The organism is Acidovorax sp. GW460-11-11-14-LB4 (assembly GCF_059423685.1).
The window spans coordinates 1-57,671 of sequence record NZ_JBWKYJ010000005.1; the positions used below are offsets into that span (position 1 = coordinate 1).

General features: G+C 65.3%; 47 protein-coding genes (1 of these 47 running past the window's edge). 23 read left to right on the top strand and 24 right to left on the bottom strand.

Annotation, left to right across the window (positions count from 1 at the left end; genetic code table 11):
• Positions 1-28: 28 nt before the first annotated feature.
• Positions 29-562, bottom strand: a complete 534-nt coding sequence (locus AC07X4_RS03790) for a MarR family winged helix-turn-helix transcriptional regulator (protein WP_494739279.1) — start codon at positions 560-562, stop codon at positions 29-31.
• Between the two features lie 330 nt (positions 563-892).
• On the opposite strand from AC07X4_RS03790, the gene AC07X4_RS03795 reads away from it, so the two are divergent.
• A complete protein-coding gene (locus AC07X4_RS03795; RefSeq protein WP_494739280.1) occupies positions 893-1,858 on the top strand; it encodes a ketopantoate reductase family protein in 966 nt (321 codons plus the stop codon).
• A 12-nt stretch (positions 1,859-1,870) separates the two neighbouring features.
• Here the strand turns inward: AC07X4_RS03795 and metE are convergent, their stop codons facing one another.
• Positions 1,871-4,264, bottom strand: coding sequence for a 5-methyltetrahydropteroyltriglutamate--homocysteine S-methyltransferase (gene metE, locus AC07X4_RS03800; RefSeq protein ID WP_494739281.1), 2,394 nt, complete (start codon positions 4,262-4,264; stop codon positions 1,871-1,873).
• Between the two features lie 108 nt (positions 4,265-4,372).
• Between metE and AC07X4_RS03805 the strand changes: the two genes are divergently transcribed.
• Positions 4,373-5,311: a LysR family transcriptional regulator gene (locus AC07X4_RS03805; protein WP_494739282.1), complete on the top strand. Its 939-nt coding sequence runs from the start codon at positions 4,373-4,375 to the stop codon at positions 5,309-5,311.
• Here AC07X4_RS03805 and AC07X4_RS03810 read toward each other — a convergent pair.
• Complete coding sequence (locus AC07X4_RS03810) at positions 5,289-5,720, bottom strand: nuclear transport factor 2 family protein (protein WP_494739283.1); 432 nt, start codon at positions 5,718-5,720, stop codon at positions 5,289-5,291. The genes AC07X4_RS03805 and AC07X4_RS03810 overlap by 23 nt on opposite strands.
• Positions 5,721-5,817: 97 nt before the next feature.
• Between AC07X4_RS03810 and AC07X4_RS03815 the strand changes: the two genes are divergently transcribed.
• Together AC07X4_RS03815 and AC07X4_RS03820 are read left to right on the top strand one after the other, a co-directional pair.
• A complete protein-coding gene (locus tag AC07X4_RS03815) occupies positions 5,818-6,684 on the top strand; it encodes a LysR family transcriptional regulator (RefSeq protein ID WP_494739284.1) in 867 nt (288 codons plus the stop codon).
• 110 nt (positions 6,685-6,794) lie between these two features.
• Positions 6,795-8,096, top strand: a complete 1,302-nt coding sequence (locus AC07X4_RS03820) for a M20/M25/M40 family metallo-hydrolase (RefSeq protein WP_494739285.1) — start codon at positions 6,795-6,797, stop codon at positions 8,094-8,096.
• A 65-nt stretch (positions 8,097-8,161) separates the two neighbouring features.
• Here the strand turns inward: AC07X4_RS03820 and AC07X4_RS03825 are convergent, their stop codons facing one another.
• The 4 genes from AC07X4_RS03825 to AC07X4_RS03840 form a co-directional block, all read right to left on the bottom strand.
• Positions 8,162-9,127 carry a 2-hydroxyacid dehydrogenase gene (locus AC07X4_RS03825; protein ID WP_494739286.1) on the bottom strand — a complete coding sequence of 322 codons (966 nt, stop codon included), beginning with the start codon at positions 9,125-9,127 and terminating at the stop codon, positions 8,162-8,164.
• Positions 9,128-9,203: 76 nt separating this feature from the next.
• Positions 9,204-9,668, bottom strand: coding sequence for a nuclear transport factor 2 family protein (locus AC07X4_RS03830; protein WP_056062526.1), 465 nt, complete (start codon positions 9,666-9,668; stop codon positions 9,204-9,206).
• Positions 9,669-9,821: 153 nt separating this feature from the next.
• Positions 9,822-10,733, bottom strand: a complete 912-nt coding sequence (gene kdgD, locus AC07X4_RS03835; protein WP_056062529.1) for a 5-dehydro-4-deoxyglucarate dehydratase — start codon at positions 10,731-10,733, stop codon at positions 9,822-9,824.
• 49 nt (positions 10,734-10,782) lie between these two features.
• Positions 10,783-11,754, bottom strand: a complete 972-nt coding sequence (locus tag AC07X4_RS03840) for a Bug family tripartite tricarboxylate transporter substrate binding protein (protein ID WP_056062533.1) — start codon at positions 11,752-11,754, stop codon at positions 10,783-10,785.
• Positions 11,755-12,133: 379 nt separating this feature from the next.
• On the opposite strand from AC07X4_RS03840, the gene AC07X4_RS03845 reads away from it, so the two are divergent.
• Both AC07X4_RS03845 and AC07X4_RS03850 read left to right on the top strand, forming a co-directional pair.
• On the top strand, positions 12,134-13,231 hold the full coding sequence (locus AC07X4_RS03845) for a lactonase family protein (protein WP_494739287.1): 1,098 nt from the start codon (positions 12,134-12,136) through the stop codon (positions 13,229-13,231).
• A gap of 101 nt (positions 13,232-13,332) precedes the next feature.
• Positions 13,333-14,325: a Bug family tripartite tricarboxylate transporter substrate binding protein gene (locus AC07X4_RS03850; RefSeq protein WP_494739288.1), complete on the top strand. Its 993-nt coding sequence runs from the start codon at positions 13,333-13,335 to the stop codon at positions 14,323-14,325.
• A 69-nt stretch (positions 14,326-14,394) separates the two neighbouring features.
• Here AC07X4_RS03850 and AC07X4_RS03855 read toward each other — a convergent pair whose 3' ends face one another.
• Positions 14,395-14,718, bottom strand: coding sequence for a helix-turn-helix domain-containing protein (locus tag AC07X4_RS03855; RefSeq protein WP_436077431.1), 324 nt, complete (start codon positions 14,716-14,718; stop codon positions 14,395-14,397).
• A 229-nt stretch (positions 14,719-14,947) separates the two neighbouring features.
• Between AC07X4_RS03855 and AC07X4_RS03860 the strand changes: the two genes are divergently transcribed.
• Positions 14,948-16,984 carry a tetratricopeptide repeat protein gene (locus AC07X4_RS03860; RefSeq protein WP_494739289.1) on the top strand — a complete coding sequence of 679 codons (2,037 nt, stop codon included), beginning with the start codon at positions 14,948-14,950 and terminating at the stop codon, positions 16,982-16,984.
• A gap of 34 nt (positions 16,985-17,018) precedes the next feature.
• On the opposite strand, the gene AC07X4_RS03865 is transcribed toward AC07X4_RS03860, so the two are convergent.
• From AC07X4_RS03865 to AC07X4_RS03915, 11 genes are all read right to left on the bottom strand, one after another.
• Complete coding sequence (locus AC07X4_RS03865; protein WP_056745076.1) at positions 17,019-17,345, bottom strand: EthD family reductase; 327 nt, start codon at positions 17,343-17,345, stop codon at positions 17,019-17,021.
• A 113-nt stretch (positions 17,346-17,458) separates the two neighbouring features.
• Positions 17,459-19,306 carry an ABC transporter ATP-binding protein gene (locus tag AC07X4_RS03870; RefSeq protein WP_056745074.1) on the bottom strand — a complete coding sequence of 616 codons (1,848 nt, stop codon included), beginning with the start codon at positions 19,304-19,306 and terminating at the stop codon, positions 17,459-17,461.
• Positions 19,307-19,383: 77 nt separating this feature from the next.
• Positions 19,384-19,851 carry a CopD family protein gene (locus AC07X4_RS03875; protein ID WP_056062555.1) on the bottom strand — a complete coding sequence of 156 codons (468 nt, stop codon included), beginning with the start codon at positions 19,849-19,851 and terminating at the stop codon, positions 19,384-19,386.
• Positions 19,852-19,987: 136 nt separating this feature from the next.
• Positions 19,988-20,308, bottom strand: coding sequence for a hypothetical protein (locus tag AC07X4_RS03880; RefSeq protein WP_494739290.1), 321 nt, complete (start codon positions 20,306-20,308; stop codon positions 19,988-19,990).
• Between the two features lie 21 nt (positions 20,309-20,329).
• Complete coding sequence (locus AC07X4_RS03885) at positions 20,330-21,697, bottom strand: sensor domain-containing protein (RefSeq protein WP_494739291.1); 1,368 nt, start codon at positions 21,695-21,697, stop codon at positions 20,330-20,332.
• Between the two features lie 105 nt (positions 21,698-21,802).
• Entirely contained in the window at positions 21,803-22,669 is an 867-nt protein-coding gene (locus AC07X4_RS03890; RefSeq protein WP_494739292.1) for an isocitrate lyase/PEP mutase family protein, read from the bottom strand.
• Between the two features lie 80 nt (positions 22,670-22,749).
• Positions 22,750-23,937 (bottom strand): 2-methylaconitate cis-trans isomerase PrpF, encoded by a 1,188-nt coding sequence (prpF, locus tag AC07X4_RS03895; RefSeq protein ID WP_494739293.1) that lies wholly within the window; start codon positions 23,935-23,937, stop codon positions 22,750-22,752.
• Positions 23,938-23,989: 52 nt separating this feature from the next.
• Complete coding sequence (locus tag AC07X4_RS03900; protein ID WP_494739294.1) at positions 23,990-24,544, bottom strand: hypothetical protein; 555 nt, start codon at positions 24,542-24,544, stop codon at positions 23,990-23,992.
• The gene (gene acnD, locus AC07X4_RS03905) at positions 24,525-27,194 is read right to left on the bottom strand and encodes a Fe/S-dependent 2-methylisocitrate dehydratase AcnD (RefSeq protein ID WP_494739295.1); all 2,670 of its coding nucleotides are present in this window, start codon (positions 27,192-27,194) and stop codon (positions 24,525-24,527) included. Before acnD ends, AC07X4_RS03900 begins: the two co-directional genes overlap by 20 nt.
• A 33-nt stretch (positions 27,195-27,227) precedes the next feature.
• Positions 27,228-28,385 (bottom strand): bifunctional 2-methylcitrate synthase/citrate synthase, encoded by a 1,158-nt coding sequence (gene prpC / locus AC07X4_RS03910; protein WP_494739296.1) that lies wholly within the window; start codon positions 28,383-28,385, stop codon positions 27,228-27,230.
• The gene (locus AC07X4_RS03915) at positions 28,382-28,777 is read right to left on the bottom strand and encodes an acyl-CoA thioesterase (RefSeq protein ID WP_056745058.1); all 396 of its coding nucleotides are present in this window, start codon (positions 28,775-28,777) and stop codon (positions 28,382-28,384) included. Before AC07X4_RS03915 ends, prpC begins: the two co-directional genes overlap by 4 nt.
• A 134-nt stretch (positions 28,778-28,911) precedes the next feature.
• Here AC07X4_RS03915 and AC07X4_RS03920 point away from each other — a divergent pair, with 134 nt between their 5' ends.
• The 8 genes from AC07X4_RS03920 to AC07X4_RS03955 all read left to right on the top strand — a co-directional run bounded on the left by AC07X4_RS03920 (position 28,912) and on the right by AC07X4_RS03955 (position 45,021).
• Positions 28,912-30,363 (top strand): short-chain fatty acyl-CoA regulator family protein, encoded by a 1,452-nt coding sequence (locus tag AC07X4_RS03920; RefSeq protein WP_494739297.1) that lies wholly within the window; start codon positions 28,912-28,914, stop codon positions 30,361-30,363.
• A 271-nt stretch (positions 30,364-30,634) separates the two neighbouring features.
• Positions 30,635-33,730 (top strand): bifunctional diguanylate cyclase/phosphodiesterase, encoded by a 3,096-nt coding sequence (locus AC07X4_RS03925; protein ID WP_494739298.1) that lies wholly within the window; start codon positions 30,635-30,637, stop codon positions 33,728-33,730.
• A 140-nt stretch (positions 33,731-33,870) separates the two neighbouring features.
• Entirely contained in the window at positions 33,871-34,935 is a 1,065-nt protein-coding gene (locus AC07X4_RS03930) for a GGDEF domain-containing protein (protein WP_108499451.1), read from the top strand.
• 261 nt (positions 34,936-35,196) lie between these two features.
• Positions 35,197-38,721, top strand: coding sequence for a chromosome segregation protein SMC (gene smc, locus AC07X4_RS03935; RefSeq protein ID WP_494739299.1), 3,525 nt, complete (start codon positions 35,197-35,199; stop codon positions 38,719-38,721).
• 16 nt (positions 38,722-38,737) lie between these two features.
• Positions 38,738-39,853, top strand: coding sequence for a cell division protein FtsZ (locus tag AC07X4_RS03940; RefSeq protein ID WP_121942968.1), 1,116 nt, complete (start codon positions 38,738-38,740; stop codon positions 39,851-39,853).
• Between the two features lie 14 nt (positions 39,854-39,867).
• A complete protein-coding gene (gene ligA / locus AC07X4_RS03945) occupies positions 39,868-41,955 on the top strand; it encodes an NAD-dependent DNA ligase LigA (RefSeq protein ID WP_494739300.1) in 2,088 nt (695 codons plus the stop codon).
• A gap of 118 nt (positions 41,956-42,073) precedes the next feature.
• Positions 42,074-44,368, top strand: a complete 2,295-nt coding sequence (locus AC07X4_RS03950; protein ID WP_494739301.1) for a penicillin-binding protein 1A — start codon at positions 42,074-42,076, stop codon at positions 44,366-44,368.
• Between the two features lie 245 nt (positions 44,369-44,613).
• Positions 44,614-45,021: a collagen-like domain-containing protein gene (locus tag AC07X4_RS03955; protein ID WP_056062595.1), complete on the top strand. Its 408-nt coding sequence runs from the start codon at positions 44,614-44,616 to the stop codon at positions 45,019-45,021.
• A 55-nt stretch (positions 45,022-45,076) separates the two neighbouring features.
• Here the strand turns inward: AC07X4_RS03955 and AC07X4_RS03960 are convergent, their stop codons facing one another.
• From AC07X4_RS03960 to AC07X4_RS03970, 3 genes are all read right to left on the bottom strand, one after another.
• Positions 45,077-45,310: a DUF1737 domain-containing protein gene (locus tag AC07X4_RS03960; RefSeq protein ID WP_494739302.1), complete on the bottom strand. Its 234-nt coding sequence runs from the start codon at positions 45,308-45,310 to the stop codon at positions 45,077-45,079.
• 8 nt (positions 45,311-45,318) lie between these two features.
• The gene (locus tag AC07X4_RS03965; protein WP_099730196.1) at positions 45,319-45,870 is read right to left on the bottom strand and encodes an NUDIX hydrolase; all 552 of its coding nucleotides are present in this window, start codon (positions 45,868-45,870) and stop codon (positions 45,319-45,321) included.
• Positions 45,871-45,987: 117 nt separating this feature from the next.
• A complete protein-coding gene (locus AC07X4_RS03970) occupies positions 45,988-46,683 on the bottom strand; it encodes a fumarylacetoacetate hydrolase family protein (RefSeq protein ID WP_494739303.1) in 696 nt (231 codons plus the stop codon).
• Between the two features lie 121 nt (positions 46,684-46,804).
• On the opposite strand from AC07X4_RS03970, the gene AC07X4_RS03975 reads away from it, so the two are divergent.
• From AC07X4_RS03975 to AC07X4_RS03985, 3 genes are all read left to right on the top strand, one after another.
• Positions 46,805-47,260, top strand: a complete 456-nt coding sequence (locus AC07X4_RS03975) for a MarR family winged helix-turn-helix transcriptional regulator (protein WP_043566498.1) — start codon at positions 46,805-46,807, stop codon at positions 47,258-47,260.
• A 111-nt stretch (positions 47,261-47,371) separates the two neighbouring features.
• Positions 47,372-48,040 carry a maleylacetoacetate isomerase gene (gene maiA, locus AC07X4_RS03980; RefSeq protein WP_494739304.1) on the top strand — a complete coding sequence of 223 codons (669 nt, stop codon included), beginning with the start codon at positions 47,372-47,374 and terminating at the stop codon, positions 48,038-48,040.
• Positions 48,037-48,942 (top strand): purine nucleoside phosphorylase YfiH/LACC1 family protein, encoded by a 906-nt coding sequence (locus AC07X4_RS03985; RefSeq protein WP_494739305.1) that lies wholly within the window; start codon positions 48,037-48,039, stop codon positions 48,940-48,942. Before maiA ends, AC07X4_RS03985 begins: the two co-directional genes overlap by 4 nt.
• Here AC07X4_RS03985 and AC07X4_RS03990 read toward each other — a convergent pair.
• Entirely contained in the window at positions 48,862-49,203 is a 342-nt protein-coding gene (locus AC07X4_RS03990; RefSeq protein WP_494739306.1) for a hypothetical protein, read from the bottom strand. The two genes, AC07X4_RS03985 and AC07X4_RS03990, sit on opposite strands and share 81 nt — an antisense overlap.
• 123 nt (positions 49,204-49,326) lie before the next feature.
• Between AC07X4_RS03990 and AC07X4_RS03995 the strand changes: the two genes are divergently transcribed.
• The 5 genes from AC07X4_RS03995 to phbB all read left to right on the top strand — a co-directional run bounded on the left by AC07X4_RS03995 (position 49,327) and on the right by phbB (position 55,748).
• Positions 49,327-51,027 carry a PHA/PHB synthase family protein gene (locus AC07X4_RS03995; RefSeq protein ID WP_494739307.1) on the top strand — a complete coding sequence of 567 codons (1,701 nt, stop codon included), beginning with the start codon at positions 49,327-49,329 and terminating at the stop codon, positions 51,025-51,027.
• 70 nt (positions 51,028-51,097) lie between these two features.
• Complete coding sequence (locus AC07X4_RS04000; protein WP_056644674.1) at positions 51,098-52,276, top strand: acetyl-CoA C-acetyltransferase; 1,179 nt, start codon at positions 51,098-51,100, stop codon at positions 52,274-52,276.
• A 178-nt stretch (positions 52,277-52,454) separates the two neighbouring features.
• Positions 52,455-53,894 carry a methyl-accepting chemotaxis protein gene (locus AC07X4_RS04005; protein ID WP_494739308.1) on the top strand — a complete coding sequence of 480 codons (1,440 nt, stop codon included), beginning with the start codon at positions 52,455-52,457 and terminating at the stop codon, positions 53,892-53,894.
• A gap of 81 nt (positions 53,895-53,975) precedes the next feature.
• Entirely contained in the window at positions 53,976-54,758 is a 783-nt protein-coding gene (locus AC07X4_RS04010; protein ID WP_494739309.1) for an EAL domain-containing protein, read from the top strand.
• Positions 54,759-55,010: 252 nt separating this feature from the next.
• Positions 55,011-55,748 carry an acetoacetyl-CoA reductase gene (phbB, locus tag AC07X4_RS04015; RefSeq protein ID WP_056062618.1) on the top strand — a complete coding sequence of 246 codons (738 nt, stop codon included), beginning with the start codon at positions 55,011-55,013 and terminating at the stop codon, positions 55,746-55,748.
• A gap of 475 nt (positions 55,749-56,223) precedes the next feature.
• On the opposite strand, the gene AC07X4_RS04020 is transcribed toward phbB, so the two are convergent.
• A protein-coding gene (locus AC07X4_RS04020) for an ABC-F family ATP-binding cassette domain-containing protein (RefSeq protein ID WP_494739310.1) crosses the window boundary here: on the bottom strand, positions 56,224-57,671 show its 3' portion. It continues 592 nt past the right edge of the window; 1,448 of the gene's 2,040 nt are visible here — the last part of the coding sequence; the start codon falls outside the window, past its right edge; it ends in the stop codon at positions 56,224-56,226.

Sequence of the window (57,671 nt, forward strand, 5' to 3'; positions counted from 1 at the left end):
CTCCAGGGGGCAGGGCAACAGGGCGGGGTCAACCGGCTGCTGGTTCGGTGGGTGAGGGGGGCTGCTGGCGCAGCGCTTCGCCGTTGGCCAGCATGCGGCGCAGCATGGCCAGCAGCAGCTGCCACTCGTCGTGGCTGAAGTCGCTGAGGTGGCCGTTGAGCACGTCGGCCAGCACGGGCGGCACCAGGGCAGCAATGCGCTGGCCTTCCGGTGTGAGCCTGAGCTGCACGACGCGGCGGTCCACGGTGGAGCGCTCCCGCACCACCAGGCCCTTGGCTTCCATGCGGTCGAGCGATCGGGTCATGGAGGCGGGGTCGGTCTCCAGGTCACGCGCCAGGCTGGCCACGGTGGCGGTCTCGCACAGCGACAACTTGAACAGTGGCAGCCATTGGGCGTAGGTGAGTTCGTGCAACGCCAGCTGGGCATCGGCCTGCGTGCGGATGGACGACATCACCTTGCGCATCAGGTAGCCGACGCTGTTTTCGGGCACCAGCTTGCTGGGGTCGTAGTGCTCGGCGTTGTAGAACGCGGGGGCTTGGCTGGGTTCGGGAGGGGCTGACATGGGTGGGAAATTTAATTGACTAGACAATTATTGTCTTTGCATTGATTAAATTCCTGACACTGGAGAGGGGCCTTTGAGCGGGGTGGGAGCACACGAACGGGAGGTAACGGACGGGGGTTCGCGGTGCTGAAAATGGCGCGAGTGAAGGGAGTGCGCCCCTGAAAGCAGCCTTGCAGAATGTCAATTTGCTACGTATTTGATAGCTGATAAGGCATGTTCGACTAGCGCATCAGCCCAAAAAACCTTGATTTTTGGTGCGCAGGCTGCCGCCGATATAGTGAGGCGCCTTGTTGACCGCCCCTTCTGTGACTTGCCCACCGGGACACCGCCATGACCGCTGCTGCTGATTCATCTGCCTCCCTGCCCACTGCCTTGGACATTGCACCGCCCCTGCGCTTTGCCGTGATGGGCGCGGGTGCCGTGGGCTGCTACTTTGGTGCCTTGCTCGCCCGGGCGGGCCATGCCGTCACGCTCATCGGGCGGCCCGCCCACGTGCTGGCCGTGCGTGACAACGGTCTGCGGCTGCAGACGGCGGCGATGGATGTGCAGGTGCCCCTGGCGGCCAGCACCGAGGCCAGCGCGGTGCACGGCGCGGACGTGGTGCTGTTCTGCGTGAAGTCGTCCGACTCGGAAGACGCCGCGCAGCAGATTCGTCCCCACCTGGCGCCTGGCGCGCTGGTGCTGACCTTGCAGAACGGTGTGGACAATGACGAACGCGTGCGCGCCGTGCTGGACGCCAGCACCCCCGTGGCAGCCGCGGTGGTCTATGTGGCTACTGCCATGGGCGGCCCCGGGCACGTGGTGCACCATGGCCGGGGCGAGTTGGTGATCGCACCTTCGCCGCGCAGCGACGAGGTGGCCCGCCAGCTCACGGCGGCGGGCATTCCCACCCAGGTGTCAGACAACGTGCGTGGCGCGCTCTGGGCCAAGCTGGTGCTCAACAGCGCCTACAACGCGCTGTCTGCACTGTCGCAACAACCCTACGGCCCGCTGGTGCAGGTGCCCGGCGTGACGCAGGTGATTGCCGACATCGTGGCCGAGTGCCTGGCGGTGGCGGCTGCTGACGGAGTGACGATTCCGGGCGATGTGCAGGCGGCGGTGCGCGGCATTGCCAGCACCATGCCCGGCCAGTATTCGTCCACCGCACAGGACCTGGCGCGGGGCAAGCCCACCGAGATCGACCACCTGAATGGCTATGTGGTCAAGCGCGGCGCCGCCTTGGGCGTGCCGACGCCGCTGAACCACGCGCTGCAGGTGCTGGTCAAGTTGGCCGAGATCAAGCGCGCTGCGGGCTGAACCGGGGGGCCGTCAGGCCAAGGCCGCCTCTTCCAGCAACCGCTCGCGCACTTCCTGCGCGGCCTGCACCATGTGGCGCAGGGCGGCTTCGGTCTCGGGCCAGCCCCGGGTTTTGAGGCCGCAGTCGGGGTTCACCCACAGGTGCTCCACGGGCACGACCTCGGCGGCTTTTTCCAGCAGCGCAGCCATCTCCTGCACGCCAGGCACGCGGGGCGAGTGGATGTCGTACACGCCGGGGCCGATCTCGTTGGGGTAGCGGAAATCACCGAACCCCTGCAGCAGCTCCATGTCCGAGCGGCTCGTCTCAATCGTGATCACATCCGCGTCCATGGACGCGATGGCGGGCAGGATGTCGTTGAACTCGCTGTAGCACATGTGGGTGTGGATCTGCGTGTCGTTGCGCACGCCGCTGGCACTGATGCGGAAGGCGCGCGTGGCGCGCTCCAAATAGCTCTTCCACCCCGCGCGGCGCAGCGGCAGGCCTTCGCGAATGGCGGGCTCGTCGATCTGGATGATGGCAATGCCTGCGGCTTCGAGGTCGCACACCTCGTCGCGGATCGCCCAGGCGATCTGGTCGGCCGTGGTGGCGCGGGGCTGGTCGTCGCGCACAAAGCTCCACTGCAGGATGGTGATGGGGCCGGTGAGCATGCCCTTCATGGGCTTGGTGGTCAGGCTCTGGGCGAACTGCGTCCACGCCACGGTCATGGGGGCGGGGCGGGCTACGTCGCCGTAGATGATGGGCGGCTTCACGCAGCGCGACCCATAGCTTTGCACCCAGCCGTTGGCGGTGAAGGCAAAGCCGTCAAGCTGCTCGCCGAAGTATTCGACCATGTCGTTGCGTTCGGCTTCGCCGTGTACCAGCACGTCGATGCCCAGGGCTTCCTGCTTGTGCACGGCCAAGGCAATTTCCGCTTCCATCTTTTGTTGGTAGTGGGCTGCATCGAGCGCACCGCGCTTGAAAGCGGCGCGTGCGGCGCGGATCTCGGCCGTCTGCGGGAACGAGCCGATGGTGGTGGTGGGCAGCAGCGGCAGCTTGAGCCGTGCGCGCTGGGCCTTTTGCCGAGCAGGGAAGGCGTTGGCGCGCTGATCGGCCCCTGGCGCGGCCGCGGCAATGCGGGCCGCCACGGTGGCGCGGTGCACACGCGGGCTGGCGCGGCGGGCGGCCAGGGCGGTGCGGGCGGCGTGCAGTTCGTCGTCTACCGCCGCTTCGCCTTGCGACAAGGCGGTGGCAAGCACGCGCAGCTCATCGAGTTTTTCCACCGCAAACGCCAGCCACGACTTCACCTCGGCATCCAGCTGCGTCTCGGCCTGCAGGCTGAACGGCACATGCAGCAGAGAGCACGACGGTGCCAGCCACAACTCGCCCTGGTGCTTGTCGGCCACGGGGCGCAGTTTGGCCAGCGCCGCATCCAGGTCGGTGCGCCAGATGTTGCGGCCGTCCACGATGCCCACCGACAGCACTTTGTGCGACGGCAACCAGTCGGCCACGCCCACCAGCTCGTCGGGCGCGCGCACGGCGTCCACATGCAGGCCGGCCACGGGCAGTTGGCAGGCCAGGCGCAGGTTCTCGGCCAGCGGCGAGAAGTAGGTGGCCAGTAGCAGCTTGGGCGCTGTGCGGGCCAGCTGCCAGTAGCTGGGCTCAAAGGCGTGGCGCCACACGTCGGGCAGGTCCAGGCCCAGGATGGGTTCGTCGATCTGCACCCATTCCACGCCCTGGGCCTTCAGGCGTGCCAGCACGGCTTCGTACACGGGCAGCAGGGACTCCAGCAGGCTGAATCGGTCGAAGCCCGCCGTTTTGGATTTGCCCAGCCACAAGAAGCTCAGCGGCCCCAGCAGCACGGCCTTGACGCGGTGGCCCAGTGCTTGGGCCTCGGCCACTTCGGCAAACAGGCGCTCACTGGCCAGGTGGAACTGGGTGTGGGCGCTGAACTCGGGCACGAGGTAGTGGTAGTTGGTGTCAAACCACTTGGTCATCTCCAGTGCGGGCTGGCCGGTGGTGGGGTGCTTTGCTTGGCAACCGGCGCTGCAGCCTTGGTGGTCGTCTGAGGCGTGCGCCGACACACCCCGCGCCATTGCAAAGTAACGCGCCAGCTCGGGCGTGTGGCCGTCAAAGCCAAAACGCGCAGGCTCGCAGCCCAGCAGCTGGATGTGGTTGGCCACGTGGTCGTACAGCGCAAAGTCGCCCACGGTCACACAACCCAGGCCTGCATCGGCCTGTGCTTGCCAGTGTTGCTGGCGCAGCTGGGCGGCGGTGGCTTGCAGCTCGGCCTCGGTGCTGTCGCCCCGCCAGAAGGATTCGAGCGCGAATTTCAGCGCACGATGCGCCCCCATGCGCGGAAAGCCCAGGGTGTGCGTGAGCACGGGGCGGCGGGTGGCGGCTGCTACGGCGACTGCGGCGAGCGACATGGTGATTTCCTTCTTCTGAATCGAGCAATGCAATGAAGGCACTGATGGTCGCGCGGGCTCGTTTATTATTCAAACGAAAGTTTTAGTCGATCAACTTGAAAATTAATAATGAACCAGTCAATCCTGGAAGTGCGCCACCTGCGCACCCTGGTGGCCCTGCGCGACAGCGGCAGCCTGGTGCGGGCCGCGCAGCTGCTCAACCTCACGCAGTCGGCGCTGTCGCACCAGATCAAGCTGCTGGAAGACCGCTACGGCCAGCAGCTGTTCGAGCGCAAATCGGTACCGCCGCAGTTCACTGCCGTGGGCGAGCGGCTGCTGGCCCTGGCCGATGCCATGCTGCCCCAGGTGGAAGGCGCCGAGCGCGACATCGCCCGCCTGGTGCTGGGGCAGGGTGGGCAGATGCGCATTGCGGTGGAATGCCACACCTGCTTTGACTGGCTGATGCCCGCCATGGACGCCTTTCGCACCCGCTGGCCCGAGGTGGAGCTGGACATCGTGAGCGGCTTTCATGCCGACCCCGTGGGCCTGCTGCACCAGGGCCGGGCCGATGTGGCCATCGTGTCCGAGGTGGATGCCGACGAGGCGGGCGTGGACTACCACGCGCTCTTTGGTTTCGAGATCCGCGCGCTGCTGGCCAACACGCACCCGCTGGTGGCCAAGCCGCACCTGGTGGCGCAGGACTTTGCCGACCAGACCATCATCACCTACCCCGTGCCCGACGAAATGCTCGATTTGATCCGCCAGGTGCTGGAGCCCGCCGGCGTGCGCCCCCCGCGCCGCACCACCGAGCTGACGGTGGCCATGCTGCAGCTGGTGGCCAGCGGGCGCGGCGTGGCGGCGCTGCCGCTGTGGGCGGTGCAGAGCTACCTGGACCGGGGGTATGTGACGGCGCGGCCCATTGCGGCAGGACCTGGCGAAAAAGGCCTGCGCGGCGAGCTGCACGCGGCCAGCCTGCCCAGCCTGTCGGGCAAGCCGTACCTGCAGGACTTTGTGCAGGTGACGCGCGAGACCAGTTTTGTCACGCTCAAGGGCGTGGAGCTGTTGTGACCGGATCAGGCGCGTACTTGTCGCCCACCTCTTCGCGCAGCGGGTATGTGTCATAGACGATGTTCATGTCGCGGATGCGGGTGCTGCCCGCGTCGAACGTGAACACATCCACGCAGGTGAACGTCACCTCGCGCCCATCGTTCAAAGTCCAGTCGTAGCGGAAATAGGCGGCCACCCGCACGGCGCCACCGTTGTCTGGTTGCGCGGAGACAAACAGATCCAGCACGGTGATCACGCTGCCGCTGGAAGCCTGGCCGAGCTTTTGGAAAAAGTCGTTCGCGCGCATGGTGCCCAGAAAGGGCGAATGCACCACGCCATCGTCTTCAAAGCAGGCAATCAGCCCGTCGGTGTGGCTGGCATGCAGGTGGGCGAGGTAGGTGCGGACGGTGTCGATGGGGTTGTGGCTCATACGTGGCGATGCAAAGGGCGTGGAGTGGAGTGCGTAGCTTCGCCAACTCCGCGCCGCACGACAAGAGACAATGGTGGCTTATACATAAAAGGTGTTTATGTATCTGCGCTACCTGCAATACCTCCATGCGGTCATCGAACAAGGCTCGTTCGCCTTGGCGGCCAAGGCCTGCGGCGTGTCGCAGCCTGCGATCAGCCATGGCATGAAGGCGCTGCAAGCCCACTTTGCGCAGCCCTTGCTGGTGCGGGAGGGGCGCCGCCATGTGCCCACCGACCTGGCCCGGGCCGTGGCTGCGCAGGCCCTGCCCCTGGCACAAGGGGTGGAGGCGCTGCCCCGCGCGCCAGTGGTTGCGGCAGACCGATACCTGCTGCGGGTGGGGCTCACGTCTTCAGCGGCGCTGGTCTGTGGACCGCTGCTGTATGCCAGCTGGTGTCTGCCCAACACCCGGCGCTCGCTGGAGATGGCGACGGCCGATGAAGGCAGTCTGCTGGACGGCCTGCTACAGCGGCGTTTTGATGCGGTCATTGCCCCCAAACCGCGCAAGTTTGCGCATCCCGATGTGGCGGAGCGCCCCCTGTACGAGTTGCATCCCCAGGTCTATGCGCGCAAGGGCCACCCATGGGTCCGGGCCCAGTCGCTGGCGCAACTGCAGGGCGCTGCGTGGGCCTGTGTGGGGCCCAGTGTCAGCGGACCGGTGGATGTGTTGACGGAAGCGCACCGTGTGCGCCGCATGCCCGCGCCCAAGATGTCCGTGCGCTGCCCCGACTTTGCCAGCCTGTTGCACCTAGTGGCGCAGTCCGACCTGCTGGCTGTTGTGCCGCACCCTGCGTTGCTGGGCGGCGCGTCCACGCTGGTGGCGCCCCTGCGGCTGGCGGAATCTCTGCCGCTGTATGGCATGTGGCTGTTTGAACCCAGGGGCCACAAGTCACGACTGGGCCCCGAGGTGTTTGCGCCTGCGGGCTGAGTCTGGCGCGCAGGCGCTGACCGAAACATTGCAAGGAGGATCAGTGTTTGAAATTGGTGTTGCAAGACTCCATAATCGCTTTCCTCATCTTTTCACCGAGCCTTCGCACCATGCACCATCCGCAGCGCCGCCCACACTCAGCCCCTTCGTTTGTCCGCCCCCTGATGACCTCGCTGGCGCTGGCGTTTGCCGCCGCCGTGGCCCACGCTGCGCCGGTGGCTGATGTCCATGCGCTGGCCCAGAAGGAGCAGCAGCCGCTGCTCGACACCCTGCGTGACCTGGTGCATATCGAGTCGGGCAGCAAGGACATCGAAGGCCTGAACCAGATCGCCGAGCGCATTGCCAGCCAGCTCAAGCAACTGGGCGGCACGGTGGATGTGCTGCAAACCAGCGACATCTACCGCCTCGACGACACCCCCGAGAAGGTGGGCCCTGCAGTGCAGGCCGTGTTCAAGGGCACGGGCAGCAAGAAGATCATGCTCATCGCGCACATGGACACGGTGTACCTGAAAGGCATGCTCAAAGGCCAGCCGTTCCGCATCGATGGCGACAAGGCCTATGGCCTGGGCATTTCGGACGACAAGCAGGGCATCGCGCTCATCATCCACACCGTGGCCTTGCTGCAAAAGCTCAACTTCAAGGACTACGGCACGCTCACCGTGCTGATCAACGGCGACGAAGAAATCAGCTCGCCCGGCTGGCGCAGCACCATCACCCGTGTGGCATCCGAGCAGGACGTGGTGTTGTCGTTCGAAGGCGGCGGCACCGACGGCACGCTGCGCCTGGCCACCAGCGGCATTGGGGCGGCCTACCTCACGGTGCAGGGCAAGGCGTCGCACGCCGGGGCCAAGCCCGAGGATGGCGTGAACGCGCTGTATGAGCTGTCGCACCAGTTGCTGCAAATGAAGGACTTGTCCAAGACCGACGAGGGCCTCAAGCTGAACTGGACGGTGTCCAAGTCAGGTACCAACCGCAACGTGATTCCGGCCGAAGCCACGGCCCAGGCCGATGCGCGCGCGCTGCGTGTGGCGGACTTCGACGGGCTGGAGAAAGGCCTGCAAGAGAAGGTCAAGAGCAAGCTGCTGCCCGCATCCAAGGTGGATGTGAAGTTTGAAGTGCGCCGCCCGCCGCTGGAGGCCAGCGACGCATCCCGCCGCGTGGCGGGTTACGGCAAGGTCATTTACCAGGAGCTGGGCATGTCGCTCAATGTGGTGGAGAAAGCCACGGGCGGCGGCACCGACGCAGCGTTTGCGGCGCTCAAGACCAAGGGCGCGGTGGTGGAGGGCATGGGCCTGTCGGGCTACGGCGCGCACTCCAACGATGCGGAGTACGTGCAGATCAACACCATCGTGCCGCGCCTGTACCTGGCCACGCGCATGATCATGGACATCTCGCGCGACCGCGTGAAGTGACACGCTGAGCGGCCCCCCGCCCTCCCTGTGAGGGCAGTAGCGTTGCCCAGAGCGCAGTGGCCGGCTCAGGCGCCCGGCGTGCCTGGCACCGGCGTCCGCACGGCGCCGGTCGCAAAGAAGGATGCCAGATTCTCCAGCACCAGGTCGGCCATGGCGCGCCGTGTTTCATGCGTGGCGCTGGCGGTGTGCGGGGTCAGCACCACGTTGTCCAGCGCCATCAGCGCGGCGGGCACGCTGGGTTCGTTCTCAAACACGTCCAGCCCGGCGCCGGCAATGCGGCGCTCGGTCAGCGCATCGATCAGTGCCGCCTCGTCCACCACAGTGCCACGCGCCACATTGATGAGAAATCCCTTGGGGCCCAAGGCCTCCAGCACATCGCGGTTGACGAGGTGGCGCGTTGCAGCGCCGCCTGCAACGGTGAGCACGAGGTAGTCGGCCCACTGCGCCAGCGCGGTCACCGACTCGAAGTACGGCAGTGCGCATTCCTGTGCCGGGCGGCGGTTGTGGTACCCGACCTCCATGCGAAAGCCGCTCGCACGCTCGGCCACGGCCTGCCCGATGCGGCCCATGCCCACAATGCCCAGCCGCTTGCCGGACACGCGGGTGCCCAGTGCGTATCTGGCCTTCGGCCATTCACCACGGCGCACAAAACGGTCGCTGGCGGCCACGTGGCGTGACACATCCAGCATCAGTGCGAACGCCATGTCGGCCACACAGTCGTTGAGCACGCCGGGTGTGTAGCCCACCTGCACACCACGGGCCTTGGCTGCATCGATGTCCAGCGCATCAAAACCCACGCCGAAACTGCTGATGACCCGAAGGTTGGGCAGTGCCGCAATGACTTCGCCCTTGAGGCCGATGGCTGCGGTGGTCACCACCCCCGTGAACTCCGCACCGTGCGACGCCAGAAAAGCCGCCGGATCGGTCTGGTCGGCCAGGCAGGCGACGCTGTAATGGGCCGCCAGTTCGGCCTCCAGTGCAGGAAGGGGCAGGCGGCCGATTTGCAGGATGCGATGGGGAGTCGTGGTCATGGTTTCGTGGGGCAACAGTGCCAAAAAATGCAAGGGGCGGCATACGGCGGCACACAGCCGCCCCGATGTGTCTACATCATGCCGCGACGCGCACGGCCTGGCGCGCCAGCAGCTTCCACTGGCCCCCTTGCTGTTGCCACACGCCCAGGATCTTGATCTGCACCTTACCGGGCTTGCCCGAGTCGTTGGTGTCGGCCGTGAGGGTGTGGCGCACGATGGCGGTGTTGCCCACCACCTTGATGGTCTGGTCGGTGATGGCGATGGTCACGAAGTCGGACTTGCCAGCGATCAGGTCGCCGATGAAGCTGTCCTTGGTGTCCACGCGGCCGCCCGAATGGCCGTAGCTCAGGTCGTCGGCGACGAGGGCGGTCAGTGCAGCGGGCGTGGGGTCAATCATGGCCACGCGCAGCTTTTCTGCGGCGGCAGCCACTGCCTGTTCGGTCGATGCCGAGGAGGCTGTAGCTGCCGCACCCGTGGCGCAACCTGCGAGCGCGGCAATGGTCACGGCAGCGGCCGCGGCGAGAACGATTTGCTTGAACATTTTGTCTGTCTCCGTTGTTGTGTTGGGGTTTTGGGAATGGGCGTGCCACGACTGCCTCCGGACCTGTGCACGGCCGGGCCCGGGGTGTAGGGGTGTCTGCAATGGGAGCAAAAAACGAGGGCCTGGTGTACCAGGCCCGGCGCCAGACCGCGCTTACTGCGGCCCGAGCTTGTCAATCAGCGCCTTGAGCTCTTCCATCTCGTGGGGCTTGAGGTCCGTCAGCGGCGCCCGCACCGGCCCGCCGTCATGGCCCACGATGCGCGCCCCCGCCTTGATGATCGACACGCCATAGCCCTCCACCCGGTTGCGGATGGCCAGGTACGGCATGAAGAACGACTTGAGCAGCCGGTGCTGCGTGGCCGTGTCATCGCTGGCCACCGCCTTGTAGAACTCCATCGCCGTCTTGGGGATGAAGTTGAACACCGCCGACGAATACACCGGCGTGCCCAGCGCCTTGTAGGCAGCGGCATACACCTCCGCCGTGGGCAGACCGCCCAGGTACGAGAAGCGGTCCCCCATCTTCATGTAGATGGAAGACATGGTCTCGATATTGCCCACACCGTCCTTGAACCCCACCAGGTTCGGACAACGCTCGGCCAGGATGGCCAGGGACTCGGCCGTAAGCTTGGTGCGGTCGCGGTTGTAGACGATCACACCAAACTTCACGCTCTTGCAGACCTGCTCCACATGGGCGATCAGGCCTTCCTGGCCAGCTTCGGTCAGGTAGTGGGGCAACAGCAGGATGCCATGGGCGCCCAGGCGCTCGGCCTCCTGGGCATGGGCAATGGCCGTGCGGGTGGGGCCACCGGCACCGGCAATGATCGGCACCTTGCCCCGGCAGGTATCCACGGCCGTCTTGATGACCTCGCTGTACTCCGGGCCCGAGAGCGAGAAGTACTCGCCGGTGCCACCGGCGGCAAACAGGGCGCTGGCGCCATAGGGGGCGAGCCACTCCAGGCGCTCGATGTAGGTCTTGGGGCGGAAGTTGCCCTGCTCGTCGAAGTCGGTGATGGGGAACGAGAGCAGGCCGGAGCCCATGATGGTTTTGAGTTCTTGCGGGGTCATGGTCATTGCAGCGGGAGAGGATGGTGAATGAAACGGGTGTCTGCGGCGCTCAGTCGAGCTTGATGTTGGCGGCCTTCACCACGCTGGCCCAGCGCGCGCGTTCCTTGGCGAAGAACTGGTCCTGTTCGGTGGAGGTCATGGTCACCACTTCGGCGCCCTGGCCGGCCAGGCGCGAGCGGATCTCGGGTGCGCGGATGGCAGTGATGAGCGCCTTGTTGAGCTTTTGCACGACCGCATCGGGTGTGCCGCGTGGCAGCAGCACGCCTTGCCAGGTGCCGGACTCGTAGCCGGCCACACCTTGCTCGGCAATCGTGGGCACGTCACCGATCAGCGGCATGCGGGTGGACTTGGAAACGCCCAGCACCTTGAGCTTGCCGTTTTGTACCTGGGGCAGGGTGGCCAGCATGCCGTTCATCAGCACCTGGGTCTGGCCCGCCACGGTGTCCTGAATCGCGGTGACGCCGCCCTTGTAGGGGATGTACTGCCAGCGTGCGCCGCTGGCGCGCTCCAGCGCCACGCCGGCAAGGTGGGGAGCGCTGCCGGTGGCCGTCACGGCAAAGTTCAACTCGTTCTTCTTGGAGTAGGCGATCAGCTCCTTGAGGTTGTTGACCGGCACAGAGGGGTGCACCACCAGCAGGTGGGGCGAGTAGGCCAGCATGGTCACACCACGCAGGTCTTTGGAGGGGTCGAAAGACAGCTTGGTGTAGACGGAGGGGCTGATCGCCAGCGCGCCCACATCACACAGCAGCATGGTGTAGCCATCGGGCTCGGCTTTGGCCACAAAGTCGGCACCCAGGTTGCCATTGGCGCCGGGCTTGTTCTCGACGATCACGCTCTGCTTGAGCGATTCGGACAGCGCCTGGCTGATCGAGCGCGCAATGATGTCCGAGCTGCCGCCTGGTGGGTAGGGCACCACGATGCGCAGTGTCTTGGCAGGCCATTCAGCGGTCTGGGCCGTGGCAGAAGCTGCCGCCAGAGCGGCAGTGCAGGCCAGAAGAATTGCGCGACGTTGCAGGCTCATGGAATGTCTCCGTGTGTTTGTGTTGTTAGTCATCGTACAACTAGGTCGAAAAATATGCAATCCATGTCGGTGTCATTCAGTGCATGTTTAGGGGGATTTCAGGGTTTGTACTGAGATTTCTGGCCCAAAAAATCCAGAAATTGTTGACTGGCGGGTGTTTCGAGGTTGTACGTGACCTCGGGTAATCCCCTTCTCTGTCAGCGCTGAAGATGGGTCAGAATGCATTCCTTGTTGTATGACGACATATCACAATCACACGATGCTGCAGCAATGAATCGCCCTGCGAATGGCGTCTCCGGGCGCAGCAGAACCACCACAGCCTCACTGGCGGGCGCTTCGGAGTTGCAGTCCAGCCGAAGGCACTACCAGGGGACCGAGCATGAGCATCCCATTTCGTATCCATCACCGCGTCGCGCCCGTGATGCTGGCCGTCGCAACCGCGCTGGGCGTACAGGCGGTGCAGGCAGCCACCTGGGTGTACGTGGCCAATGCAGACAGCCAGGATGTGTCGGTGCTGGAGCTGGACCGCGCCGCCGGGACGCTCAAGCCCGTGGACACCACGGCACTGGGCGGCGCTGCCATGCCCATGGCCGTCAGCCCGGACAAGCGCGTGCTCTATGTGGCGCTGCGCTCGCAGCCGTTTCGGGTGGTCAGCCTGGCCATTGACCCGGCCAGCGGCAAGCTGCGTAAGCTGGGCGAGGCGCCGTTGGCCGACAGCATGGCCAATATCGACACCGACGCCAACGGGCGCTGGCTGTTCGCAGCCTCCTACCCCGGACACAAGATCACGGTCAACAGCATTGGCAAGGACGGTGTCGTGGGAGCGGTGCAGCAACTTATCCCCACCGCGCCCAACGCGCACGCCATCCACGCGGACGCAGCCAACCGCTATGTCTTTGCTACCAGCCTGGGTGGCGACCACCTCTCGGCCTGGAAGTTTGATGCAGAGACCGGCAAGCTCACCGCCCACGAGCCCGCGCTGACCCCCGTGGCGCCCGAAAAGTCCGGCCCCCGCCACTTTGTCTGGAGCGGCGACCAGCGCCACCTGTATCTGCTGGACGAACTGGATGCGGCCGTGCATGTGATGGCCTACGACAAGGAGCGTGGCACGCTGCGCCCGCTGCAGCGCACCACGGCATTGCCCGCAGGTTTTGCGGGCAAGCCCTGGGCCGCCGACATTCACCTATCGCCTGATGGCCGCACGCTGTATGCGTCGGAGCGCACGTCCAGCACGCTGAGCGCATTTCGCGTCGATGCCGCCACCGGGCAGCTGCAGCCCCTGGGGCATGTGCCCACCGAAAAGACGCCGCGCGGTTTTGCAGTGGACGCGTCTGGCCGCTTCCTGATCGCTGCGGGACAGGAGTCGCACCACGTCGCACTGCACCCCATTGACCCCGCGACAGGCCTTCCCGGTGTGCCCACCCGCGTTCCGGTGGGCAAGAACCCCAACTGGATCGAGATCGTCGATATGCCCTGAGCGGGTAAGGGCGTGCGTTCACAGGCTGCACCGACAACACGGCCTCCGCAGGCGCCCTCGCTCTTTGCCCCCTTTTTTCATTGCCCCTAGGAGACAAACACATGCAACGCAGAACCCTGGTTCAATCCGCAGCGCTGGCTGCTGCAGGCGCGCTGATGGCGCTGCCCGCCATGGCCCAGACCACCTGGCCCACCGGCAAAGCCATCAGCTACGTGGTGCCCTTTGCCGCCGGTGGCACCACCGACACCCTGGCCCGTCTGATCGGCCAGCAACTCGGCACAGCCCTGGGCACCACGGTGGTGGTGGAGAACAAGGGCGGTGCGGCCGGAAGCATCGGCTCGGAGGCCGCCGCGCGCTCGGCCCCGGATGGCTTCACGCTGCTGGGTGGCACGGTCAGCTCGCATGCCATCAACATCAGCCTGTACCCCAAGCTGGGCTACGACCCCATCAAGTCGTTCAGCCCCGTCACGCTGATCGGCACCAACCCGGTGGTGCTGGTGGTGTCGGCCAACAGCCCCCATAAAACCCTGAAGGACGTGCTGACAGCCGCCAAGGGCAAGCAGGGCGGCCTGTCGTCTGCGTCCGCCGGCACGGGCAGCTCGCAGCATCTGGCGGTGGAACTGCTGGCCTACAAGTCGGGCGTGAAGTTCACGCACATTCCCTACAAGGGCAGCGGCCCCGCCATCCAGGACGTGATCAGCGGCCAGGTGGACATGATGTTCGATACCACCGTGGTGGCCGCACCGCACATCCAGAGCGGCAAGCTGCGCGCCCTTGCCGTCACGTCGCCCAAGCGCCTGGCCTCCATGCCCGACGTGCCCACGGTGGCGGAGTCCGGCGTCGCCGAGCTCAAGGACTTCGAGGTGCAGTCCTGGCAGGCGATTTTTGTGCCGGCCGGCACGCCCACCCCAGTGGTGAGCCGCCTGCACGACGAGATCCGCAAGATCCTCGCCCAGCCCGACATGCAGACCCGCCTCAAGGGGTTTGGCATGGAGCCTGCCGACATGAGCGTGGCCCAGATCGCCACCTTCCAGAAGGCCGAAGTGGACAAATGGGCGCAGGTCATCAAGGCGGCCAATATCAAGGTGGACTGATCGCCCGGCCGATCCTGTTTTCTTCCTGTAGAGACTTGGCGGAACTGCCTTTGGGCCGTTCCGCCTTTTTTATTGCGGGTTGGGCGCTGGCGCGCTCGCGGGGGCGTCCGTCGATGGCGAGCGATGTGCGAGCACGAGATCGGGATGCTGTCCGGTGAGCAACAGAAACATCGCGAACACGGGTCCCTGCATGTTGCGCTCGTCGGTCATGCTCTCCAGCGCCTGCCAGGTGCGCGACTGCACGCCGCCCCGGCTGCCGGTCTGCAGTGGGTAGCCCATGAGTTCGGCAGCTTGCGCCTGGCTGAGCCCGGCTGCAACGCGCGCGGCCTTGAGCTGCTCGCCGGTGGGCACAGGCATCGCAAGGGCCATAACGGAAATGGGTGGCTGGGACATGGTTTGCTATAAAAAAAAGAGCTATTGGCGCATAGAGTATGGGCGCTACAGCCCATTTTTACTCAAAAACGGCAGCAGATATCCGGGTGTGGTGCTGGCACATCACTGGACAAAACAGAGAGGTGCCGCGATGCAGGCTGGCGGAGGGCGCTTCTAGAATTTGCTCGCACTTGACGAGCGTCAACACAAACAACAAGCCGCATTCCGAGCGGCATCCGAGGAGGGAGCCATGAGTTACACCATCCAGATCTGGGAGAAGCCCGCTGATTGGCCCTGGCCCGCCACCAAGGCCGAGGCGGACGCGCAGTACGAGCGCGTGGAGGCCGGCCCCCAGGTGCCGATGAGCCCCCAATTCACTGCCTGGGCCCGGGCCGTCGAACAGCGCTTTGCCGGGTTCTGGGACATTTACCTCGGTGGTCCTGACATCACCGACCGGACCTTTGGCGTCGGCATCAACACTCGCTTTCCGGATTGGGGCCCACCGTTTGACGATGGCTGGGAGCAGGCGGCCCGCCTGGGCCTGAATCTGTATGACCCACAAAGTGGCGTGCACTACCTGGCCAATGGCGACGCTCCTGAGGAGCCCGACTTGCAGGTGCGCCATGCGGTCCGTGCGCGCCAGGCGGGCGATGACGCCAAAGCCTGGGCCGAGTACCGGCGCTGGGCCTCGCGTGGCAACCCCCATGCGCTGTATGCGCTGGGTCGGGCCCTGCGTTTTGGCACCGTGGGCCAGCGCAGGCACTTTGACCTGGCGGCTGCACTGCAGCTCATAGGCGCGCACGATGCGGAGACCCGCAAGGACGCCCAAGCCTTCTACGAGCGCTTTCCGGACAAGGCCAAGGCCCGCGTTCAGGCTCTGATGGCGCGGCTGACGGCCGCCCCGGGCGAGACACTGCTGCAGATCGTGGACGAAGAGCGCAAGGCAGTCGATGACGCTGTGGCCCGCAGCGTGCAACTGGCCTTGTACTCGCGCAAGCGCATTGAAGCGGCAGACGCCCTGGAGCCCGCAGCGGCCCAGGGCCATGAGGTGGCAGCCTTTCTGCAGGCGCTGGAGACCGTGATCGGCTGGGAGCAGCCCAACTACGAGAACGCGCGCTCCTGGTGCCAGCGCGCTGCAGACTGGGACCATGAACCCGCCAAACGCCTGTTGGCCGTGATGTTCGAGCGCGGCTGGGGGGGACCGGCGGACGCGCAGCAGGCCGCCAAGTGGAACGCCGCCGCGCAAACGCAGCGGCAGCGGGCGCAGCAAAAGCAGCAGGCCCAGCAAGCGTCCGAATCGCCCGGCGGCCTCAGCCTGGCGCCCATGGCTGCGGATTCGTCCGCACCAGGTGCCGCAGCACCCCTGGTGTGGACTGGCAACCCCCTGCGCGACCTGCCGGGCTGGTACGCCCGCGAGGGCGATCCGCACGCCGCGTTCCACCTGGGCACCAGCGACGAGCATGGCCGCTATGGCGGCCCCGTGAACCTGGCCCAGGCCCGCGCCTGGTATGCCCAGGCGGCCGAGGCAGGCCACGCCGACGCCACCTACAACCTGGGCACCTTCATCGAAAGCGGCAAGGGCGGCCCCAAAGATGCCCTGGTGGCCAAGGCGTTGTTCATGCTGGCCAATACACGGGGCACCACCATGCAGGTGGCCGACCTGCGCATCAAGCCGCAAGAGCAGGGGCCCGTGCGGGCGCTGGTGATGGCACTGCGCGAGCCGGGGCGGCTGCGTGCCGTGTTGCAAGAGCGGGGACTCGCCCCGAATCCTCAGGCTGCTGGTGGGGCCGCCGCGCGGGTGGTGGGCGCAGCGGCAGCGGCGGGTCTGTCCGCAGGTGAATGGGGGCGGGGTGATGGCGCCCCGCCGTCGCCAGGTACAGCCAGGCCGCCAGAGCCACAGACTCCGCGTTCGCAGGCGCCCAGCCCATCGCGCAGCCGCACAGGCCCGACGCATCGCAGCGAAGAGGGCGACGAGGGCGATGCCCATGAAGATGCCCGCTATGGACGCTCCACCTCCACGTTCGCATGGCACCTGGGCCATGCGGCGCTGGGCATTGGTGTGGCCAATGGGGCATTGCTGATGGCTTTCTTCAAACCCGGAGCCAGCTTCCGCATGGGCATGCTGGTTCTGGGCCTGATCGCCGCGTTGGGCGCGTGGCGCACGGCGCGCGACTTTGACTGGTCGCCCCTGGCGCGTGCCGTGGTGGCGGTGCTGGCCGCCATCCCCTTGCTGGGCATGGGCGTGTGCCTGGGCCTGCTCTTCAAGGCCTTGCGCGAACGCGGGTAGTGGCGGACCCAACCACCGCATACCCCCGAGGCAGTCAGGCGGTCACAGGGTGCTCCAGCATCTGCGCAAAGTACGATTCGGGCTGGATGTTGGTGTAGTTGGGAATGTCTGCCGACAGCTCAGCCATAGTCGCCTTGGCGGCCGTTTGGGCCTGCTTCAGGTCGCTGAAGAACGCGTTGGTCAGCGCCACGATCTGGCCCGGGCGCGGCTCGCCAGGGTAGAGAACACGGTCGCTCTCCAGCCGCACCAGGCCCAGCGGCTGCAATGCTGCGCGGGCGATGCGCATGTGCTCGGAGTGGTAGTAGTCGTGGTTGAAGGTGGCGCCTTCACGCCAGCGGTAAACGGCGGTGACTTTGATCATCGGTGCTATTCCATCCAGTGTTGAAACCCGCCACCGTAGGGACAACACACCCGCCGCACAGCCGCGTGCGCGACAGCGTGTCGCCCAGGCGGCTCGTATCCGTCCTCGCCGATTCAGTCTTCTTCCGATTCGCCCAGGAACCCGCCGCTCTGGTGGCCCCACAGCCGGGCATACACGCCGCCCTGGCCCAGCAGCTGGGCGTGTGTGCCTTCTTCCACAATGCGGCCCGCGTCCATCACGATGAGGCGGTCCATGGCGGCAATGGTGGACAGGCGGTGGGCAATGGCGATCACCGTCTTGCCCTGCATCAAGCCGTCCAGGCTTTGCTGGATGGCCGCTTCCACCTCGGAGTCGAGCGCGCTGGTGGCTTCGTCCAGCAGCAGGATGGGCGCGTCTTTCAGCATCACGCGTGCAATGGCCACACGCTGGCGCTGGCCACCCGAGAGCTTGACGCCGCGCTCGCCCACATGGGCGTCATAGCCGGTGCGGCCCTGCAGGTCGGTGAGTGTGGCGATGAAGTCTGCGGCCTCTGCACGCGCGGCCGCCTGGTGCAGGTCGGCCTCGCTGGCATCGGGGCGGCCGTACAGGATGTTGTCGCGCATGGAGCGGTGCAGCAACGAGGTGTCCTGCGTGACCATGCCGATGTGGCGGCGCAGGCTGTCTTGGGTCACGTGGGCAATGTCCTGCCCATCGATGAGAATGCGGCCCGACTGCACATCGTGGAAGCGCAGCAGCAGGTTGACCAGCGTGGACTTGCCCGCGCCCGACCGGCCAATCAGGCCGATCTTCTCGCCGGGGCGGATGGTGAGGTTGAGGCGGTCGATGACCGGACGGGCATCGGGGCCGCTGCCGTAGGCAAAGCTCATGTCCTCAAAGCGCACCTCGCCCTGGGTCACGACCAGGGGCTTGGCGTCGGGGGCATCCACCACGGCGCGCGGTCGGGTCAGCGTGTTGATGCCGTCCTGGATAGTGCCCACGCTTTCAAACAGGGTGGTCATCTCCCACATCACCCAGTGCGCGTGGCCCGATACGCGCAGCGTCATCGCGGTGACGGCCGCCACGGCACCCGCACCCACCTCGCCGGCCGACCATAGCCACAGGGCCGTGCCGCACGCGCCGAGAATCATGGCCACCACCAGCAGCTGGTTGACGATCTCGAACAGGCTCACCAGGCGCATCTGCGCATAGCCGGTCAGCTTGAACGCGTCCATAGCCGCGCGCGCGAATTCGGATTCGCGCCGCGTGTGCGAGAACAGCTTGACGGTGGCAATGTTGGTGTACGCGTCGGTGATGCGCCCGGTCATCACCGAGCGCGCGTCGGCCTGCGCCTTGCCCACCTGGCCCAGGCGCGGCACAAAGTACCAGCAGGCCAGGCCATAGGCCACCATCCACGCGGCAAACGGCAGCAGCAGCCGCGCGTCAAACCCGGCCAGCAGCACAAGGATGGTCACCAGGTAGATGCCCATGCCAATCACCACGTCGGTGGTCGTGAAGATCATGTCGCGCACGGCCAGCGCGGTCTGCATGATCTTGGTGGTGATGCGGCCCGCAAACTCGTCGGCGTAGAACGCCATGCTCTGGCCCAGCATCAGCCGGTGAAAGTTCCAGCGCAGCCGCAGCGGAAAGTTGATGGCCAGCACCTGGTGCTTGATGCTGGTCTGCAAGGCGACCAGCACCACCGATACCAGCAGCAGCGCAGTGATGCCGATCAGCGCCGCTTTGCGTTCGGCCCATAGCGTGCCCGGAGACGCGGACGTGGAGATCCAGTCCACCACCACGCCCAACACGGCAAACAGCAGGGCTTCGTAAATGGCAATGGCTGCGGACAAACCTGCCATGGCGGCCACGTAGCCACGCAGGCCACGGGTGCCGTCCCACACAAAGGCCAAAAAGGCCTTGGGAGGCAAGTGCGGCTCTGCAGCGGGGTAGGGGGGAAGCCGGCTTTCGAAGAAACGGAACAACGTCAAAACTCCTGGGGCCACGCGGTGCGTGCTGCCGCGCGGGGCAGCAGGCTGCGGGCCCATCCAATCAATAGACCCTAGACCAGCAGCGTGACCACGACGATCACCACACCCAGCGCCAGGTTCACGCCCACCCAGCTGCGGATGCTGCCCAGGGCCTTGGCGCCGCTGGGCCAGTCCGACGCTGCCACGGCACGCTGCAGGCGCCGGAACAACGCAAAGCGGATATGGCCGAAGATGGCCATCATCACGAGGCCCAGCGTGGCCATGATGGTCCAGTCCAGTGGCATGGAGAACACACCGCCCGTCTGAACGGCCTGCTTGGCCGCGCGGCCGATCATCCACAGGCCGCTGCCCAGCACCAGCACCACGGCGGCAGTGACTGCCACAAAGAAGCGCTGCAGCACGTCATGCATCAGCCGCAGGCGCTGCGGGGGCTCCAGCGACTGCGCGGCAGGCCGCAGAAAAAAATGGGCGAACACCATGCCCCCCACCCACACGATGATGGACAGGACATGGACAAGCTTCAAGGCGTTGTAGAGCATGGGTGCGTGGCGCTGGGCGCCGAGTGTGGTGAAGTGACCCAGGGGTGGGTCAGAGCATCCGGCCAGCGGGGTTGCGAATGCCAGGCCGCATTGTGCGGTGATATGCCTGCGGCGGTGAACCTCGACCCAAGAACCCCTATGTGTCTGCGTGGCCATGTGGCTTGTGCGAGAGTGCCTTGGCCAGGCGCCACATTGGGGGCAGCAGCAGGGCCGTGACCATGGGCACCCACACGGCCAGATAGCACCAGCTGGCCGGCCCGCTGTGGCCCACGCTTTCGATGCCTGTCGTGCGCTCCACCCATGACCACACGGGATAGAGCATCAGCGTGACGGCAAGGGCCACCGGCAAGGCCGCCACAGCCAGACCCAACCGCACCACGCACTGCAGTACAAGCGGATTGGTCCCGTTGTATGCCCCCACCGAAGTCGCCTCAGAGCCAGGGACGGACGTGTGCAAGACGGGCTGGCATCACGGACATCAGGAATGCAGGGGCGCCAGCGCCACCCGCACCTGGTTGCCGCCGTTGCGCTTGGACAGGTACATGGCTTCGTCGGCGTGGCCCAGCAGGCGGTGCTCTTCGCCACCATGCTCGGGGTAGATGGCCACGCCAATGCTGGGCTGGATGTACAGACGCTGGCCTTCGAGGTCGAAATCCTGACCAAAGGCCGCGAGTATCTTGTCGGCCACCGCACAGGCGTGCTCGCGGGCCTGGCCGCCTTCGAGCAGCACCACAAATTCATCTCCGCCCAGCCGCGCCACCGTGTCGGATGCGCGCACGCATTCGAGCAGCCGCTGCGCCACCCGCTGCAGCAGCAGATCGCCCATGGCGTGGCCCAGGGTGTCGTTCACTTCCTTGAACCGGTCGAGGTCAATGAACAGCAGCGACAGCAGCGTTTGGTCGCGCCGCGCGCGGGCCAGGGCGGTCTTGAGCCGGTCCAGAAACAGCTGGCGGTTGGGCAGGTGCGTGAGCTGGTCGTACTGCGCCATATGTTCAAGGCGCTCATACATCTGCTTGCGTTCAATGGCGGCCGCTACCTGGGTGGAGACGAACTGCAGCAGATCCTTGTCCTTGTCGGTGTAGCGGCCTTGTTCGGTGTAGCTTTGCAGCACCAGTGCTCCCAGGGGGCCACGCTGCGTCTGCAAGGGCACACCCAGCCAATACAGCGGCGCCTGCGTGGCATGCGCTGCAGCGCGCCAGTGCGTGGCCTTTGCTACCGACGAGTCCGGCGTGAGCAGCAAGGTGGCGCCGCCCCGGATCACCTCCGCATAGCGCGGGTCCTCGGCCAGCGCCATGGGTTCGGGTGCGGGCAGGTGCTCGTTGACGTGGTACGGAAAGCTCAGCTGGTCATCGTGCGGGTTGTACAGGGCCACCGCAAAATTGGTGGCGGGCAACAGGCCGCCCACGATCTGGTGAATGTGCTGGAACAGGGCCTGCAGGTTGTGTGTGGTGTGCGCGGCTTCGGAGATGGCGTAGATCACCGCCTGCATCGACTCGGTGGCCTTGCGCGCGGTGATGTCGTGGGCCACGGCCAGCCGCACCTGCTTGTCGGGCAGCCAGCGGGCCGTCCAGCGGATGTGGGCGATGGAGCCATCCTTGCGCACGTAGCGGTTTTCAAACTGCAGCTGCAGCTCGCCCTGCGTCACATTGTGGGCCTGTCGTTGCGTGGCGGGCAGGTCGTCGGGGTGCACCATGTCCAGCATGCGCTTGCCGACCACTTCGTCGGGGGTGTACCCAAAGATGCGCTCGAACGCTGAACTGACAAACACAATCGAGCTGTCTCCCCGCACGATGCAGACGGCGTCGAGCAACAGGTCCACCAGGTTCAACGAAGAAATGCTTTGCATGGTGCAGCGCGCACGGTGTGCTGGAAAGACCCATTGTGCCCGGCACCGGTGGCTTGTGCGGCCTTGAAGGCAAAAACGCGACGGGTTCTTGCCCCGGGGGTGACACTAAGGCCTGGCGTACTTCGCTTCCAGCGTATCCCAGTCGGCTTTGCGCACCAGCCGCTGGCGCTCTGCAAACGGTGCGACCAGTGCGGGGTCTTCGTCAATGCGCTGCGCGTCGCGCAGCACGGTCAAGGCCTTTTGCATGCCAGCCACCGCGCCCTGCAGCGCTGCGTTGGCGTACAGCACCAGGCCATAGCCCAAGCCGGCGAGTTCTTCGGCGCGGGTGATGGGGGTCTTGCCTCCGATCACCATGTTCATCAACTGTGGCGCCGCCAGCCGCTGGGGCAGGGCGCGGATCTCTTCCAGCGTGGTGACGGCCTCCACAAACAGGATGTCTGCGCCCGCCTCCTGAAAGCGCTGGGCGCGCTCCACGGCGGCCTCGAAGCCCTGGGTGGCGCAGGCATCCGTGCGGGCCAGGATGAGGGTGCCTGCGTCGCGGCGCGCATCCACGGCGGCTTTGATCTTGCCCAGCATCTCGTCGGTACTGATCACGTCCTTGCCGTTGAAATGACCGCAGCGCTTGGGGCTGACCTGGTCTTCGAGCTGGATGCAGTCGGCCCCCGCGCGCTCCAGCACACGCACCGCATGGTAGGTGTTGAGGGCGTTGCCAAAACCCGTGTCGGCATCGACGATGAGCGGCAGCTCCACCGCGTCGCGGATGCGTGCGGTGTGGTCGGCAATGTCGGTCAGGCCCATGAAGGCCTGGTCGGGCAGGCCGAACCACATGTTGGTCACGCCAGCGCCGGTGACGTAGAGGGCTTCAAAGCCCAGGTCGGCCACCACGCGGGCGGAGAGGGCGTTGAAAGCGCCGGGCACGATGACGCCCCGGCGAGCCTGGGCCAGGGCTTTGAGTTGTTGTCTGGTGTTCATGGTTGGGGTGGTGAGCTGGGTTGCTATATGTTTGATAGCTGTTGGCGCATGAGTCACTAGCGCATCAAGCCATTTTTGCTTTAAAAAATGTCGCCCGGCACCCGCACCCAGCCTTCCATCAGGATGCGGGCGCTGCGGCTCATCAGGGCCTTGGTCACCTTCCACTGGCCGTTGACCTGTGCCGCTTCAGCCCCCACACGCAGGGTGCCCGAGGGGTGGCCAAACCGCACGCTGCTGCGCACGCCCCCGCCCGCTGCCAGGTTGACCAGCGTGCCTGGGATGGCTGCCGCCGTGCCAATGGCCACCGCCGCCGTGCCCATCATGGCGTGGTGCAGCTGGCCCATGGAGAGCGCGCGCACCAGCAGGTCGATGTCTTTAGTGTCAATGGCTTTGCCGCCGGAGGCCGTGTAGCTCGCAGGCGGCGCGACAAACGCGATCTTGGGCGTGTGCTGGCGCGTGGCGGCCTCGCTCACGTGCTGGATCAGTCCCATGCGCAGGGCGCCGTGGGCGCGGATGGCCTCGAAGCGTGCGAGTGCCGCCGCATCGCCATTGATCGCGCCTTGCAGCTCGGTACCGGTGTAGCCCAGTTCCTGGGCGTTGAGAAAAATGGTGGGGATGCCCGCGTTGATCAGCGTGGCGGCAAAGCTGCCGACGCCTGGTACTTCGAGCGTGTCCACGACATTGCCGGTGGGGAACATGGCGCTGCCTTCTTCCCCATCGTCCGCCGGGTCCATGAACTCCAGCGCCACCTCGGCGGCGGCAAAGGTCACACCGTCCAGCTCAAAGTCGCCCGTCTCCTGCACCTGCCCGTGGGCCATGGGCACATGCGCCACGATGGTCTTGCCGATGTTGGCCTGCCAGATGCGGACGGGGAAGGTGCCGTCTTGCGGAAGGCGCGCCGCATCGATCAGCCCCATGTGTATGGCGCAGGGCCCCACCGCTGCCGAGAGGTTGCCGCAGTTGCCGCTCCAGTCCACGAAGGGCTGGTCGATGGACACCTGACCAAACAGGTAGTCCACGTCGTGCTCCGGCCGCGTGCTGCGCGACAGGATCACCGCTTTGCTGGTGCTTGACGACGCATTGCCCATGCCGTCGATCTGCTTGCCATACGGATCGGGGCTGCCCAGCACGCGCAGCAGCAGCGCGTTGCGCGCCGGGCCGGGTTGTTGGGCGGGGGCGGGCAGTTCGTCAAGGCAGAAGAACACGCCTTTGCTGGTGCCGCCGCGCAGGTAGGTAGCCGGGATTCGGATTTGAGAGGCAGTGAGCATGGTTAGAAATACGTAGGCAGGCCGTCGTCGCCGGATGGTGGGTGCGGTTGGGTCAAAAGAGCGGCAGTTGTGTGCTGGACGGGTCGGGCGGCGCGGGCTGCAACGGCCAACGGCCGATGGTTTCGTAGCTGTAGCTGCCGCTCTCGTCGTTGCGGCCCACCACCAGCAGGATTTCGTCGATGGTCCAGGCAATCTGGTTCATCTGTGTAGGGCCCAGGCGTGTTGGCGCCCAGTAGCTGATGGTGGTGTGTGGCGTGTGGCCTGTTTTCGTCGCCAGCCCTTCTGTACTCAGCGCGTGCCGGACTGCCGCTAGCAAGGCATCGAAGCAGTGCGGCCTTCCACGGGCCCGGAAGGACCATTGGATGGTGGTTTGGCCCTGATCTCTGTACACCCCGTCGCGAATGCGGTTGAGCACCAACGTGCATGCGCGCGCCTTCACACCGGCGCCTGCGCGCAACATTTTCTGGCGTATTTCCGGGGTGTCCCCATAGCGGTCCGACAGGGTCTGGTGCCAGTTGTCCATGGGAGACAAGGTACTTTGCTCCAGCCCATTGCGTGCAATGGCGATCCACATCGCTGCAGCCACCTCAGGCGGTGGCTTGGCCATGAAAATCAGCCGGGGGCCTCTCATGGCCGCTGCCTCGCTCCACGTTGCTGGCGGCCAGGAAGTCCTGCGCAAAGCGCTGCAGGACTCCCCCGGCTTCGTAGATGGAAACCTCCTCGGCCGTGTCCAGGCGGCAAGTCACGGGTACTTTGGCGCATGCACCATTTTGACGGCGGATGAGCAGCGTGAGGCGGGCGCCTGGCGCGCGGTGGCCCTCCACGCCATACACCTCCGTCCCATCCAGCCCCAGCGTAGTGCGGTTGACCCCCGCCTCAAACTCCAGCGGCAGCACCCCCATGCCAATCAGGTTGGTGCGGTGGATGCGCTCGAAGCCCTCGGCCACCACCACCTCCACACCCGCCAGGCGGACGCCCTTGGCGGCCCAGTCGCGGCTGGACCCCTGGCCGTAGTCGGCACCGGCAATGACGATGAGCGGCTGGCGGCGGTTCAGATAGGTTTCCATGGCCTCCCACATGCGCATGACCCGGCCTTCGGGCTCCACGCGGGCGAGCGAGCCTTTTTTCACCTGGCCATCCACCACGGCCATCTCGTTGACGAGCTGCGGGTTGGCAAACGTGGCGCGCATGGCGGTGAGGTGATCACCCCGGTGCGTGGCGTAGGAGTTGAAGTCTTCCTCAGGCACGCCCATGCGCGCCAGGTATTCGCCCGCTGCGCTGTCCCGCAGGATGGCGTTTGAGGGTGACAGGTGGTCGGTGGTGATGTTGTCGGGCAGGATGGCCAGCGGGCGCATGCCCTGCAGGGTGCGCGGGTGGGCGGCCAGCGCGCCGATGCCCTCAGTGTCCCAGTAGGGCGGGCGGCGAATGTAGGTGGACTGTGGGCGCCAGTCATACTGGGGCGACACGCGCTCGCTATCGCCCGGCCGCAGGGCGAACATGGGTTCGTACACGGCGCGGTACTGCGCGGGTTTGACGGCTGCCTTCACCACCGCGTCGATTTCGTCGTCGCCGGGCCACAGGTCTTTGAGGCGAATCGCCTGGCCGTCCACCACCGCCAGAACGTCCTTTTCGATGTCAAAACGCACCGTGCCCGCCATCGCATAGGCCACGACCAGCGGGGGCGAGGCCAAGAAGGCCTGCTTGGCATAGGGGTGGATGCGCCCGTCGAAATTGCGATTGCCCGAGAGCACGGCGGTGGCGTACAGATCGCGGTCGATGATCTCCTGCTGGATGGCAGGGTCGAGCGCACCCGACATCCCGTTGCAGGTGGTGCAGGCAAAGGCCACGATGCCAAAGCCGAGCTTTTCCAGGTCGGCCAGCAAGCCCGCCTCCTTCAGATATAGCTCCACCGCCTTGGAGCCGGGCGCCAGCGAGGTTTTGACCCAGGGCTTGCGCGTGAGGCCCAGCCGGTTGGCGTTGCGCGCCAGCAGCGCGGCGGCGATTACGTTGCGCGGGTTGGAGGTGTTGGTGCAGCTGGTGATGGCGGCAATGACCACGGCGCCATCGGGCATCGTGCCGTCCTGCGGGGCGGGCATGGCCCAGGGGCCTGCGATGCCTTGGGCCGCCAGGTCGGATGTGGCAACACGCGCGTGGGGGTTGGAGGGGCCGGCCAGGTTGCGCACCACGCTCGACAGATCGAACACCAGGTTGCGCGCATAGACAGCGCCTTTGAGAGTGTCGGACCACAATCCCGCTGCCTTGGCATAGGTCGCGACCAGCTTCACTTGTTCCGCCTCGCGGCCCGTCAGCGTCAGATACTCCAGCGTCTGTTCGTCGATGCTGAACAGCGCCGCCGTGGCGCCGTATTCGGGCGCCATGTTCGAGATGGTGGCGCGGTCGCCAATCGTGAGCTTGGCGGCGCCTTCGCCAAAGAACTCCAGATAGGCGCCCACCACCTTGGCCTTGCGCAAAAACTCGGTGAGCGCCAGCACCACATCGGTGGCGGTGATGCCGTCCTGGCGATGTCCGGTCAGCTCCACGCCCACGATCTCAGGCAGCCGCATCATCGATGCGCGCCCCAACATCACGTTCTCGGCCTCCAGTCCGCCCACGCCGATGGCGATCACGCCCAGGGCGTCCACATGCGGTGTGTGGCTGTCGGTGCCCACGCAGGTGTCGGGGTAGGCCACGCCACGGTCGGCATGGACCACGGGCGACATTTTTTCCAGATTGATCTGGTGCATGATCCCGTTCCCCGCCGGGATCACATCCACGTTGGCAAAGGCTTTTTTCGTCCACTCGATGAAGTGAAAGCGGTCCTCGTTGCGGCGGTCTTCGATGGCGCGGTTCTTGGCGAAGGCATCGGGGTCGAACCCGCCACACTCCACGGCCAGCGAGTGGTCCACGATGAGCTGCACTGGCACCACTGGGTTCACCTGGGCCGGGTCGCCGCCCTCCTTGGCAATCGCATCGCGCAGGCCCGCCAGATCCACTAGCGCCGTCTGGCCCAGGATGTCGTGGCACACCACGCGTGCCGGATACCAGGGGAAGTCGCGGTCGCGTTTGCGCTCGACGAGCTGGCGCAGGCAGTCATCAATGGTGGCCGGATCGGCGCGGCGCACGATGTTTTCGGCGTGGACTCGGGCGGTGTAGGGCAGGGTGGCCCAGGCGCCCGGTTGCAGAGATTCGACAGCCTCGCGGGCATCAAAGTAGTCGAGCTGCGTGCCGGGCAGCTTCTTGCGATACAGAGTGTTCATGAGCGTGGGGCAGGGAGCTGCGGCCGTTTGGTTTTACTTGCGGTCCTGGATTGGTATGAACGTCAGGTCTTCCGGCCCGGTGTAGTTCGCACTCGGCCGGATGATCTTGTTGTCCTGCCGCTGCTCGATGATGTGTGCCGCCCAGCCGCTTGTGCGTGCGATGACGAACAGCGGCGTGAACATGGCGGTGGGCACACCCATCATGTGGTAGCTCACGGCGCTGAACCAGTCGAGGTTGGGGAACATCTTCTTCACCTCCCACATCACGGTCTCCAGCCGCTCGGCAATGTCATACATCTTGGTGCTGCCCGCCTCCTGCGACAAGTTGTGCGCAACGCCCTTGATGACGACATTGCGCGGGTCGCTCACGGTGTAGACCGGGTGACCAAAACCAATGACCACCTCCTTGGCCTCCACGCGGCGGCGGATGTCGGCCTCGGCTTCGTCCGGGCTGTCGTAGCGTTTCTGGATCTCGAAAGCCACCTCGTTCGCGCCGCCATGCTTGGGGCCCCGCAGCGCGCCGATGGCGCCGGTGATGGCCGAATACATGTCGCTGCCCGTGCCGGCCACCACGCGGGCGGTAAAGGTGCTGGCGTTGAACTCGTGCTCGGCATACAGGTTGAGCGAGGTGTGCATGGCACGCTCCCAGGCAGCGGTGGGTTGGGTGCCATGCAGGAGGTGCAAGAAGTGCGCACCGATGGAGTCGTCATCGGTCTCCACCTCGATGCGGCGGCCCGAGCTGGCCCAGTGGTACCAGTAGAGCAGCATCGAACCGAGAGATGCCATGAGCCGGTCGGCAATGTCGCGCGCACCCGGCAGGTTGTGGTCGTCCTTTTCAGGCAGCGCACAGCCCAGGGCCGAGACGCCCGTGCGCATCACGTCCATGGGGTGGCTGGCGGCGGGCAGCTGCTCCAGCGCCTGCTTCACACTCATCGGCAGGCCGCGCAGGGCCTTGAGCTTGGACTTGTAGGCACGCAGTTCGGCGCGTGTGGGCAGCTTGCCGTGTACCAGCAGGTGGGCGATTTCTTCAAACTCGCAGACCTCGGCAATGTCGAGGATGTCGTAGCCCCGGTAGTGCAGGTCGTTGCCCGTGCGGCCTACGGTGCACAGGGCGGTGTTGCCCGCCGCCACGCCCGAGAGCGCGACGGACTTCTTGGGCTTGAAGCCCGGGGTTTCAACGGTGGTAGTCATGCGGTCTCCTGGTTTACATATGTGTTGGTGATGGCAGCGGGGCGGCCTTTGCCATCCACCGCCACCATTTCAAAAATCCCCTTCAGCACTTCGTCCTGGGGCGAACCCAGCGTGGCGGCCAGACCGGTCACGCACACGGTGAGCGAGCTGCGTCCGACGCGAGTGACCCAGGCGCGCAGCGTGAGCACATGGCCCACGGGCACGGGGGCCAGAAAACGCACGTCGGTCACGCCCGCCATCACCACATCGCGCTGTGCGGCGCCGCGCGCTGCCAGAAACGCCGCCTTGGCCATGAGCTGCAGGGCGTTGCCGCCAAACAGCGTGCCGTAGTGGTTGGCTTCTGCGGGGAAGACGATTTCCGTCAGTTCGACGGTGCCAGTGGGGGTTGTCATGCTTCGCAATTTACGCACAATGGCATTCCGCTGTAAGCCCTAAATTGGCGAATGATTGCGAACGAAAACCCGTCAATTTGCGAATATTGCAAATGACGATCAGGGTGCGATCAAAGAGCACCAAGAAAGATGGAATGAAAAAAACCTTCATGGGTGTGCGCCTGCGCCGCCTGCGCGAAGAGCGCGGCATGACCCAGATTGCACTGGCGCGGGCGCTGGACCTGTCGGCCAGTTACCTGAACCAGCTGGAGCAAAACCAGCGCCCGCTCACCGTGCCTGTGCTGCTCAAGATCAACGCGGTGTTCGGCGTGGATGTGCAGCGCTTCTCAGACGACGATGAGGCGCGCCTCATCACGGGCCTGCGCGAGGTGTTGGCCGACTTGCCTGCCGGGGTGGGCGGGGAGGGCGCGGGCGACGCCGTGTCTCTGGCAGAGATCCGCGAGCTGGCCGCAGGCATGCCCGCTGTGGCGCGCACGCTGCTGGCGTTGCACCAGCGGCACCGTCAGGCGCTGGAGCGCCTGGCCGCTCTGGGCAATGACCGGGGCGGCGAGGGCACCGTGGCCCACCATCCGCCCAGGGCTTATGAAGAAGTGCGTGACTTCTTTTTTGCACGCCAGAACCACATTGCCGAGCTGGACGACGCGGCCGAGCGATGTGCCGCCGACTGGGGCCTGCTGCCCGGGCGGGCGGATGAAGCGCTGGCGCAGCGACTGGACCAGGCCCATGGCGTGCGCGTGGTGGATGTGGCCGACCTGCCCGGGCAGGCGCAACGGGTATTCCAGGCCGATGCCGGCGTGCTGCAGTTGGCGGCGGGCCTGGAGCGCGGGCAGCGCGCGTTTCAGATGGCGACGCAGCTGGCGTTTCTGGAGCAGGGCGCCGAGCTGCAGCGCATTGCCGACGGTGCCGGATTGTCCAGCGACCAGGCCCGGGCGCTGGCACGCATTGGCCTAGCCAACTACTTTGCGGGGGCGCTGGTGCTGCCCTACACCGTCTTCTTGCGGGCGGCCGAAGCGGCGCACTACGACATCGACCGGCTGGGCCAGCAGTTTGGCGTGGGTTTCGAGACCGTGTGCCACCGCCTGTCCACCCTGCAACGCCCCAGTGCGCGCGGTGTGCCGTTCTTCTTCATCCGGGTGGACCGGGCGGGCAACATCAGCAAGCGGCAGTCGGCCACACACTTTCACTTCAGCAAGATCGGCGGCACCTGCCCACTGTGGAATGTGTACGAGGCCTTCGCACAGCCCGGGCGCATCGTGCCGCAGGTGGCGCGCATGCCCGATGGCCGCGCCTATCTCTGGGTGGCGCGTGTGGTGTCGCGCAGCGGCGGCGGCTGGGGCGTGCCCGGCAAGGAGTTCTCCGTAGCCCTGGGTTGTGACATCCGCCACGCGCCGCAACTGGTGTATTCACGCGGGCTGGACCTGGCCAACCCCGAGGCCGCCGTCCCTATCGGCATGGGCTGCAAGGTGTGTGAGCGCGATGCCTGCCCGCAACGCGCGTTTCCGCCCATCGGGCGGGCATTGGATGTGAATGAAAACTGCAGCCGTTTCGCGCCGTACCCCGTGGCGCCAGGGGCGGTTGTCGGGTAAACCCGTGGGCGTTCTGGTTCGGAAATATGCTCATCATTTCATAGCTTGTGAGGTAAGTCGCTGTGGCGCTAGAGGCACTTTTTTCTTAAATTTTTCGCCGTAACCAAATGTTGGCTCCACAGTGGCTGGATTGCCGCTATCCTGCGCAATTTGCATGGTGTCTGGTCGGCTCCCCGGCCAGCAAAGCAAAGGCACGTCTCTGACTTCTTCCACTGCTTCCCCGCTGGCTGCCCTGGCACCCCCAAGCCGCTATCGGCATTGGGTGGCGGGCATGGGTGTGGCCGTTCTGGGGTTGGTGGTGAGCCTGTGGCTGGCGCAACACCAGGCCGCGTCGATGGCGCAGATCGAAGAAGCGCGCTTCACCCAGGAGACACGGGCGTTTACCGAGGCGCTGAGCCAGCGCATTGCCGGTCACACCGAGGTGGTCAACGGCCTGCGGGGCCTGTTCACGGCCAACCCCCGCTTGTCGCGCCTGGACTTTGAACGGGCCGCCAGCGAGATGGAGGTGGGCCAGCGCTACCCCGGTGTTCGCAACCTGTCTTTCACGCGCTGGGTGCCTGGGCGTGAGCGCGAGGCCTACGAGGCCAGGGTGAGGGCGGACACTTCGTTGTCACCCGACGGTTTGCCCCAGTTCAAGATCCACCCACCCGGCGAGCGTGCCGAGTACTTCGTGGCCGAGTATCTCTGGCCCATGTTCGGCAATGAAGGGGTGCTGGGCCTGGATATCAGTGCCCAGCCCGCCAACCTGGCCGCCATGCGCTACAGCCGCGACAGCGGGCAGACCGTGGTGTCTGCTCCTTTCGATCTGCTGCAGGAGACAACACATCGCGCAGGCATCGTCATCCGCGTGCCGGTGTTCGACCCCACCGCCGGCACGGCCGAGCAGCGTTTTGTGGGCGCGGTGGCGTCCACCCTGCGGGTCTATGACCTGGTGCAGGGGCTGGGCAGCCAGGGGTTTCTGAACGGCATCGCTGTCGCCATGGCGGACCTGGGGCCGGTGCGCCCGGATTCGGGCGATGCCATGGTGCGCCCCCTGCTGGAGCAGACGGCCCCGGGCCTGCCCGGTGTGCGGCCCCTGGTGCGTGAGCTGGGGGTGCATGACCGGCGCTGGCAGCTGACCTTCTACCCGACCCGGTCGTTCCTGACGGCGTCGGAAACGCGCTTGCCGTGGCTGGCCGGGCTGGCGGCCGCGGTGGTGTCGTTGTTGCTGGCTTCCGTCGTGGCCCTGCTGGTGCGCCAGCGCACCCTCGCGCTGGTGCGCGCCCAGCTGTCCGACGATGCCCGGCGCGAGAGTGAGGAGCGGTTCCGTGCGCTCTTCAACCAGGCCACCGTGGGTGTCGCACAGGTGGACTCGGCCACGGGCCAGTTTGTGCGCGTCAACCAGCGCTACGGAGACATCCTGGGGTACAGCCCGGAGGAGATGGTGGGCATGACCTTTCAGAGCCTCACCCACCCCGATGACCTGGCAGCGGACCTGGCGCAAGTGAGGCGGCTGCAGAGCGGCGATGTGCCCGAGTACCGGCTGGAGAAACGCTACATCCACAAGGATGGGCACGAGGTCTGGGGCGACCTGACCGTGTCGTCGATGTGGGCATCAGGCTCCGCGCCCGGCCACCACATTGCCGTGGTGCAGGACATCACTGCGCGCAAGCGCATGGAAGAAAACCTGCGGGCCAATGAACAACGCCTGCGCAGCATTCTGGAGCGCCTGCCCATGGGCCTGTGCCTGGTGCAGGACGATGGGCTCATCAGCTTTCGCAACCAGCGGTATGTCCAAATCTGCGGCTACACGCAGGAGGAGGTGCCCGACACCGACACCTGGTGGCAGCGTGCCTATCCCGACGCCGCTGAGCGCGACGCGATCCGCCAGAGGCTGCTGGACTCCAAACACCTGGGCGTGATCCCGCTGGCCGAGTACACGATCCGCTGCGCAGACGGCAAGTACAAGCCCGTGGAGATCTCCGGCATTTTTGTCGAGGGGGGGCGCCTGATCACCATGCAGGACCTGAGTGAGCGCAAAGCCGCCGAGGAAGAGATCAACCAGCTGGCCTACTACGACCCGCTCACCCGCCTGCCCAACCGCCGTTTGCTGATGGACCGGCTGCAGCAGGCGCTGGCCACCAGCGCGCGCCACCAGCGCAGTGGAGCACTGCTGATGCTTGACCTGGACAACTTCAAGACGGTGAACGAAACCCGGGGCCACGACCGGGGCGATGCCTTGCTGTTGCAGGTGGCGCACCGTTTGCGCGGCTGCGTGCATGAAGACGACACCGTGGCCCGACAGGGCGGCGACGAATTTGTGGTGGTGCTGGAAGACCTGGGCGACAGCCCCGAGGAGGCCGCAGCGCGCGCCGAGGACGTTGGGCAGCGCATCCTGGGTGTGCTGCGCGAGCCCTACCAGATCGATGGCGCTGCGCACCACAGCTCGCTGAGCATGGGTGTCACCATCTACAGTGGCACGCGCGAGACCGTGGATGAGCTGCTCAAGCGTGCCGACCTGGCGCTGTACCAGGCCAAGAACGCGGGGCGTGACACCTTGCGCTTTTATGACCCCCAGATGCAGGCTGCGGTCAGCGCCCGCGCCACGCTGGAGCTGGACATGCGGGTGGGCCTGGCCCAGGGCCAGTTCGAGCTGTATTACCAACCCCAGATCGACCACGGCCGCATTACCGGGGCCGAGGCGTTGCTGCGCTGGCGGCACCCGCGCGATGGATTCATCTCGCCCGCGCATTTCATCCCGCTGGCCGAAGAAACCGGCCTGATCCTGCCGCTCGGCGAGTGGGTGCTGCAGGCAGCATGTCGGCGGCTGGCCGCATGGGCCCAGCAGCCCGACCTTGCCTTGCTGAGCCTGGCCGTGAACGTGAGCCCACGGCAGTTCCACCAAAGCGGCTTTGTTGCCCAGGTGCTCGCGGCGCTGGCGGGTGCGGGGGCCGACGGCCACCAGCTCAAGCTGGAGATGACTGAAGGCCTGCTGCTGCAAGACGTGGAAGACACCATCGACAAGATGGGCCAGCTCAAGGGCTACGGCGTGGGCTTTTCGCTGGACGACTTTGGCACGGGCTATTCGTCGCTGAGCTACCTCAAGCGCCTGCCGCTGGACCAGCTCAAGATCGACCAGAGCTTTGTGCGCGACGTGCTGACCGACCCCAACGACGCGGCCATTGCCCGCACCGTGGTGGCGCTGGGCACCAGCCTGGGCCTGCGCGTGATTGCGGAGGGCGTGGAGACCGAGGCGCAGCGCGAGTTTCTGGAGCGCCACCACTGCCACGCCTGGCAGGGCTACCTGCTCAGCCCCCCCGTGGCAGTGGCGGAGTTTGAGGCGCTGGTGCGCCGAACCAATGGCGCCCTGGATGGGCGCCTTGGATGACGCGGGGCGTGCGGCGTGCGGCGGGCGCAGGGTGGCGTGTGTTGCGCGGAGTGCAGGTGGCAACACGCCGCCGGAAACCCTTTGCAACCGCAGTCTGGCTGCGCCACCTATGATGCAGGCGCTCCACCGCTGCCGCCTTCATGTTCTTCAAAAAGCCTTCGCCGCCCGCACCCTCGCCATTGACGCAGGGCTTTGACGCGCAGCGCGAACGCTCGGTGATTGCCGAGATGCTGCTCAAGCGCTCGGCCAAGCTGATCCTGGGGCGCAGCGAGCTGGAGATCATTCGCGGGGTATGCCAGGCCATTGTGGATGTCTCCAGCCACATCCGCCTGGCCTGGACCTGGTTCGGTCCGACCGACACGCACACCATCCGCCCGCAGGTGTTTGCAGGCCCGGCGGCGGCCTATGCCGAATCGCTGAACATCGAACGCAACCTGCTCACCCGCATTGGCCCTGCCTTCACCACGCTGGACGGCAAGTCTGCAGGCCCTTTCACGGTGTCGCAGTTTTCGCCGTTTGGGCCCTGGCGCGACGCAGCCCGCCACCACGACATCCACCACGTGCTGGCCTTGCCCATCGCCTCCACCTTCAACGGCTACAGCGGCATCTTTGTGCTGTATGCCGACCGTGATGGCTACTTTGATGAAGTCGGCGTCAGCCTGTTTGCAGGGCTGGCCGAGCTGTTCGGCTCCCTCATGACCGTGGCCGCCGAACGCCAGGAGCTGCAGCGCGCCGCCTACCACGATGCGCTCACCGGGCTGCTCAACCGCCATGCGGTGGACCTGATCGACCGGCGCGTGTACCGCGCCTCGCTGTTTGAGCCCGTCTCGTCCATCCTGTTGATGGACCTGGACCGGTTCAAGAGCATCAATGACCGTTTTGGCCACGACGCGGGCGACAAGGCCCTGCAGGCGGTGGCCCGGGTGCTGACCGACACCTTGCGGCGTGGCGACGAGATCATTCGCTGGGGCGGCGAGGAGTTTCTGGTCTGCCTGCCGCAGACCGCGCTGCCCGACGCGCTGAAGGTGGCCGAGAAACTGCGCCGCGCGGTGGAGAGCATCACCGATCCCGAGCAGCTCACCGTGTCGATTGGCGCGTGCGAAATCTCTGCACTGCAGCACCTGCCCCAGGCGGTGGCCCGCGCAGACGAAGCCCTGTTCCAGGCCAAGTCGGGTGGGCGTAACCAGGTGTGTGTGCTGCATTGACGTTGCCCGCTTTTGACTATCAAATTTGATAGCAAACAAGCCATATCACACTAGCGCATCAGGCCATTTTTGCCGATTTTTCGCCTGCGCAGTGCCCCCAGGCGCCACCCACGGCCCTGGAGGCCGGGGGGCGGGCAGGCGGCGCGGTATCATTCCGGCCTTGCCCACACCCGGCCCTGCCGGTGTGCTTTACGCCGGGACTGCGCACCGGCGCCCTGGTTGACCCCCGCGTCCCTCCTGCATTTATCCGCCTTCTGATCCGTGCGTCTTACCTCGATCAAGCTCTCTGGCTTCAAGTCGTTCGCTGAACCCACCAACTTCATGCTGCCCGGGCAACTGGTGGGCGTGGTGGGCCCCAACGGCTGCGGCAAGTCCAACATCATGGACGCGGTGCGCTGGGTGCTGGGCGAGAGCAAGGCCAGCGAGCTGCGCGGCGAGAGCATGCAGGACGTGATCTTCAGCGGCACCACCACCCGCAAGCAGGCCAGCCGCGCCAGCGTGGAGCTGGTGTTTGACAACTCCGACCACCGCGCAGGCGGCCAGTGGGGCCAGTACGGCGAGGTGGCCGTGCGCCGCGTGCTCACGCGCGACGGCACCAGCAGTTACTTTCTGAACAACCAGCCCGTGCGTCGGCGCGACGTGCAGGACGTGTTTCTGGGCACGGGCCTGGGGCCCCGCGCCTACGCCATTATCGGCCAGGGCACCATCAGCCGCATCATCGAAAGCCGCCCTGAGGAACTGCGCCTGTTCCTCGAAGAAGCCGCCGGAGTCTCCAAATACAAGGAGCGCCGCCGCGAGACCGAAAACCGCCTGTCGGACACGCGCGAGAACCTCACGCGGGTCGAAGACATCCTGCGCGAGCTGAATGCCAACCTCGAAAAGCTCGAAAAGCAGGCCGAGGTGGCCGCCAAATACAACACGTTGCACGCCGATGCGACGCTCAAGCAGCACCAGCTGTGGTTCCTGAAGCGGGCCGAGGCCGAGGAGCAGCAGAACAAGGTGCGCCTGGACGGCCTGCAGGCCGTGAACGACCTCGAATCGCGCATGGCCGACCTGCGCGCGGTCGAGTCGGACCTCGAAACCATCCGCCAGGCCCACTACGCCGCGGGCGACCAGGTCAACCAGGCCCAGGGCAAGCTCTACGAAGCTACGGCCGAGGTCGGCAAGCTCGAAGCCGAGATCCGCTACGTGGTGGAAGGCCGCCAGCGCGTGGAGCAGCGCCTGGTGCAACTGGCCGAGCAGATCGCGCAATGGCAGACCCGCAAGGAAGAGGCCGACATCGAGCTGGAGAACCTGGCCGGTGCGGGTGTGGACGCCGAAGAACGCGCCGAGCTGCTGGCCGCCCAGGTCGAAGAACAAGCCATGCAGCTGCCCGACCTGGAAGAGGCCCTGCGCCAGGCGCAAAGCCGCACGGCCGAGCAACGGACTGCCGTGGTGCAGGTGCAGCAGCAGATTGGCGTGCTCGCTGCCGAGCAGCGCAGCTTTGACGAGCAAAGCCGCCAGCTCGACGCCCGCTTCGAGCGCCTGCGCACCGACCGCAATGCGCTAGCCGCGCCCGACGAAGCCCGCCTGACCAACTTGCGCGAGCAGCTCGAAGAAGCGCAAGAGATCGCTGAAACCACCGCAGCCCGCCTGCACGAGCTGCAGGAGTCCGTGCCCCAGCTGGACGACGACCGCCGCGCACGCCAGCAGGCAGTTAACAGCGAGAGCGCACGCCAGGCTGAGCTGTCGGCCCGCATGGAGGCACTCAAGGCGCTGCAGGAAAAGGTCAAGACCGACGGCAAGCTGCGCCCCTGGCTCGCCAAGCACGGCCTCGATGGCCTGCAGGGCCTGTGGAGCCGTATCCACATCGAACCCGGCTGGGAAAACGCGCTCGAAGCGGCCCTGCGCGAGCGCCTGGCTGCGTTGGAAGTAGGGCGCCTGGACATGGTTCGCGGCTTCCTGGGCTCCGGCGGCAACGATGCGCCGCCCGCACGCCTGGCCTTCTACAGCGCCCCCGCTGCGGGCCACCCCGAAACATCGTCGCCCCATGCCCGCCTGTCGGACCTGCTGCGCCTGAACGACGCGGGCCTGCGTGCCGTGTTGGTGGACTGGCTGCAGGGCTGCTACACCGCGCCCACGCTGGACGACGCTTTGGCCCGCCGCAGCACGCTGCAGCCCGGCGAAGTGGTGTTTGTGCCCACAGGCCATGCCGTCAGCGCGCACAGCGTGAGCTTTTACGCGCAGGACTCCGAGCAGTCCGGCATGCTGGCCCGCGCCCAGGAGATCGAGCACCTCGAAAAGGAATTGCGCGCGCAGGCACTGATCGCCGAAGAATCACGCACCGCTTTGGTCCGTGCGGAAGCGGCCTATGCCGATGCCTCGCAGCGCCTCGTGGCCGCACGCCGCGAAGCGACCGAAACACAAAGCCGCGCCCACGAGCTGCAGGTCGAAACCCTGCGCCTGACCCAGCTGGCCGAGCAGACACGCGCCCGCAGCGCACAGATCGACGGCGACCTGGCCGAGGTCGAAGCCCAGCTGGCCGACCTGCAGGAACGCCGCGTGGCCGCCGAGGCACGCTTTGAAGAGCTGGACATGCAGCTGGCCGACAGCCAGGAGCGCGAGGCCCAGCTGGGCGACAAGGTCATTGAGGCCGAACGCAAGCTCACCGCCTGCCGCGAACAGCAGCGCACGCTGGAGCGCCAGGCGCAGGAGGCCACGTTCTCGCAGCGCAGCCTGGAGGCGCGCCGGGGCGAACTCAACCGCTCTATCGAAACCGCCACACAACAGGCCAAAGCCCTGGCCGACGAAGAGCAGCGTGCGCGCGATGAACTCGCCCGTCTCTCTGACGCCGCCGCCCAAGGCGGCCTGCAGGCCGCGCTGGAAGTGAAGATGGAGCGCGAAAAGGCACTGGCCGCCCAGCGCAGCGAATACGACGACCTGACCACCAAGCTGCGCGCCAGCGACGAGCGCCGCATGCAGCTGGAGCGCGCGCTCGACCCGCTGCGCCAGCGCATCACTGAGTTCCAGCTCAAGGAACAGGCCGCGCGCCTGGGCCTGGAGCAGTACACCACCTTGCTGCAAGACGCCCAGGCCGATCTGGAAGCCGTGGCCCGCTCCATCGAGGAGGGCAATGTGCGCATGGGCGGCCTGCAGAGCGAAATCGACCGCCTGCACCGCGAGATCGCGGCATTGGGCGCCGTCAACCTGGCCGCACTGGATGAACTGAAGCTGGCCAGCGAGCGCAAGGTGTTCCTCGATGCGCAGACCGCCGACCTGACCGAGGCCATGAACACGCTGGAAGACGCGATCCGCAAGATCGACGGCGAAACGCGCCAGCTGCTCTCGGGCACGTTCGACACCGTGAACGCGCACTTTGGCCGCATGTTCCCCGAGCTGTTCGGGGGCGGCCAAGCCAAGCTCATCATCACCGGCGACGAAATCCTCGATTCCGGCGTACAGGTGATGGCCCAGCCACCCGGCAAGAAGAACCAGACCATCCACCTGCTGTCAGGCGGCGAAAAGGCCCTCACGGCCATCGCGCTGGTGTTCGCCATCTTCCAGCTCAACCCCGCGCCGTTCTGCCTGCTGGACGAGGTGGACGCGCCCCTGGACGACGCCAACACCGAACGTTATGCCAAGCTGGTGTCCAGCATGAGCAAGGGCACACAGTTCCTGTTCATCAGCCACAACAAGATCGCGATGGAAATGGCCGAGCAACTGATCGGCGTGACCATGCAGGAGCAGGGCGTGTCGCGCATCGTGGCCGTGGACATGGAGTCGGCCCTGACGATGGTGGACGCTTGAACCCATTGATTCAAACATGAGCACATTGCAACTGAGTCTCGCCATCATCGGTGGCCTGGTGCTGGCCCTGATCGTGGCCTACAACACCTGGACCTCGCGCCGCAACGCGCCCAAGCGCGCCTTGCCCACGGAGCACGACCCAGCGGCAGAGCCCGCGCAGCGCCTGGAGCCGGGTTTTGATGCCGCTGCGGCGGGGGCAATGCCGCCCAGCGAGTTCCATGGCCTGGACCGGGGGCCGGAGCCGTCTGAACACACCGTGGATGCGGGCGACGCCCTGCAACTGCCCGTGCCACCGTTTTCGTCCGAGCGCCGCCCCGGGCTGGACCCGCTCATCGACGTGATCGCCTCGCTGCAGCCCGAGCATGTGGTGTCGGGCGATGCGGCGCTGGCCGCGTTGCCGCCCACCCGCCGCGCAGGCAGCAAGCCCTTTGCCATCGAAGGCCTGAACGAAGCCACCCAGCAGTGGGAAACCCCGGCCCCTGGCCAGCGCTACCAGTCCTTCCAGGCGGGGGTGCAGCTGGCCAACCGCATGGGCGCGCTCAACGAGATCGAGTTCTCCGAGTTCGTGGTCAAGGCCCAGGCCTTTGCCGACACGATCAACGCCGCCCCCGACTTCCCCGACATGCTGCAGGAAGTGGCCCGCGCCCGCGAGCTGGACCAGTTCGCCAGCGACCACGACGCTCAGCTGATGTTCATGCTGCGCGCCCGCCAGGCCGCCTGGAGCCCTGGCTACGTGCAGCAGAACGCTGCCCGCCTGGGTTTTGTGCCCGGCGCAATGCCCGGCCGCCTGGTGCTGCCCGCCAGCACCCAGGGCCTGCCGCCCTTGCTCACCCTGGGGTACGACACCCAGGCCGCGCTGGCCGAAGACCCGGACCAGTCCGCGATTCGCGACATCACCCTGAGCCTGGATGTCGCCCAGGTGCACCGCACCGAGCAGCCTTTTGCCCGCCTGCGCGACGTGGCCGCCGCCCTGTGCCAGGCCATGGATGGCGTGCTGTGCGACCAGAACGGCACGCCGCTGCCCGCCATGGCCATGGACCCGATCGCTGCAGACCTGGAGCTGCTGTATGACCAGCTCGATGGACGCGATCTGTCGGCGGGGTCGGTGTTGGCGCGGCGCCTTTTCAGCTGAGCGCCGGTGCGGCTATGACCGACAATCTGGATCTTTTTTCGGCTCCAGCGCTAGTGGATCAAGCACAGCCTGCTATCAAAATCAAAGCACTGCGCGACCAGCTCAACCAGTGGGCGCACCAGTACTACGTGCTGGACGAGCCCACCGTGCCCGACGCCGAATACGACCGCGTGTTCCGCGAGCTGCAGGCGCTGGAAGCAGCGCACCCTGACCTGGTCACCCCCGACTCGCCCACGCAGCGCGTGATTGGCGCGGTGATGGAGGGCCTGGCCCCCGTGCGCCATACGGTGCCCATGCTCAGCATTTACACCGAAACCGACACCGAGGCCACGGGCGCCCAGGCGTTTGATGCCCGCGTGCGGCGCGAGCTGGGCCTGACCGACGCTGACCCTGCCATCGAATACGTGGCCGAACCCAAGTTTGACGGCCTGGCCATGAGCCTGCGCTATGAAAACGGCCGCCTGGTGCAGGCCGCCACGCGCGGTGATGGCGAGATGGGCGAGGACGTGACGCACAACATCCGCACCATCCGTCAGATTCCGCTGACCCTGCCCGTCGGTGTGCCTTCTTTGCTCGAAGTGCGCGGCGAGGTCTACATGCGCCGCGCCGACTTCGACGCGCTGAACGAGCGCCAGCGGGAGCAGGGCGGCAAGACCTTTGTGAACCCACGCAATGCGGCTGCGGGTGCGGTGCGCCAGCTGGACTCCAACATCACCGCCCAGCGGCCCTTGAGTTTTTTTGCCTATGGCCTGGGCGCGATCACGCCGCCTGCCGATGGCGGGCCGGTGTTCCGCACGCACTACGAGATGCTGCAGACGCTGAAATCCTGGGGGTTTCCGGTTGCAGCGCAGGTACAAATTGCGGTGGGTGCTACTGAATTGGTAGCGTTTCACCAGCAGGTGGGCGCCAGCCGCGATGCGCTGCCGTACGACATCGATGGCGTCGTCTACAAGGTCAACTCCCTGCAGTTGCAGCGCGACCTGGGCTTCAAGACCCGCGAGCCGCGCTGGGCCGTGGCGCACAAGTACCCAGCGCAGGAGATGGCCACCAAGATCGAAGGCATCGACGTGCAGGTGGGACGCACCGGCAAGATCACGCCTGTGGCGCGCCTGGCGCCGGTGTTTGTGGGCGGGGTTACCGTCACCAACGCCACGCTGCACAACCTGTTCGAGATCCGCAAGAAGGGCGTGCGTGAGGGCGACACCGTTATCGTGCGCCGTGCGGGCGATGTGATCCCCGAGGTGGTGGGCGTGATGCCGGGCAAGCGCACGGGCTATGTGCCCAACTTCCGCATGCCCACAGCTTGCCCCGTGTGCGGCAGCGCCGTGGTGCGCGAAAAGGGCGAGGCCAACCACCGCTGCACCGGCGGCCTGTTCTGCGCCGCGCAGCGCAAGGAGGCGATCCTGCACTTTGCCGCGCGCCGCGCCATGGACATCGAGGGCCTGGGCGACAAGCTGGTAGACCAGCTGGTGGACGCGAATGTCATCCGCACGTTGCCCGACCTGTACCGGCTGGGCCTGACCTCGCTGATTGCGCTGGAGCGCATGGCCGAGAAATCGGCTCAGAACGTGCTGGCGGCGCTCGAAAAATCCAAGCAGACCACGCTGCCGCGCTTCTTGTTTGCCCTGGGCATCCGCCACGTGGGCGAGGCCACGGCCAAGGACCTGGCGCGGCATTTCGGAGTGCTCGACGCCATCATGGATGCGACGGAAGAGCAGCTGCTGGCCGTCAACGACGTGGGCCCCATTGTGGCCAAGGCCATCCGCACCTTCTTTGAACAGCCGCACAACCGCGAGGTGGTCGAGCAACTGCGCGCCTGCGGCGTGACCTGGCCCGAGGGGCCGGTGGCCGAGCGCGCTCCGCAGATCCTGGCGGGCAAGACGGTGGTGCTGACCGGTACCTTGCCCACCCTGAGCCGAGACGCCGCCAAAGACCTGCTGGAGGCGGCTGGTGCCAAGGTGGCGGGCTCCGTCAGCAAAAAGACCAGCTACGTGGTGGCGGGCGAAGAAGCCGGAAGCAAGCTGGCCAAGGCCCAGGAACTGGGTGTGCCCGTGCTCGACGAAGCCGGCATGCTGGAACTGTTGTCAGGCCAGGGTGTCTGACGGAGCACGGTGCACCATGCCCGACTCTCTTTTCGCGTTCTCATTCCCCTTTCTCCTTCCTGACCGGCCCCTGGTGGGGCGGTCCTGAAGCGACCCCCAATCTCCCGGCGATTCATTGATGCACAACTGGCTGCTTTCTTTCCGGGCCCGCATGGCGAGCCTGTTGGCCTGGGTTCCCCGGCCCGTGCGGCGCCTGCTGCTGTGGACGGTGGTGGCGGTGCCCGCTGCGCTGCTGGTGTTCACGCTGGCGCTGGTGCCTTTTACTCCCGGCATCAGCGACATCCGCAAGGCCAAGAGCGAGCTGCCGGCGCAGCTCATGTCGGCCGACGGCAAGCTGCTGGCCGAATACCGCTGGGCCAACCGCGAATGGGTGGAGCTGAACCAGATTTCGCCCAACGTGGTGGACGCGCTGATAGCAACCGAGGACCACCGTTTCTACAAGCACTTCGGGCTGGACTGGCGCCGCACGGCGTCGTCGGTGGTGCTGACGCTCCGTGGGGACCCGCAGGGCGGCTCCACCATCACCCAGCAGCTGGCGCGCAACCTGTTCCCGGAGGAAATCGGGCGCTCGCGCACGCTCACGCGCAAGCTCAAGGAGGCGATCACCGCGCTCAAGATCGAGGCGTCGTATTCCAAGGACGAAATCCTGGAGACCTACCTCAACACCGTGCCGTTTCTGTACAACGCCTACGGCATCGAGATGGCCGCGCGTACCTATTTCGACAAGTCGGCCGACAAGCTCAATGTGCTGGAAAGCGCCACCCTGATTGGCATGCTCAAGGGCACGGCCTACTACAACCCGGTGCTCAACCCCGAGCGCGCGCAGGCCCGCCGCAACACGGTGCTGTCGCAGATGGTCAAGCGGGGCAAGCTCGATGCCAAGCAGTTCGAGACCCTGCAAAAACGCCCGCTGCGCATCAACTTCGAACGCCAGACGGAGGTGATGGGCCCGGCGCCGCACTTTGCGATCCAGCTGCGCAAGCAGCTCATCGACTGGGCCGACAGCAAGGGCTACAGCCTGTATTCGGACGGTCTGGTGATTCGCACCACCATCGATTCGCGCCTGCAGGCCTATGCCAACCAGGCGGTGGCACGGCAGGGCCGGCAATTGCAAGGCGTGGCAGACACCGCCTGGTCGCAGCGCAATGGCTGGGGCCCCAAGAACGAGCTGGTGCAGACCCTGGTGCGCGAGAGCGCCGAATATCGCGCGGCCGTGGACAAAGGCGACACCCCTGAAGACGCCCTGAAGGCGCTGATGGATGACGCCTCCTTCATGGCCAAGCTGCGCGCCGAAAAGACGCGTGTGCAGGCGGGCTTTCTGGCGCAAGACCCGGTCACCGGCCATGTGCTGGCCTGGGTGGGCAGCCGCGACTTTGCGCAAGACCCGTTTGACCATGTGCAGGCTGCGCGCCGCCAGCCGGGCTCAACCTTCAAGCCGTTTGTGTATGGCGCTGCGTTTGCCAACGGCGCCGCGCCCGAAGACACGTTGATGGATACCGCCGTCGAAATCCCGCTGGGCGGTGGCCGCGTCTGGCGCCCCACCGATGGCGGCCCGCCCAGCGACCAGCCCATGACGCTGGCCGATGGCCTCGCGCTGTCCAAGAACACCATCACCGCGCAGGTGATGCAGCAAGTGGGCCCGGCCCGCGTGGCCGAAGTGGCACGCGCCCTGGGCGTGCGGCAGTCCAAGCTGGAGGAGGTTCCGTCCCTCGCGCTGGGCACCAGCCCGGTCACGCTCAAGGAGATGATCTCGGCCTACAGCAGCATCGTGAACCTGGGCCGCTATGTGGAGCCCGTGCTCATCACCAGCATCGAAGACCGCCACGGCAAGGTGCTTGAGACCTTTGCCAAGCCCGTGCCGGAAGAGGTCTTCCAGCCCCGGGCTGCCCAGACCCTGCGCAACACCATGCGCGGTGCCGTGGACCGGGGCACGGCCACGGCCATCCGCACGCGGTATGGCATCCAGGCCGACGTGGCGGGCAAGACCGGCACCACACAAGACAACACCGATGGCTGGTTCATCCTGATGCACACCCGCGTGGTGGCAGGCGCATGGGCCGGCTTCAACGACGGGCGCATCACGCTGCGCAGCGACTACTGGGGGCAGGGCGCGCGCAGTGCGTTGCCCATGGTGGGCGAGTTCATGCAGCAGGCCATCCGCAACAAGGTGATCGACGGCAACGACCGGTTTGTGGACGAGTTCGACACCAGCCCGCCGCCACCGCCCGACAGCTCGCTCAGCACCATGCGCGACTGGATCCGGGGGCTGTTCCGCACCGACCCCCAGCAACCCCCGGTGCCTGGCATGCCGCCAAGGCCTGCGGGTGCGGGTGGTTTGCCGCCGGTCACCAGCGACCCACCGGGTTCTGTATCTCCGCCAGTGCCTGCGGAAGACCGGGTGGGGGGCGAATAGGCCGTTGCGTCTTCCGGGCTTCTGTGACACCAGCGCCTTCGGTGCGATGGGGTGGGTGTTGCCTTGGGGCCTTAAAGCAATGCCGCCTGAATAGGGGCTTTGCGAGGTGTAGGACGTTGTCGCCAAAGTCTGCGTCCAGCGTTTGTCGCCCGCACTAAGCGCGCAAGCGAACAGACCCTGCCAGAGGTGCCCCGCACAGTGGCGCATGCAGTCGTCGGACTGCATGCAACGCCAAAGGACTCACCATGAAAACAATCACCACCACCTTGCTGGTACTGGCCACCCTGACGTTGGGCGCCTGCACCGGCCCCATGGGCCCTCCGGGCGCGCAAGGCAATACCGGCAACACGGGCTACACCGGCAAGACTGGCGATACCGGCTACACCGGCGCGACGGGAGCCACGGGCAACCAGGGCAATACGGGCTACACCGGGGCCACTGGCAGCATGGGCTCGACGGGGGCCACCGGAGGACAGGGCAGCACCGGGGCCACCGGCATGCAGGGGGCTACCGGCTACCAGGGTGACACGGGGGCCACGGGCGCAAAGGGAAATACGGGCAACACCGGCAGCAAGGGCAACACCGGAAACACCGGCAGTGCCGGTAGCTCGGGCGACGGCAATACCGTCATCGTGATTCCTGCCAAGCCTTGATGCGCTGCGCGCGGCAGGTGCGATAAGACCACGGCCTGATGGGTTGGCCGCGCAGTCAGGCCACCGTACTGGGCCACACGATGGCCTGGGCCACGATCACGGTCTGTCCATTGAAGGTGGCCGCAGGAGAGCCATACAGCCGATAGCCCAGCGCCAGCGCGTCGCTCACGCGGCGGCAGAAGCTGGCGTCGTCGGGGCCGGTGAGCAGGCGGTAGGCGGGCAGGCCATCGGGCGGCACACTGGCCGGTGGGGTGGACACGGGTGATGCTGCGGAGGTGGCAACTGTCATGGCAGGGCCTACTCAATGTCGATGAAGTGCATGCCCATGGTGCCCGCCTTGCGGTCGGCAAAGTAGCACTCCAGTGTTTCTTTCACGGTGCGGAAGGCCAGCTCGTCCCAGGGCACCTCGTCTTCGGCAAACAGCCGCGCCTCGATGGTCTCGTAGCCCGGGTTGAACTGGTCGCTGAGCAGCGTGGCGCGGTAGAACAGGTGCACCTGGCCCACGCGACGCACGTTCAGCAGGCTGAACAGGGGGCCGATCTCGATCTGCGCACCGGCTTCCTCATCGGTCTCGCGCACCGCACCCTGTGCCGTGGTTTCGTCCAGCTCCATGAAGCCTGCGGGCAGCGTCCATTTGCCCCAGCGGGGTTCGATGTTGCGTTTGCACAGCAGGATGCGGCCATCGGGCAGCGCGGGCACCGTGCCCACCACATTGAGCGGGTTCTCGTAGTGCACCGTGTTGCAGGCGGGGCAGACCGCACGCTGTTTGGTGTCGCCGTCGTCCGGCAGGCGGTACACCACGGCGGTGCCACAGGCGCGGCAATGTTTGATGGGGCTGCGGTAGGTCATGCAGGGGTTTGAGGGTCAGAGTTGCTGATAGCGCTAGTGAAACATGCGCTACCAGCTATGAAAATCGTAGCATTTTCGGCGTTTGCCTGGCCGGGCAGCGGGGCTGCCCGGTGGTCTTCAGACTACGGTCAGGCGCAAGGGCGTGAGTCCTGCCATGCCGCCTTCGAGCGTATCGCCACGCACCACGGCGCCCACGCCTTCGGGGGTGCCGGTGTAGATCAGGTCGCCGGGCTGCAGCTCCCACGCGGCCGACAGGTGCTCGATGGTCTCGGCAATGTTCCAGATCAACTGGGTCACGGTGCTGCGCTGGCGGTCCGCTCCGTTGACCTGCAGCCAGATGGGCGCGTTGGCCACATCACCTGCCTGCGCTGCCGGGGTGATGGGGCCGATGGGAGCGCTGGCGTCAAAGCCCTTGCCGATGCACCAGGGGCGGCCCTGTTTCTTCATGTCGTTCTGCAGGTCGCGGCGGGTCATGTCGAGGCCCACGGCGTAGCCATAAATGTGGCTGAAAGCGTCGGCAGCCTGAATGTTCTTGCCGCCCTGGCCAATGGCCACCACCAGCTCGATCTCGTGGTGCAGGTTGGCAGTGAGGCTGGGGTAGGGCAGTTGCCCGGTTTCGCCCGCGTTGACGACCACGATGGCATCCGCAGGCTTGAGGAAGAAGAATGGTGGCTCGCGGCCGGTGAAACCCATCTCCTTGGCGTGTTCTTCGTAGTTGCGGCCCACGCAGTAGATGCGGTGTACCGGAAACCGTTCGCCGCTGCCCACCACGGGCACGCTGACCACGGGGGCTGGAGGAAACACGTAGCTCATGTCTGCCTTTCAATGGTTCTGGGAATGCTGTCAAAAACCCGGGCGCAGTACCGTGTGCGCCGCAGTGTGGCAGTGTGCCATGGGCGCAGACCCTCTGCTGGGGGGCGCTACACTCGCGCCCATGGCAAAGAGCTTCGATTTCCACAATACGCCGGGCCACCTGGTGCGCCGCGCCCACCAGCGGACCGTGGCACTTTTCATGGAAGAGACGGCCGGATTTGACGTGACGCCGGTGCAGTTCGCCATCCTGCACGAGCTGCTGGCCCAGCCGGGCGAAGACCAGGTGACCCTGGCCGCCCGCGTGGCGTTCGATGCAGCCACTTCCGGCTCGGTGATCGGGCGCCTGGAGAAACGCGGCTGGATCCGCCGCGAGCCCGACACCCGCGACCGCCGCCGCAAGCTGCTGTGGATCACCCCCGAAGGAGAAGTAGCCGCCTTGCAGATGCGCGACGCCGCCCAGCGGGTGCAGGAACGCCTGACCGCACCGCTCACCGCCCAGGAAAGCGCCGACCTGATGGTGCTGCTCTCCAAAGTCGTATACAACCACCAGGACCCGGCAGGCACTTCGGGCGCCTGACCGGCACGTCCCGCGCTCTCAGGGCCCAGAGGCTTGCCATCTGCGGCGTGCTGGCACCACGCTGCGCCGGTTCCGTATCCCCACAGACCCCATCACAGGCACCGTTCTTCCATGCAACTGTACAACTACTTCCGCTCCTCTGCCTCCTTCCGCGTGCGCATCGCGCTGCAGATCAAGGGCCTAGACTATGACTACCTGCCCGTGCACCTCGTCAAGGGCGAACACAAGGACCCCGAGTACCTGCGCCGCATTGGCGACGCACTGGTGCCCACACTGGTGACCGACGGGGGGACGGCGCTGTCCCAGTCCATGGCCATCATCGAATACCTGGACGAAACCCACCCGACGCCCGCTTTGCTTCCCGCCACGCCGCTGGCCCGGGCCCGGGTGCGGGCGCTGGCGCAGATGGTGGCGTGCGAGATCCATCCGCTCAACAACCTGCGCGTGCTCAAGTACCTGGTGCGCGACCTGAAGGTGAATGAGGATGCCAAGAACGCCTGGTACCACCACTGGGTGCGTTGCGGTCTGGAGGCGTTTGAGCGGCAACTGGAGCTGCTGGCGCAAGAACGCGCAGCACAGGGCATGGCGCCCTCGGTGCTGTGCTGGGGCGATACGCCCACGCTGGCCGACTGCTGCCTGGTGCCGCAGATCTTCAATGCCCAGCGCTTCAAGGTCAGTCTGGACGGCCTGCCACTCACCATGGGGGTGTTTGACGCCTGCATGGCACTGCCTGCATTCCAGCAGGCGCAGCCCTTGGCCTGCCCGGACAACGAAGCGTGACGCCTGTGTCATCGTCGGTCCCAAGCCGGCACGCAGACTGGCTGGTGCCCGACTGGCCCGCACCGCCCGGTGTGCATGCGCTGTGCACCACGCGCACGGGCGGTGCGAGCCGCGCACCGTACGACCAGTTCAACCTGGGCACCCATGTGGGCGACGATCCGCTGGCAGTGGCTGCCAACCGGCAGACCTTGCAGTCCGCCTTGCAATCCACCACCCCGGACGCCCGCGCGGTGTTCTTGAACCAGGTGCATGGAGATGGTGTGGTGCTGCTCAATGCGAGCACCCCCGACGGCACAGAGGCCGACGCCTGCGTGGCCAGCGCACCCGGCGCCGTCTGCACCATCATGGTGGCCGACTGCCTGCCCGTGCTGCTGGCCCACCGCTCAGGCCAGGTGGTGGCTGCGGCCCACGCCGGCTGGCGCGGGCTGGCCGGGCACGCAGGGCAGGGCGTGCTGGAATCGGTTTTCAAGCATTTTTGCCATGAAGCGCTAGTGCATCATGCCTCAATAGCTATCAAAAACGGAGCATCTGCGCCAGACTCTCCGGCCGCTTCAGAGCTTGCTGCCCACACGCTGGCCTGGTTGGGCCCCTGCATTGGCCCCATAGCTTTCGAGGTAGGGGCTGAGGTGCGCGCAGCGTTCTGCGACGCGCCGGGCGCATTGGGCACTGCGGCAGCTCCATGTTTTGTGGCCCGTCCCGACGCACCGGGCAAGTACCTGTGCGATCTCGCAGGGCTGGCCCGGCTGCGGCTGCGTGCCATGGGCATCACGCACATTTACGGCAACGACAGCACCCCGCCGTGGTGCACCGTCACGCAGGCCTCAAGGTTCTTTTCGCACCGCCGTGACAGCGCCGCCCTCGGCGGCAGCGGGCGCTTTGCCGCCTGCATCTGGCGCGGCTGACGCTGCCGGCTCGGCTCCCGCATCGGCCGCGTAGGCTGCAGCCTGCTCCGCGTCATATGCAGCCTGTTCGGCCGCCTCCCGTTCCTTGATCTTGCGCTTGCGCGAAGGCGTGCCCAGGATGTACACCAGGATGCCCATGGGTAGCAGGCCATACAACGCGAACGTGATGATGGCGCCCAGCACGGTGCCCTGCGGACTGGTGGCCTCGGCCACCGCCATCATGAGAGTGACGTAGGTCCAGGCGATGACGATGAGGTACATTGGTTTGTGTGCACTGAAAGCGTTGAATTCGTTGCCATGCACCATGGCGGTGGGCAACAATGAACCCGCGAAACAAAAATCAGGCCCCAGCCGCTGCGAGCGACCAACCATCGAGGAATGAGCATGACTTCTGAATCACCCTGGGCCGAGAGCGCCCAGCAGTTCCAGCAGATTTTCGGGCAAAGCTGGTCGCAGGCGCTGCAATCGTTCCAGAAACTGGACCTGGGGGCGCAGGTACCCGCCGCCGCACCCCTGAAGCTGTCGCAAACCAAGCTGCAGGCGTTGCAGCAGCAATACCTCAAAGAAGCCCAGGACCTCTGGGCGCAGGGCCTGCAGGGCACCCCCGAGGTCAAGGACAAACGTTTTGCCGGTGAGGGCTGGGCCAGCAACCCCGTGGCGGCGTTTTCTGCGGCTGCCTACTTGCTCAACGCTCGCACGCTGATGGGCCTGGCCGAGGCGGTCGAGGCCGACGAAAAAACCAAGGCCCGCATCCGATTTGGCGTGGAGCAGTGGATGGCAGCCATGGCGCCCAGCAACTTCCTCGCCTTCAATGCCGAAGCGCAGAAGAAAGCCATCGAGACCAAGGGCGAGAGCATCGCCAAGGGCATGCAGAACCTGCTGCACGACATCACGCAGGGCCACGTGTCGATGACCGACGAGAGCCTGTTCGAGGTAGGCCGCAATGTGGCCACCACCGAAGGCGCTGTGGTGTTCGAAAACGAGCTGTTCCAGCTGCTCGAATACAAGCCCCTCACGGCCAAGGTGTACGAACGCCCGTTCCTGCTGGTGCCCCCCTGCATCAACAAGTTCTATATCCTCGACCTGCAGCCCGAGAACTCGCTGATCCGCTACGCGGTGGAACAAGGCCACCGCACCTTCGTGGTGAGCTGGCGCAACCCTGATGACAGCCTGGCCCACAAGACCTGGGACGACTACGTGGAAGATGGCGCCATGGCCGCCATCGACGTAGTGCAGAACATCACCGGTGCCGAGCAGATCAACGCGCTGGGTTTTTGCGTGGGCGGCACCATCCTGTCCAATGCGCTGGCCGTGCTGGCAGCGCGCGGCGACGAGCCCGTGGCCAGTGCCACCTTCCTCACCACGCTGATCGACTTCACCGACACGGGCATTCTGGACGTGTTCATCGATGAAGCCTTCGTTAAGTTCCGCGAGATGCAGATGGGCCATGGCGGGCTGATGAAGGGGCAGGACCTGGCGTCCACCTTCAGCTTCTTGCGACCCAACGATCTGGTCTGGAACTACGTGGTGGGCAACTACCTCAAGGGCGAAACGCCGCCGGCGTTTGACCTGCTGTACTGGAACAGCGACAGCACCAACCTGCCCGGCCCGTTCTACGCCTGGTACCTGCGCAACTTCTACCTCGAAAACAACCTGGTCAAGCCGGGCAAGCTCACCGTGTGCGGCGAAAAGCTGGACCTGGGCAGCCTCGACCTGCCTGTCTACATCTACGGCTCGCGCGAAGACCACATCGTGCCCGCCACGGCCGCTTATGCGTCCACCCAGGTGCTGCCAGGCAAGAAGCGTTTTGTGATGGGTGCCTCAGGCCACATCGCGGGCGTGATCAACCCACCCGCCAAGGGCAAGCGCAGCCACTGGACCCGCGCCGACGGCAAGTTCCCAGGCACGCTGGACCAATGGCTGGAAGGCGCTACCGAGCACCCCGGCAGCTGGTGGACCGACTGGTCAGGCTGGCTCAAGAGCCACGCGGGCAAACAGATTGCCTCGCCCAAGGCCTACGGCAAAGGCACCAAGTTCAAGGCCATCGAGCCCGCGCCCGGCCGCTATGTCAAGCAGAAAGCCTGATACGCAAAAGTCCTGACTTTTGGCGCTGCGAGAATCACTGAACCACCACTCTCCACTACAAGGACATTCCATGGAAGACATCGTCATCGTTTCTGCCGCTCGCACTGCTGTGGGCAAGTTTGGTGGCTCGCTGGCCAAGACGCCTGCGACCGAACTCGGCGCTATCGTGATCCGTGAAGCGATTGCGCGCGCAGGTCTCTCGTCCGACCAGATCGGCGAAGTCATCATGGGTCAGGTGCTGGCAGCTGGCGTGGGCCAGAACCCCGCGCGTCAGGCCTCCATGAAGGCGGGCGTGGCCAAGGAAACCCCTGCACTCACCATCAACGCGGTGTGCGGCTCCGGCCTCAAGGCCGTGATGCTGGCTGCCCAGGCCGTGGCCTGGGGTGACAGCGAGATCGTCGTGGCCGGCGGCCAGGAGAGCATGAGCCTGGCGCCGCACGTGCTGCCCAACTCGCGCGACGGCCAGCGCATGGGCGACTGGAAGCTGGTGGACACCATGATCGTGGATGGCCTGTGGGACGTGTACAACCAGTACCACATGGGCATCACGGCTGAAAACGTGGCCAAGCAGTACGGCATCACCCGCGACATGCAGGACGCACTGGCCCTGGCCAGCCAGCAAAAGGCAGCTGCTGCACAAGATGCTGGCAAGTTCGCCGATGAAATCGTCGGCGTGAGCCTGGCTCAGAAGAAGGGTGACCCCATCCTGTTCAACACCGACGAGTACCTCAACCGCAAGACCAACGCTGAAGCCCTGGCCGGCCTGCGCCCCGCCTTTGACAAGGCGGGCAGCGTGACCGCCGGCAACGCATCGGGCCTGAACGATGGCGCCGCTGCTGTGGTGGTGATGAGCGCCAAGAAGGCTGCCGCCCTTGGCCTCAAGCCTCTGGCGCGCATCGCCGCTTTTGGCACCAGCGGCCTGGACCCTGCCACCATGGGCATGGGCCCCGTGCCGGCCTCGCGCAAGGCCTTGCAGCGTGCAGGCTGGAACGCCGCCGACGTGGACCTGTTCGAGCTGAACGAAGCCTTCGCCGCACAGGCCTGCGCTGTGAACAAGGAACTGGCCATTGACCCCGCCAAGGTCAACGTGAACGGAGGCGCCATCGCCATCGGCCACCCCATCGGCGCGTCGGGCTGCCGCATTCTGGTCACGCTCTTGCACGAAATGCAGCGCCGTGACGCGAAGAAGGGCCTGGCCGCGCTGTGTATCGGTGGTGGCATGGGCGTGTCGCTGGCTGTAGAGCGTTAACCTCAAAGCCTCGGCCAGGACTGCCCTTGCTGGTTGTTGATTGACGAGGCAGCAGGCGACAGAAAAAGGGCCGCATTTACATGCGGCCCTTTTTTTGTCCAGTCGAATATTGAAATGCATGGTCATAAAATTACCAAATAGTTTACAATTCATACATAACGGTTAATTTTTGATCTCCATGTCCATTTTTTCTGCGCCCCCCGCGGATTTCTCAGAACGTGCAGGTGGTCCGGTCCCAGGCGCCTTGCTCGGTGACCGGGTCATCTTGGCAGCTATTGGACTGAGTTCGCTGGCAGCCATTGTGCTGGGCTTGCAGTTTGTGGATTCGATGCTGGCGTTGACTGCAGTTTTGCTGTTGGGTACGGTTGCCGCTGTGGCCTATGCTTTGGCTCCGGGCACGCTGGCATCGCGTCTTGTGTTGTCGTTTGTGCAGGTCAGCTTGGTTGCACTGCATATCCAGTTGGCTCGCGGCATGCTGGAGTTCCATTTCGGTGTCTTCGTGACGCTGGCGCTGCTACTGGTGTATCTGGACTGGCGGCCCATTGTTTGGGCTGCGGCATTGTTCGCCGTACACCATGTTGTGTTTGATCGGCTTCAGGCGTCAGGGGTTGGCCTGTACTGCATTACCGCTCCTGACCTGGGCCAAGTGATGTTGCATGCGCTGTACGTGGTGATCCAGACGGTGTTGGAGGTCATCCTTGCCGTGAAGATGGGCCGGACGGCTCAAGAATCCTCTGAGCTGCGACGTCTGACGGCGTCGCTGGCGCACGGTGACCGCATCATGTTGGACATGTCACGCTTGTCAGTTCACACGCCAGGCGGGCGAGCGCTGAAGGAAGCCCTGGACCGGATGCATCAGACCGTAGCTACCGTGCAGCAGGCCGCAGCCGGCATGGCAGTGGCGTGCGAAGAAATCGCAAGCGGAGCGCAAGACCTGTCTGTACGCACCGAACATGCTGCCGGTAGTTTGCAAGCCACGTCTGCCAGCATGGAACAGTTGACAGGCACCGTGGGGCAGACTGCCGCTGCGTCCGCCGAGGCCAACACGCTGGCGGTGTCGGCCGCAGGGGTCGCCCGGCGCGGTGGGGACGTGGTGGGTGAAGTGGTGCGGACCATGCGTGATATCAACGAAGGCTCAGCTCGCATTGCTGACATTACAGGCGTGATTGACTCCATCGCATTTCAGACCAACATCCTTGCCCTCAATGCGGCTGTGGAGGCTGCGCGTGCCGGTGAGCAGGGGCGCGGATTTGCAGTAGTCGCCACCGAAGTGCGGGGGCTGGCGCAGCGCTCGGCACAAGCAGCCCGCGAGATCTCGGGCTTGATCGGCGCATCGGTGCAAAAGGCGTCACAGGGAGGGCAATTGGCTGATGATGCTGGCCGTACCATGGCCGAAATTGTGGGATCGGTCCAGCGTGTGAGCGCGATGATGGGTGAGATTCATACTGCAGCCAGAGACCAGTCCTCGGGCATAGCGCAGGTCAATCAGTCGGTGGGCCTGCTTGATCAGATGACGCAGCAAAATGCCGCTCTTGTGGAGGAATCGGCTGCAGCCGCCGCGACCCTCAAAGGCCAGGCCGACCGGCTGGCCGAGGCGGTGGCGGTCTTCGTGCTTTAGTCGCTGGGGCCGCGTTGGGGCTATGGTCTACGTAGCAACACGAGGCTGCAGCTTTGTAATGATGCGTTACCATGGTTCTCCATGACAGTGACCATTTTTGCCCAACCCTTCGAACCTGTGGGCTGCCAATCCTGTCGTGACAAGACGCAGCTTCCGTTCGACTTCACGATGGCGTTCCAGCCCATCATGGATCTGGAGTTGGATCGTCCGTTCGCCTACGAAGCGCTGGTACGCGGTGTGGATGGCGAGTCGGCTGGTACAGTGCTGTCGTGGGTGGATGACACCAACCGCTACCGGTTTGACCAGGCGTGCCGCGTCAAGGCCATTGAACTAGCGTCGCGCCTAGGGCTCGCCCGCCTGCCAGACTGCCGACTGAGCATCAACTTCCTGCCCAATGCGGTGTATCGGCCCGAGACCTGCATCCGCGCCACCATGGAGGCGGCTGAAGAGTTCGATTTTCCGCACAACCGGATCATGTTCGAGGTGACGGAGGGCGAGCAGGTCAGCAATGGTGCACACCTGAAGTCCATCTTCAATGAATACCGGCGCCAGGGCCTCATTACGGCCATCGACGACTTTGGTGCGGGCTACGCGGGGCTGAACATGCTGGTGCAATTTCAGCCCCATGTGCTCAAGATCGACATGGAGCTGATTCGCAATATCGATCAGGACCCCGTGCGACAGGCGATCGTGTGCGGCATTGCGCTGGTCTGCCAACGGTTGTCCATCGACATTGTGGCGGAGGGCATTGAAACCTCCGCTGAGTCCGCCTACCTGAGTTCGGTGGGCGTTCGCTACCAGCAAGGTTATCTGTTCGCCAAGCCGGGATGGGAATCCTTGCCGCTGGCGCCACGGCACGTCTAGCGCAACACAGCGCCTGCATTTCAAGCCAGTCCTTGCGGGGGTGCCGCAGTCCACAGCAGCCGATCTCCTGCCTCCATTTGGTGCATCTGCAGGCGCTACGCCGGTGACGCGTCGCTAAGCGTGCCTCGCGTCAGCTGTGTGACGCATGTGGATATGTCAAAAAGGAAAGGGCTTCAGTGTTTTCCTTCACGGCAGTGCCCAATTTCTTCGGTAGAGTGGGTCCTGAGCCAATCACTAACAAGGAGAAATCACATGAGCCAGAAAGTCGCGTATGTCACCGGTGGCATGGGAGGCATCGGTACCGCCATTTGCCAGCGCCTGCACAAGGAAGGTTTCAAAGTCATCGCTGGTTGCGGCCCGACACGGGACCACGCCAAATGGCTGGCAGAGCAAAAGGCCCTGGGCTATACGTTTTATGCGTCGGTCGGTAACGTGGGTGATTGGGATTCCACCGTGGAAGCCTTTGGCAAGACCAAGGCAGAGCACGGCACCATTGACGTGCTGGTGAACAACGCTGGCATCACACGCGACCGCATGTTCCTCAAGATGTCGCGCGAAGACTGGGACGCCGTGATCGAAACCAACCTCAACAGCATGTTCAATGTCACCAAACAGGTGGTGTCTGACATGGTGGAAAAGGGCTGGGGCCGCATCATCAACATCAGCTCCGTCAACGGCGAAAAAGGTCAGGCGGGGCAAACCAACTATTCCGCCGCCAAGGCGGGCATGCATGGCTTCTCGATGGCCCTGGCGCAGGAACTGGCCACTAAGGGCGTCACCGTCAATACGGTAAGCCCAGGCTACATCGGCACTGACATGGTCAAGGCAATCCGTCCGGATGTTCTGGAAAAGATTGTCGCCACGGTGCCTGTCAAACGCCTGGGTGAGCCCAGCGAGATTGCATCGATCATCGCTTGGCTGGCCTCGGAAGAGGGCGGATACGCCACCGGTGCAGACTTTTCGGTCAATGGCGGCCTGCACATGGGCTAGAGGCTGCTCCGTCCTTTTGGACCAACAAAAAACCCCGCATCTGCGGGGTTTTTTGTTGGGACTTGCAAGAATTGCGGAGGTCAACTCCGAGCTTGCTATGGTCCACCTGAGAAATATGGAGCTAATGTGGCCACATTTCTCATGACTTGGTATGGTTTATGCTTGATGTGCACTGTGTGACTACACAACAGAGGCAAGGCCGCAGCGCTTTAGAAGCGGGCCGGTGCGCGCTTGCGGTCGCGTTCGTCTTCGGGCCAAGCGGACAAGATTGTGGTGGTATTCATGGTGGAAAACTCCTGTGATGTACCAACAACGCGGGCGGTCCACAGTCCGTTGACAACCTTTCGCAAAAAAATGCAACCGCAATAGCCTGTAGATTTACACTAAAAAAGCTACACATTTGATAGCGTAAAAACGAGATGGGTCAATGGAAAGTCCGGAAAATTCTGGAAAGAATTTACAGGACTTTACATCTTTAGCCCACCGAGGCCGCTGAAATTTCTTCGAGTTCGGAAGAAATTTCCAGCCAACGCTCTTCCAGTTTTTCCGTTTCATCGTTTCCGGCTTTCAATCGCCGGCCGCACTCGGCGATCTCTGCAGGAGGCAAGGCTTCCGTCAGTTTTTGCTCCAATTGGGTGCGTTCTGCACTCAGGGCCGTCAAGCGTTTATCGATCTGTTCCAGCTCTTTTTTGAGTGGCCGGGTCTTTTCGGCCAGCTGCTGGCGTGTTTGAGCGTCAAGCTTGCGCTGCTCGCGCCCATCGCGCGAAGGGGACAGAGCGGGAGCCGGTGCTGGCGCGGCAACGGAGGCCAGCGTGACCACGGGTGCCGGTGTTGCGGCGGGCGCTGCTGCAGGAGTTTGTGAGGCCAGCGCCTGCTCGGCAAGGCGTGCTTCTTCGCGCAGGCGCTTGGACTCTTCGAGCAGGTAACGTTGATAGTCGTCCAGGTCGCCATCGAATGGGCCGACCACACCCCGGCCCACCATCCAGAAGTCCTCGCAGACCGAGCGCAGCAGCGCGCGGTCGTGGCTGACCAGCATCACAGTGCCATCGAAGTCGTTGAGCGCCATCGCCAGGGCCTCGCGGGTGGCCAGGTCCAGGTGGTTGGTAGGCTCGTCCAGCAGCAGCAGGTTGGGGCGCTGCCATACGATCATGGCCAGCACCAGGCGCGCCTTTTCACCGCCGCTCATGGTGCCCACGGCCTGCTTGACCATGTCCCCGGTGAAGTTGAAGCTGCCTAGGTAGCTGCGCAGATCCTGCTCCCGGCTGGGTTGCTTGGCATCAGGCCCCAGCTCTTTGGCCAAGCGGATCATGTGCTCCAGCGGGTGTTCGCTCGGGCGCAGCACGTCGAGTTCCTGCTGGGCAAAGTAGCCAATGTTCAGGCCCTTGCCCTCGGTGATGCTGCCGCCCAGTGCTTTCATGGTGCGCGCAATGGTCTTGACCAGCGTGGACTTGCCCTGACCGTTGGCGCCCAGGATGCCGATGCGCTGCCCCGCCAGCACCGAACGGTTGACGCCCGTAAGAATGGTGGTGGGCGTACCCTCGTCGTCCACATAGCCGAACGAGGCGTCGCTGATGGCCAGCATTGGGTTGGGCAAGTTGGCCGGTTCCTTGAACTCGAAAGTGAAGTCCGCCTCGGCGAGCACAGGCCCGATTTTCTCCATGCGTTCGAGTTGCTTGACCCGGCTTTGCGCCTGCTTGGCCTTGCTGGCCTTGGCCTTGAAGCGGTCGATGAATTTCTGCAGGTGGGCCATCTTCTCCTGCTGCTTGGCAAAGCTGGCCTGTTGCAGTTCGAGCTGCTGGGCGCGCAGCTCTTCAAACTTGCTGTAGTTGCCACCGTAGCGGTTCAACTCGCCTTGCTGGATTTGCAGGGTGACGTTGGTGATGGCATCCAGGAACTCGCGGTCGTGGCTGATCACGATCATGG

Bases quoted from the DNA above. Each gene is read 5' to 3' on its own strand.
- AC07X4_RS03790 (WP_494739279.1), bottom strand. From the start codon at position 562: ATGTCAGCCCCTCCCGAACCCAGCCAAGCCCCCGCGTTCTACAACGCC.
- AC07X4_RS03795 (WP_494739280.1), top strand. From the start codon at position 893: ATGACCGCTGCTGCTGATTCATCTGCCTCCCTGCCCACTGCCTTGGAC.
- metE (WP_494739281.1), bottom strand. From the start codon at position 4,264: ATGTCGCTCGCCGCAGTCGCCGTAGCAGCCGCCACCCGCCGCCCCGTG.
- AC07X4_RS03805 (WP_494739282.1), top strand. From the start codon at position 4,373: ATGAACCAGTCAATCCTGGAAGTGCGCCACCTGCGCACCCTGGTGGCC.
- AC07X4_RS03810 (WP_494739283.1), bottom strand. From the start codon at position 5,720: ATGAGCCACAACCCCATCGACACCGTCCGCACCTACCTCGCCCACCTG.
- AC07X4_RS03815 (WP_494739284.1), top strand. From the start codon at position 5,818: ATGTATCTGCGCTACCTGCAATACCTCCATGCGGTCATCGAACAAGGC.
- AC07X4_RS03820 (WP_494739285.1), top strand. From the start codon at position 6,795: ATGCACCATCCGCAGCGCCGCCCACACTCAGCCCCTTCGTTTGTCCGC.
- AC07X4_RS03825 (WP_494739286.1), bottom strand. From the start codon at position 9,127: ATGACCACGACTCCCCATCGCATCCTGCAAATCGGCCGCCTGCCCCTT.
- AC07X4_RS03830 (WP_056062526.1), bottom strand. From the start codon at position 9,668: ATGTTCAAGCAAATCGTTCTCGCCGCGGCCGCTGCCGTGACCATTGCC.
- kdgD (WP_056062529.1), bottom strand. From the start codon at position 10,733: ATGACCCCGCAAGAACTCAAAACCATCATGGGCTCCGGCCTGCTCTCG.
- AC07X4_RS03840 (WP_056062533.1), bottom strand. From the start codon at position 11,754: ATGAGCCTGCAACGTCGCGCAATTCTTCTGGCCTGCACTGCCGCTCTG.
- AC07X4_RS03845 (WP_494739287.1), top strand. From the start codon at position 12,134: ATGAGCATCCCATTTCGTATCCATCACCGCGTCGCGCCCGTGATGCTG.
- AC07X4_RS03850 (WP_494739288.1), top strand. From the start codon at position 13,333: ATGCAACGCAGAACCCTGGTTCAATCCGCAGCGCTGGCTGCTGCAGGC.
- AC07X4_RS03855 (WP_436077431.1), bottom strand. From the start codon at position 14,718: ATGTCCCAGCCACCCATTTCCGTTATGGCCCTTGCGATGCCTGTGCCC.
- AC07X4_RS03860 (WP_494739289.1), top strand. From the start codon at position 14,948: ATGAGTTACACCATCCAGATCTGGGAGAAGCCCGCTGATTGGCCCTGG.
- AC07X4_RS03865 (WP_056745076.1), bottom strand. From the start codon at position 17,345: ATGATCAAAGTCACCGCCGTTTACCGCTGGCGTGAAGGCGCCACCTTC.
- AC07X4_RS03875 (WP_056062555.1), bottom strand. From the start codon at position 19,851: ATGCTCTACAACGCCTTGAAGCTTGTCCATGTCCTGTCCATCATCGTG.
- AC07X4_RS03885 (WP_494739291.1), bottom strand. From the start codon at position 21,697: ATGCAAAGCATTTCTTCGTTGAACCTGGTGGACCTGTTGCTCGACGCC.
- AC07X4_RS03890 (WP_494739292.1), bottom strand. From the start codon at position 22,669: ATGAACACCAGACAACAACTCAAAGCCCTGGCCCAGGCTCGCCGGGGC.
- prpF (WP_494739293.1), bottom strand. From the start codon at position 23,937: ATGCTCACTGCCTCTCAAATCCGAATCCCGGCTACCTACCTGCGCGGC.
- AC07X4_RS03900 (WP_494739294.1), bottom strand. From the start codon at position 24,544: ATGGCCAAGCCACCGCCTGAGGTGGCTGCAGCGATGTGGATCGCCATT.
- acnD (WP_494739295.1), bottom strand. From the start codon at position 27,194: ATGAACACTCTGTATCGCAAGAAGCTGCCCGGCACGCAGCTCGACTAC.
- prpC (WP_494739296.1), bottom strand. From the start codon at position 28,385: ATGACTACCACCGTTGAAACCCCGGGCTTCAAGCCCAAGAAGTCCGTC.
- AC07X4_RS03915 (WP_056745058.1), bottom strand. From the start codon at position 28,777: ATGACAACCCCCACTGGCACCGTCGAACTGACGGAAATCGTCTTCCCC.
- AC07X4_RS03920 (WP_494739297.1), top strand. From the start codon at position 28,912: ATGAAAAAAACCTTCATGGGTGTGCGCCTGCGCCGCCTGCGCGAAGAG.
- AC07X4_RS03925 (WP_494739298.1), top strand. From the start codon at position 30,635: ATGGGTGTGGCCGTTCTGGGGTTGGTGGTGAGCCTGTGGCTGGCGCAA.
- AC07X4_RS03930 (WP_108499451.1), top strand. From the start codon at position 33,871: ATGTTCTTCAAAAAGCCTTCGCCGCCCGCACCCTCGCCATTGACGCAG.
- AC07X4_RS03940 (WP_121942968.1), top strand. From the start codon at position 38,738: ATGAGCACATTGCAACTGAGTCTCGCCATCATCGGTGGCCTGGTGCTG.
- ligA (WP_494739300.1), top strand. From the start codon at position 39,868: ATGACCGACAATCTGGATCTTTTTTCGGCTCCAGCGCTAGTGGATCAA.
- AC07X4_RS03950 (WP_494739301.1), top strand. From the start codon at position 42,074: ATGCACAACTGGCTGCTTTCTTTCCGGGCCCGCATGGCGAGCCTGTTG.
- AC07X4_RS03955 (WP_056062595.1), top strand. From the start codon at position 44,614: ATGAAAACAATCACCACCACCTTGCTGGTACTGGCCACCCTGACGTTG.
- AC07X4_RS03960 (WP_494739302.1), bottom strand. From the start codon at position 45,310: ATGACAGTTGCCACCTCCGCAGCATCACCCGTGTCCACCCCACCGGCC.
- AC07X4_RS03965 (WP_099730196.1), bottom strand. From the start codon at position 45,870: ATGACCTACCGCAGCCCCATCAAACATTGCCGCGCCTGTGGCACCGCC.
- AC07X4_RS03970 (WP_494739303.1), bottom strand. From the start codon at position 46,683: ATGAGCTACGTGTTTCCTCCAGCCCCCGTGGTCAGCGTGCCCGTGGTG.
- AC07X4_RS03975 (WP_043566498.1), top strand. From the start codon at position 46,805: ATGGCAAAGAGCTTCGATTTCCACAATACGCCGGGCCACCTGGTGCGC.
- maiA (WP_494739304.1), top strand. From the start codon at position 47,372: ATGCAACTGTACAACTACTTCCGCTCCTCTGCCTCCTTCCGCGTGCGC.
- AC07X4_RS03990 (WP_494739306.1), bottom strand. From the start codon at position 49,203: ATGTACCTCATCGTCATCGCCTGGACCTACGTCACTCTCATGATGGCG.
- AC07X4_RS03995 (WP_494739307.1), top strand. From the start codon at position 49,327: ATGACTTCTGAATCACCCTGGGCCGAGAGCGCCCAGCAGTTCCAGCAG.
- AC07X4_RS04000 (WP_056644674.1), top strand. From the start codon at position 51,098: ATGGAAGACATCGTCATCGTTTCTGCCGCTCGCACTGCTGTGGGCAAG.
- AC07X4_RS04005 (WP_494739308.1), top strand. From the start codon at position 52,455: ATGTCCATTTTTTCTGCGCCCCCCGCGGATTTCTCAGAACGTGCAGGT.
- AC07X4_RS04010 (WP_494739309.1), top strand. From the start codon at position 53,976: ATGACAGTGACCATTTTTGCCCAACCCTTCGAACCTGTGGGCTGCCAA.
- phbB (WP_056062618.1), top strand. From the start codon at position 55,011: ATGAGCCAGAAAGTCGCGTATGTCACCGGTGGCATGGGAGGCATCGGT.